The sequence below is a fragment of the Marinimicrobium locisalis genome (assembly GCF_039822625.1).
Lineage (GTDB): Bacteria > Pseudomonadota > Gammaproteobacteria > Pseudomonadales > Cellvibrionaceae > Marinimicrobium > Marinimicrobium locisalis.
Genome location: NZ_JBDLLG010000020.1, coordinates 1 through 57,671, shown reverse-complemented (window position 1 = coordinate 57,671; position 57,671 = coordinate 1). Strand labels below are relative to the sequence as shown.

Annotated in this window: 53 protein-coding genes (1 of these 53 running past the window's edge); 28 read left to right on the top strand and 25 right to left on the bottom strand. The window is 57.0% G+C overall.

Annotation, left to right across the window (positions count from 1 at the left end):
• On the bottom strand, positions 1-949 hold the 5' end (the start) of the coding sequence (locus AAE514_RS13395) for an LPS-assembly protein LptD (RefSeq protein WP_347332057.1). 1,628 nt of this gene lie to the left of the window's left edge; the window shows 949 of its 2,577 coding nt (coding positions 1-949); the start codon lies at positions 947-949; its stop codon lies beyond the left edge, outside the window.
• Positions 950-1,118: 169 nt separating this feature from the next.
• On the opposite strand from AAE514_RS13395, the gene AAE514_RS13390 reads away from it, so the two are divergent.
• The 3 genes from AAE514_RS13390 to AAE514_RS13380 are packed head-to-tail and all read left to right on the top strand — an operon-like array spanning position 1,119 to position 3,605.
• Complete coding sequence (locus AAE514_RS13390) at positions 1,119-2,186, top strand: aminoglycoside phosphotransferase family protein (protein ID WP_347332056.1); 1,068 nt, start codon at positions 1,119-1,121, stop codon at positions 2,184-2,186.
• A gap of 5 nt (positions 2,187-2,191) precedes the next feature.
• Complete coding sequence (gene murU, locus AAE514_RS13385; protein WP_347332105.1) at positions 2,192-2,887, top strand: N-acetylmuramate alpha-1-phosphate uridylyltransferase MurU; 696 nt, start codon at positions 2,192-2,194, stop codon at positions 2,885-2,887.
• Positions 2,888-2,909: 22 nt separating this feature from the next.
• Positions 2,910-3,605 carry a glycerophosphodiester phosphodiesterase gene (locus AAE514_RS13380; RefSeq protein WP_347332055.1) on the top strand — a complete coding sequence of 232 codons (696 nt, stop codon included), beginning with the start codon at positions 2,910-2,912 and terminating at the stop codon, positions 3,603-3,605.
• 34 nt (positions 3,606-3,639) lie between these two features.
• On the opposite strand, the gene AAE514_RS13375 is transcribed toward AAE514_RS13380, so the two are convergent.
• The 3 genes from AAE514_RS13375 to AAE514_RS13365 all read right to left on the bottom strand — a co-directional run bounded on the left by AAE514_RS13375 (position 3,640) and on the right by AAE514_RS13365 (position 8,021).
• On the bottom strand, positions 3,640-5,907 hold the full coding sequence (locus tag AAE514_RS13375; RefSeq protein ID WP_347332054.1) for a TonB-dependent receptor: 2,268 nt from the start codon (positions 5,905-5,907) through the stop codon (positions 3,640-3,642).
• Between the two features lie 284 nt (positions 5,908-6,191).
• Entirely contained in the window at positions 6,192-6,869 is a 678-nt protein-coding gene (locus AAE514_RS13370) for a TorF family putative porin (RefSeq protein WP_347332053.1), read from the bottom strand.
• 219 nt (positions 6,870-7,088) lie between these two features.
• Positions 7,089-8,021, bottom strand: a complete 933-nt coding sequence (locus AAE514_RS13365; protein ID WP_347332052.1) for a DMT family transporter — start codon at positions 8,019-8,021, stop codon at positions 7,089-7,091.
• A 340-nt stretch (positions 8,022-8,361) separates the two neighbouring features.
• Here AAE514_RS13365 and AAE514_RS13360 point away from each other — a divergent pair, with 340 nt between their 5' ends.
• The 3 genes from AAE514_RS13360 (at position 8,362) to AAE514_RS13350 (ending at position 11,115) form a co-directional block, all read left to right on the top strand.
• Positions 8,362-9,582, top strand: a complete 1,221-nt coding sequence (locus AAE514_RS13360; protein WP_347332104.1) for a multifunctional CCA addition/repair protein — start codon at positions 8,362-8,364, stop codon at positions 9,580-9,582.
• 234 nt (positions 9,583-9,816) lie between these two features.
• Positions 9,817-10,560: a pteridine reductase gene (locus AAE514_RS13355; protein ID WP_347332051.1), complete on the top strand. Its 744-nt coding sequence runs from the start codon at positions 9,817-9,819 to the stop codon at positions 10,558-10,560.
• Between the two features lie 132 nt (positions 10,561-10,692).
• Positions 10,693-11,115, top strand: coding sequence for an Hsp20/alpha crystallin family protein (locus AAE514_RS13350; protein ID WP_347332050.1), 423 nt, complete (start codon positions 10,693-10,695; stop codon positions 11,113-11,115).
• 30 nt (positions 11,116-11,145) lie between these two features.
• Here AAE514_RS13350 and AAE514_RS13345 read toward each other — a convergent pair whose 3' ends face one another.
• Genes AAE514_RS13345 through tsaD form a run of 4 tightly spaced genes read right to left on the bottom strand, consistent with a single transcriptional unit; the run spans position 11,146 to position 14,535 of the window.
• Entirely contained in the window at positions 11,146-12,561 is a 1,416-nt protein-coding gene (locus AAE514_RS13345) for an MFS transporter (protein ID WP_347332049.1), read from the bottom strand.
• 49 nt (positions 12,562-12,610) lie between these two features.
• Positions 12,611-13,129, bottom strand: a complete 519-nt coding sequence (folK, locus tag AAE514_RS13340; protein WP_347332048.1) for a 2-amino-4-hydroxy-6-hydroxymethyldihydropteridine diphosphokinase — start codon at positions 13,127-13,129, stop codon at positions 12,611-12,613.
• Entirely contained in the window at positions 13,126-13,485 is a 360-nt protein-coding gene (gene folB / locus AAE514_RS13335; RefSeq protein WP_347332047.1) for a dihydroneopterin aldolase, read from the bottom strand. Before folB ends, folK begins: the two co-directional genes overlap by 4 nt.
• Entirely contained in the window at positions 13,486-14,535 is a 1,050-nt protein-coding gene (gene tsaD / locus AAE514_RS13330) for a tRNA (adenosine(37)-N6)-threonylcarbamoyltransferase complex transferase subunit TsaD (protein WP_347332046.1), read from the bottom strand.
• A gap of 169 nt (positions 14,536-14,704) precedes the next feature.
• Here tsaD and rpsU point away from each other — a divergent pair, with 169 nt between their 5' ends.
• The 6 genes from rpsU (at position 14,705) to rdgC (ending at position 21,902) form a co-directional block, all read left to right on the top strand.
• The gene (rpsU, locus tag AAE514_RS13325) at positions 14,705-14,920 is read left to right on the top strand and encodes a 30S ribosomal protein S21 (RefSeq protein ID WP_024460997.1); all 216 of its coding nucleotides are present in this window, start codon (positions 14,705-14,707) and stop codon (positions 14,918-14,920) included.
• A gap of 125 nt (positions 14,921-15,045) precedes the next feature.
• Positions 15,046-15,498 (top strand): GatB/YqeY domain-containing protein, encoded by a 453-nt coding sequence (locus tag AAE514_RS13320; RefSeq protein WP_347332045.1) that lies wholly within the window; start codon positions 15,046-15,048, stop codon positions 15,496-15,498.
• A gap of 55 nt (positions 15,499-15,553) precedes the next feature.
• The gene (dnaG, locus tag AAE514_RS13315) at positions 15,554-17,506 is read left to right on the top strand and encodes a DNA primase (protein ID WP_347332044.1); all 1,953 of its coding nucleotides are present in this window, start codon (positions 15,554-15,556) and stop codon (positions 17,504-17,506) included.
• Positions 17,507-17,603: 97 nt separating this feature from the next.
• The gene (rpoD, locus tag AAE514_RS13310; RefSeq protein WP_347332043.1) at positions 17,604-19,472 is read left to right on the top strand and encodes an RNA polymerase sigma factor RpoD; all 1,869 of its coding nucleotides are present in this window, start codon (positions 17,604-17,606) and stop codon (positions 19,470-19,472) included.
• A 359-nt stretch (positions 19,473-19,831) separates the two neighbouring features.
• Entirely contained in the window at positions 19,832-20,899 is a 1,068-nt protein-coding gene (locus AAE514_RS13305; RefSeq protein ID WP_347332042.1) for an AI-2E family transporter, read from the top strand.
• Between the two features lie 85 nt (positions 20,900-20,984).
• A complete protein-coding gene (gene rdgC / locus AAE514_RS13300; protein WP_347332041.1) occupies positions 20,985-21,902 on the top strand; it encodes a recombination-associated protein RdgC in 918 nt (305 codons plus the stop codon).
• A 154-nt stretch (positions 21,903-22,056) separates the two neighbouring features.
• On the opposite strand, the gene AAE514_RS13295 is transcribed toward rdgC, so the two are convergent.
• The 13 genes from AAE514_RS13295 to AAE514_RS13235 form a co-directional block, all read right to left on the bottom strand.
• Positions 22,057-22,536 carry a GNAT family N-acetyltransferase gene (locus AAE514_RS13295; protein ID WP_347332040.1) on the bottom strand — a complete coding sequence of 160 codons (480 nt, stop codon included), beginning with the start codon at positions 22,534-22,536 and terminating at the stop codon, positions 22,057-22,059.
• Positions 22,537-22,568: 32 nt separating this feature from the next.
• Complete coding sequence (gene lipA / locus AAE514_RS13290) at positions 22,569-23,585, bottom strand: lipoyl synthase (RefSeq protein ID WP_347332039.1); 1,017 nt, start codon at positions 23,583-23,585, stop codon at positions 22,569-22,571.
• Between the two features lie 92 nt (positions 23,586-23,677).
• A complete protein-coding gene (gene lipB / locus AAE514_RS13285) occupies positions 23,678-24,346 on the bottom strand; it encodes a lipoyl(octanoyl) transferase LipB (RefSeq protein ID WP_347332038.1) in 669 nt (222 codons plus the stop codon).
• A gap of 5 nt (positions 24,347-24,351) precedes the next feature.
• Positions 24,352-24,624 (bottom strand): YbeD family protein, encoded by a 273-nt coding sequence (locus AAE514_RS13280; RefSeq protein WP_347332037.1) that lies wholly within the window; start codon positions 24,622-24,624, stop codon positions 24,352-24,354.
• A 115-nt stretch (positions 24,625-24,739) separates the two neighbouring features.
• Complete coding sequence (locus AAE514_RS13275; RefSeq protein ID WP_347332036.1) at positions 24,740-25,888, bottom strand: D-alanyl-D-alanine carboxypeptidase family protein; 1,149 nt, start codon at positions 25,886-25,888, stop codon at positions 24,740-24,742.
• Between the two features lie 48 nt (positions 25,889-25,936).
• Positions 25,937-26,806, bottom strand: coding sequence for a septal ring lytic transglycosylase RlpA family protein (locus tag AAE514_RS13270; RefSeq protein ID WP_430623903.1), 870 nt, complete (start codon positions 26,804-26,806; stop codon positions 25,937-25,939).
• Positions 26,803-27,810 carry a lytic murein transglycosylase B gene (gene mltB / locus AAE514_RS13265; RefSeq protein WP_347332035.1) on the bottom strand — a complete coding sequence of 336 codons (1,008 nt, stop codon included), beginning with the start codon at positions 27,808-27,810 and terminating at the stop codon, positions 26,803-26,805. Before mltB ends, AAE514_RS13270 begins: the two co-directional genes overlap by 4 nt.
• A 30-nt stretch (positions 27,811-27,840) precedes the next feature.
• Positions 27,841-28,992: a rod shape-determining protein RodA gene (gene rodA, locus AAE514_RS13260; RefSeq protein ID WP_347332034.1), complete on the bottom strand. Its 1,152-nt coding sequence runs from the start codon at positions 28,990-28,992 to the stop codon at positions 27,841-27,843.
• Positions 28,989-30,854, bottom strand: a complete 1,866-nt coding sequence (gene mrdA / locus AAE514_RS13255) for a penicillin-binding protein 2 (protein ID WP_347332033.1) — start codon at positions 30,852-30,854, stop codon at positions 28,989-28,991. The genes rodA and mrdA overlap by 4 nt, the downstream gene beginning before the upstream one ends.
• An 18-nt stretch (positions 30,855-30,872) precedes the next feature.
• The gene (rlmH, locus tag AAE514_RS13250) at positions 30,873-31,340 is read right to left on the bottom strand and encodes a 23S rRNA (pseudouridine(1915)-N(3))-methyltransferase RlmH (RefSeq protein WP_347332032.1); all 468 of its coding nucleotides are present in this window, start codon (positions 31,338-31,340) and stop codon (positions 30,873-30,875) included.
• An 11-nt stretch (positions 31,341-31,351) separates the two neighbouring features.
• Positions 31,352-31,693, bottom strand: coding sequence for a ribosome silencing factor (gene rsfS, locus AAE514_RS13245; protein ID WP_347332031.1), 342 nt, complete (start codon positions 31,691-31,693; stop codon positions 31,352-31,354).
• A 54-nt stretch (positions 31,694-31,747) separates the two neighbouring features.
• The gene (nadD, locus tag AAE514_RS13240) at positions 31,748-32,389 is read right to left on the bottom strand and encodes a nicotinate-nucleotide adenylyltransferase (protein ID WP_347332030.1); all 642 of its coding nucleotides are present in this window, start codon (positions 32,387-32,389) and stop codon (positions 31,748-31,750) included.
• A gap of 14 nt (positions 32,390-32,403) precedes the next feature.
• The gene (locus tag AAE514_RS13235; protein WP_347332029.1) at positions 32,404-33,684 is read right to left on the bottom strand and encodes a glutamate-5-semialdehyde dehydrogenase; all 1,281 of its coding nucleotides are present in this window, start codon (positions 33,682-33,684) and stop codon (positions 32,404-32,406) included.
• A 201-nt stretch (positions 33,685-33,885) separates the two neighbouring features.
• Between AAE514_RS13235 and AAE514_RS13230 the strand changes: the two genes are divergently transcribed.
• From AAE514_RS13230 to AAE514_RS13210, 5 genes are all read left to right on the top strand, one after another.
• Complete coding sequence (locus AAE514_RS13230) at positions 33,886-34,200, top strand: PepSY domain-containing protein (protein WP_347332028.1); 315 nt, start codon at positions 33,886-33,888, stop codon at positions 34,198-34,200.
• A 22-nt stretch (positions 34,201-34,222) separates the two neighbouring features.
• Positions 34,223-34,921, top strand: coding sequence for a response regulator transcription factor (locus AAE514_RS13225; RefSeq protein ID WP_347332027.1), 699 nt, complete (start codon positions 34,223-34,225; stop codon positions 34,919-34,921).
• Complete coding sequence (locus AAE514_RS13220) at positions 34,918-36,312, top strand: ATP-binding protein (RefSeq protein ID WP_347332026.1); 1,395 nt, start codon at positions 34,918-34,920, stop codon at positions 36,310-36,312. The genes AAE514_RS13225 and AAE514_RS13220 overlap by 4 nt, the downstream gene beginning before the upstream one ends.
• Before the next feature lie 190 nt (positions 36,313-36,502).
• Entirely contained in the window at positions 36,503-37,453 is a 951-nt protein-coding gene (locus tag AAE514_RS13215; RefSeq protein WP_347332025.1) for a DegV family protein, read from the top strand.
• 179 nt (positions 37,454-37,632) lie between these two features.
• Positions 37,633-39,318: a cation:proton antiporter gene (locus tag AAE514_RS13210; RefSeq protein WP_347332024.1), complete on the top strand. Its 1,686-nt coding sequence runs from the start codon at positions 37,633-37,635 to the stop codon at positions 39,316-39,318.
• A 328-nt stretch (positions 39,319-39,646) separates the two neighbouring features.
• Here the strand turns inward: AAE514_RS13210 and AAE514_RS13205 are convergent, their stop codons facing one another.
• Together AAE514_RS13205 and galE are read right to left on the bottom strand one after the other, a co-directional pair.
• The gene (locus AAE514_RS13205) at positions 39,647-40,603 is read right to left on the bottom strand and encodes a calcium/sodium antiporter (RefSeq protein ID WP_347332023.1); all 957 of its coding nucleotides are present in this window, start codon (positions 40,601-40,603) and stop codon (positions 39,647-39,649) included.
• 43 nt (positions 40,604-40,646) lie between these two features.
• Positions 40,647-41,705, bottom strand: coding sequence for a UDP-glucose 4-epimerase GalE (gene galE, locus AAE514_RS13200; protein ID WP_347332022.1), 1,059 nt, complete (start codon positions 41,703-41,705; stop codon positions 40,647-40,649).
• A 430-nt stretch (positions 41,706-42,135) separates the two neighbouring features.
• Here galE and AAE514_RS13195 point away from each other — a divergent pair, with 430 nt between their 5' ends.
• The 7 genes from AAE514_RS13195 (at position 42,136) to AAE514_RS13165 (ending at position 51,937) form a co-directional block, all read left to right on the top strand.
• Positions 42,136-44,058 carry a PrkA family serine protein kinase gene (locus AAE514_RS13195; RefSeq protein ID WP_347332021.1) on the top strand — a complete coding sequence of 641 codons (1,923 nt, stop codon included), beginning with the start codon at positions 42,136-42,138 and terminating at the stop codon, positions 44,056-44,058.
• Positions 44,059-44,115: 57 nt separating this feature from the next.
• Positions 44,116-45,405 (top strand): YeaH/YhbH family protein, encoded by a 1,290-nt coding sequence (locus tag AAE514_RS13190; RefSeq protein WP_347332020.1) that lies wholly within the window; start codon positions 44,116-44,118, stop codon positions 45,403-45,405.
• A gap of 3 nt (positions 45,406-45,408) precedes the next feature.
• Complete coding sequence (locus AAE514_RS13185) at positions 45,409-46,917, top strand: SpoVR family protein (RefSeq protein WP_347332019.1); 1,509 nt, start codon at positions 45,409-45,411, stop codon at positions 46,915-46,917.
• Positions 46,918-47,316: 399 nt separating this feature from the next.
• Positions 47,317-48,225, top strand: coding sequence for a HamA C-terminal domain-containing protein (locus tag AAE514_RS13180; protein ID WP_347332018.1), 909 nt, complete (start codon positions 47,317-47,319; stop codon positions 48,223-48,225).
• The gene (locus AAE514_RS13175; protein WP_347332017.1) at positions 48,222-50,759 is read left to right on the top strand and encodes a DEAD/DEAH box helicase; all 2,538 of its coding nucleotides are present in this window, start codon (positions 48,222-48,224) and stop codon (positions 50,757-50,759) included. Before AAE514_RS13180 ends, AAE514_RS13175 begins: the two co-directional genes overlap by 4 nt.
• A 24-nt stretch (positions 50,760-50,783) precedes the next feature.
• Entirely contained in the window at positions 50,784-51,617 is an 834-nt protein-coding gene (locus tag AAE514_RS13170; protein WP_347332016.1) for a hypothetical protein, read from the top strand.
• A gap of 140 nt (positions 51,618-51,757) precedes the next feature.
• Positions 51,758-51,937, top strand: a complete 180-nt coding sequence (locus AAE514_RS13165) for an AAA family ATPase (RefSeq protein WP_347332015.1) — start codon at positions 51,758-51,760, stop codon at positions 51,935-51,937.
• Positions 51,938-51,946: 9 nt separating this feature from the next.
• Here AAE514_RS13165 and AAE514_RS13160 read toward each other — a convergent pair whose 3' ends face one another.
• Complete coding sequence (locus AAE514_RS13160; protein ID WP_347332014.1) at positions 51,947-52,813, bottom strand: IS3 family transposase; 867 nt, start codon at positions 52,811-52,813, stop codon at positions 51,947-51,949.
• Positions 52,810-53,118: a transposase gene (locus AAE514_RS13155; RefSeq protein WP_347332013.1), complete on the bottom strand. Its 309-nt coding sequence runs from the start codon at positions 53,116-53,118 to the stop codon at positions 52,810-52,812. Before AAE514_RS13155 ends, AAE514_RS13160 begins: the two co-directional genes overlap by 4 nt.
• A gap of 52 nt (positions 53,119-53,170) precedes the next feature.
• Here AAE514_RS13155 and AAE514_RS13150 point away from each other — a divergent pair, with 52 nt between their 5' ends.
• From AAE514_RS13150 to AAE514_RS13135, 4 genes are all read left to right on the top strand, one after another.
• Positions 53,171-54,541 (top strand): ATP-dependent nuclease, encoded by a 1,371-nt coding sequence (locus AAE514_RS13150; protein WP_347332012.1) that lies wholly within the window; start codon positions 53,171-53,173, stop codon positions 54,539-54,541.
• A gap of 90 nt (positions 54,542-54,631) precedes the next feature.
• The gene (locus AAE514_RS13145; RefSeq protein WP_347332011.1) at positions 54,632-54,955 is read left to right on the top strand and encodes a hypothetical protein; all 324 of its coding nucleotides are present in this window, start codon (positions 54,632-54,634) and stop codon (positions 54,953-54,955) included.
• Positions 54,952-56,034, top strand: coding sequence for a UvrD-helicase domain-containing protein (locus tag AAE514_RS13140; protein ID WP_347332010.1), 1,083 nt, complete (start codon positions 54,952-54,954; stop codon positions 56,032-56,034). The genes AAE514_RS13145 and AAE514_RS13140 overlap by 4 nt, the downstream gene beginning before the upstream one ends.
• Positions 56,034-56,633, top strand: a complete 600-nt coding sequence (locus tag AAE514_RS13135; RefSeq protein WP_347332009.1) for a 3'-5' exonuclease — start codon at positions 56,034-56,036, stop codon at positions 56,631-56,633. The genes AAE514_RS13140 and AAE514_RS13135 overlap by 1 nt, the downstream gene beginning before the upstream one ends.
• Positions 56,634-57,671 lie beyond the last annotated feature (1,038 nt).

Here is a 57,671-nt window from a genome sequence, read left to right as displayed (position 1 = left end):
AACCGCCACTGAAACGGGTTTCGAAATGGCGCGAGAGGTGGCGCAACTCAAGGTCCCACAGGGTGCCGCGCTTTACCATATGCTCCGCGGTAATGGTGGCGTCCATCGTCGGGGCGATGTTCCAGTAAAATGGAATGGAAAATTCGACACCATTGCGACTGCTGTCGCTAAGCGAGGGAAAGAGAAACCCGGTCTGGCGGTGATCCCCGATGGGAAAGCGCAGGTAAGGCGTGTAAAACACCGGCACATGGAACACCTTCATGTAGGCATGGTAGGCGGTGCCGTAGTGCTTTTCGGTGTAGAGGTTGATGTCCTTGCCCTTGAGCACCCAGGCCGAGTCCCCCGGCTCACAGGTGGTCAGGGCGCTATCATCAAGCCCGATAAAATGATCGCCCAGTTTGGTCAGGCGCTCGGCCTTGCCGCGCACGCGGGTCTCGTACAAGACAAAGCGCGCATCCTCAAGGGTGGCGTCGCCGCTGTCCATGTGCATCTTCGCCCGCTCCCCCCGGAGCAATACCCCCGGCTCGCGAATCTGTATATCGCCGCGAATCGTCGCTTCCCGGGTAATGTTGTCCAGATCGGCCCGCTCCGCCTGCAGGCTGCGGTTGCCCTGGGTCAGCTCCACATCCCCCTCCAGCGTGTAATGCTTCTGACCCTGGGCTTGGGAGCGGTCCGCGTGTGCTCGAACAGGGGCCTTCTCCGGCGGAAGGTTGGCATCGGCGTCATCGCGCGGCGGCGCCACATAGGCGCCGCAGCAACCATCGGGCAAGGCGAGGCGCTGGGCTTCAGTCAGCTCTTCGGCAGGCACCCAGTCGAGTGCCTCCCCCGGGGGCTCTTCCGATGCCGTATCGGCCAGCACCTGCGGGCTGACGGCCAGCGCCAGGCAGCAAAGCCAGTGCCGCCCGAAATGGGCTGAGTTCAGGCTGTTTTGGGGGTCAAGGGAGTCCATGCAATCAAGTGTCTCAGGCCTGTCGTGTCGGGGAGCGTAAAAACGCCGGGAATTCTACTTGAATAACGCACACCTTGGAATGAATCGCTTCCGATTGCCACCGGCTTTTGACTTTTACCGGCCGAACCGGGGTAGAATCGATGAAGACGCAATACCAAGAGGACGCCTCATGACCGACCAGCACACGGCCCGCCGAGAGAGTTTGCAGTCCTGGGCGAGAGCCCAACTGGCCGAGCTGCACCCCGACGGATCGCCCCAGGCGCTGGAGCTGGCCCCGCTGGCGGGGGACGCCGGCTTTCGCCGTTACTACCGTCTGAACACCGAGCCGCCGATGTTGGCGGTGGACGCCCCCCCGGAGCGGGAAAACGCCAGTCGCTTCGCCGAGCTGTCCCAGCATTTGCTCAATCACCATATTGCGGTTCCCAAGGTGGCTTCTGTAGACCCCGAGAACGGCTTTTTGTTGCTCGAAGATTTCGGCGACCGGCTGCTCTACCGAGCGCTGTCTCAGCAGCCCGAATCCGCCACGGCTTTGTACGGTGAGGCGCTGATGCAGTTGCTCGCCTTACAACAGACGCCCAAAGCCGCCCTATTCCCGCCCTACGACCAAGCCTTACTACGGCGCGAAATGAACCTGTTCCCCGAGTGGTTTCTCGGCGAGCTATTGGAGCAACCGGCCACCGAGCAGGAACAGCAGATGCTGACTGACCTGTTTGGCCAATTGGAACAAAGCGCCCAGGAACAGCCTCAGGTGGCCGTGCACCGGGATTACCACTCCCGCAACCTGCTGATACGTCCCGATGGCTGCATGAGCATTGTGGACTTCCAGGACGCCGTCTGGGGCCCCATCACCTACGACCTGGTCTCGCTGCTGCGCGACTGCTACATCCGTTGGCCGGCCGACCAGGTACAGCAGTGGGCCCTGGGCTACGGTAATCTGGCCAGCGGCATCGGCTTGCTAGAGGGCGTGAGCGAGAGCCAGTTTTTACAGTGGTTCGACTGGATGGGCCTGCAGCGCCACATTAAGGTGCTGGGAATCTTTGCCCGACTGGCACTGCGCGATGATAAGCCCGGTTATCTGGAGCACCTGCCGCTGGTCATCCGTTACATTCTGGAAGTGACCAGCCGCTACCCCGAGCTGGCCGATTTCCGTCACTGGTTCGAACACCGGGTGCTGCCCCGGGCCCAAGCTCAAAGCTGGTACCGGGACTATCGACAAGCGGGAGAGACCGCCACGTGAAGGCCATGATTCTCGCCGCCGGGCTGGGCAAGCGCATGCGCCCGCTGACCGACCACACCCCCAAACCCCTGTTGAAGGTCGGCGGCAAACCGCTGCTACAATACCATCTAGAAGCGCTCAGTGAGGCGGGCATCCACGAGGTGGTTATCAACACCGCCTACCGGGGCGAGCAGATCGAACAGTTCGCCGGCGACGGTCAACCCTTCGGCCTAAGCATTCGCTATTCACGGGAGCCCGAGCCTCTGGAAACCGGCGGCGCCATCTTCCAAGCACTGCCGCTATTGGGCGAGGCCCCCTTTTTGATGATCAACGGGGATGTGTGGACGGACTATCCCCTCCGGGCTCTCTCCCATCCCCCACTGGAGGCGGAGAGCCAGGGGCGGCTGCTGTTGGTGCCCAACCCCGACTTTCACCCGGAGGGGGACTTCGCCCTTACCCCGGAGCACCGCCTGAGCCGGGCAGGCGGTCAGGAAAGCCACTTCGCCCCGCGCTATACGTTTGCTGGCATCAGCCTGTTGCGGCCCGAGCTGATCGCCGATTACCCTCATCGTCGGGCCGTCTTTCCGCTGCTGGAAGCGCTGCTTCCCGCCGTGGACAAAGGCCAGTTGGAAGGCCGCTTGCACGAGGGACGCTGGAGTGACATCGGCACCCCGGAGCGCCTGAAACAAATGGACATAATCTTGACCGCCACAGGTTACTGACTCCCAAAGGAGAACAAGCCCTATGCTCTGCATTGCTCACCGGGGTGGTCCCGGCCCGGAAAACAGCCTGGAAGGAATTCGACGCAGCCTCGCGCTGGGCGTGCCCGCCATAGAAATCGACGTCTGGCAGTTTCACGGGGAGTTGTGGGTGACGCACGACCGTCGCCTAGGCCGAGAGATTGCGGGCCACCAGGTTTTGCCCGACCTTTCCCTTGAGCAACTCGAAGCCCTGCGCCTGAGCAACGGCGAGCCCTTGCCGCGCCTTCGTCAGGTATTGGAACTGGTAGGGGAGCGAGCGTTGCTGAACATCGAGCTCAAAGGCCTGAATTGCGCCGACACCCTGCAGGAACAGTTGACCGCGCACTGCCGCGATCACGGGCAAAGCCTCGACACCTATGTCGTCTCTACCTTTGATCACACGCAACTGGCGCAACTGCAGCAAACCATGCCCGAGCTACGCCGCGGGCTTCTGCTTTACGGCGTTCCCATCGAGCTGCCGCACGCCATCGATGTACTGGCGCCCTACAGCGTGAATATCAGCATGGACTTCATGCCGCAAACACTGGTTCAAACCTGCCGGGAGAAGGGAAAGAAAGTGTGGGTGTATACCGCCAACCACCCGACCGATTGGCGACGGTTGGTCGAGGCTGGGATGGACGGCGTTTACACCGACCACCCCGATGCTTTTATGCGTTACCTAAACAACGGGCACCTCTAATAAAACGGAGGTGCCCCGCGTTAGCCAAGCTTTCCTAGAACTTCCAGCCGACGCGCGCCCCGACTGTCCGGGGCTTACCCCACACACCATAGCCCCAGTCAGCGCCCAAGGTGTTCTGGTAGGTGAAGTACTCTTCATCGGCCAAGTTATTGGCGAAGGCCGCCACCGTCCAGGTACCACCGGGTGACATCCAACTGAGCTTGGCATTAACCAGACCATACGCGGACTGCTGTGAATAGGGATCGTTTTCGATCTGCAGGTATTGCTCGTCCTGCCAACTGTAATCCACTTGGTAGGTCAGTTCACCGTTGCCCCCTAGGCCCTGGTAATAACGCGCCACCAGGTTGTAGGTCAGGTTGGGTGCCGAGGGCAATTCATTGCCATCAAGGGTGTACTCATCACCGGCCACTTTAAAGATTTGGTCCGATTCAAACTCGGTATCGAGCCAACCCAGACCCGCAATAACCTCAAAGTTATCCGTTACCTGAGCGTTCACTTCCACTTCTGCCCCGGTGCCGGTCACATCCCCCGCGTTGGTGATCACGCTGCCATCTTCCACGCTCATGAACACCTGAGCCTGGTAGCCTTCCACCTCATAATTAAAGAGCGAGGCGTTCACTCTTACACGGCCGCCGGCCAGAGTCTGCTTGTAGCCCAATTCATAGTTCACAACATCTTCGGCTTCCACCGGACGCGTCGCCTGAAGGGAGGCGTTGTAGCTACCCGAGAAACCACCACTTTTGAAACCGGTTGAAACATTGCCGAAGATCAGCGTATCGGGATTGACACGCCAGTCGAGCCCCAGTTTTCCGGTAACAGAATCCTCCTCCAGGCGATCCTGCACATCAATTTCATCGTAGAAACTGGGCCCGGAGTCCTGCTCAAACTGGCGTTTCTCCTCGGTATAGCGAACACCGGCAATCGCCGTCAGCTCAGAAGTAAGGTCGTGTTCGTATTGGCCGAATACCGCCCAGGACTGGGAGTCCAGTACCACGTCTTCGCGGTGCGAGAACTCGTACCAGGAATCAGTGCGGGCACTCTCGGCGGTTGGAGATTCGGTCAACAAATCCCGGTGGTCATCATAGTAATAGAAACCGGTCACCCATTTGGATTTGGCGGTCTGGCCATTGACCCGAAACTCCTGGGTGTACTGCTCCGCATCCACCGAATACTGCTCATCGAAGTATACGACAGAGGTACCGTCGCCATCGTCCTGCATGAACTTGTCCAGCTTCTCAACGGCGGACACCGAAGTAAACTCAATGCCTTCGGCCAGCGGTAACTCCACTTTCAAAGAGCTGCCAAAGGTATCAATGTAAGTGGTCAGCCCCTCCGGTGAGCTGGAGGCCACCCACTCGGGGTCAAAGTGATCGCCCGCCGCTTCACGGCCGGTCATTTCAAAGGTGGCACTGGTACACAGCCCGGACTGAATACGGTCGATGCTGCAGGTGGCCGCCGATTCATCGGCGGACTCCAGATAACCCATATGGGCAAAGCCCACGGACTGCTGATCCGCCCGGCCACCGTGAACATTCAGCAACCAGCTGCCATCATCCTCGTAATCGCGAAGCACCTGTAACCGGTAGCCATAGCTATCGGTGTCATTAAGTTTTTCGCCGTCCACCCAGTTGGTTTGCCAGCCCTCGTTGTGGGTGCGCTTTACCGCGGCACGAGCCATCAGGCCATCGGCCAGCGGGCCCGACACCATGCCTTCCACAATGGTTTCGGCATAGCTGCCGTAGCTGACACTGGCGGAGGATTCAAACGTCTCCGTCGGCTTTTTGGAGACATAGTGCACCAAGCCGCCAGTGGTATTCCGGCCGTAGAGTGTCCCCTGCGGGCCGCGCAAAACTTCCACGCGCTTCAAATCAAACAACTGAATCGCCGAACCGGCGGGGTTGCCGCGATACACATCATCCACATACAACGCCACCGGTGATTCCCAGGAGTCGGAGAAATTCACCAGGCTGATACCGCGCAAACTGATGGAGGGGCTGGAAGCTTCACCAAAAATGGCGAAGAAGTTCATGTTGGGCACTTGCTGGGTAATATCCAACCCCTCCTCAAAGCCCATTTTTTCAATGGCTTCGCCGGAGAAGGCGGTGACGGCGACGGAAACATCCTGCAGCGACTGCTCGCGCTTTTGGGCGGTCACCAGAACCTCTTCCATAACGGATTGAGAGCTTTGAGCCGACACCTGAGGGCTGGCCGCCACCATTGCGCCGAGCGCGGCACCGGAGCAGGTTTTACGAAAACGAGACAAATCAAACGAATGAAATAAAGAAAGATAGGACGGCTGCATACGGCTCTCCTTTTATCCTTGTAGCGATGGACCGGCAAAACTCCCTGTCGAATACTGAACCACTTGGCGACGGGGAGGAGTTGCCCCTGCGACTTCACATTCAACTCACTAAAAGTCGCTCGCTGACTGTACCACTCCCCCTATCCGAGTTCCATGCGGCAGCGAGAATTGGCGCATTTGAGCACAAAAAACGTTGCATAAACGACAAAATAACGGCTAGAAAGGGTGCCGCTTTGGCACCCTTTCTAATCAGGCCGGTAAGCGCATTAAAAGTTACGCCAGACTTACTCGATGGGGATGCTAAAGCCGACAACAAATTTAGCTTCGTCGCTCACACCGAAGTCCGCATCATCGGCGACCAAACCAAGAGTGAAGCTAAGATTGTCATTGTAGGCATACCCGATATCGAAGTGCGCGTAGTCATCTTCGTGAAGGCCATAGGTGAAAGCGAAGTCACCCGCGCTCAGGCCAACAGTGGCGTACCAATACTCATCCAAATCTTCCAGACCGTGGTAGTAGGTTACGGAAACAGGGCCATAGCCCAGGCCGGTAATGAACTCGACCAAGTCTCCCGGAGAAGTCGGCGTGCTCTCTTGCACAAGACTGCCGGTGTCGAGGTCCGCAGTCGTTTCCTTCGTAGACGGGTAGGCGTAAGTCCACAGGCTGAAATCGTAAGAGAAGTCGCCCACGGAAGAGCCGTAGCCCACGTACAGGTCGTACTCGGTTCCCGCCGAGGCGTCACCGGAAGAAGCCCACATGCCGGCATAGGCCCCATTGCCACTGACGTTAATGTCGCCCCAAATAGCCGGATCCCCGTTACCCAGATCATAACCACGCCAGTAATACATATTGGCGGCACCCACCGAGGCGGAAACTTCGGCATTGGCGACCGGCGCCAGAGCCGCGGAAGCCATTGCGGAAACGGCAACGGCGCCAGCCAGAATACTTTGCTTCATCTTCATGAGTTCTTCCTCTAAATGCGAGCTTTGAGTTTTTTAATGCCGCTGACCCGTTTTGGGGCTCAGCGGTCTATCCGATTTTTGTACCGGTGCCCAGGCTTTAGCAGGGACCAAGCCAACTTTCATTTTTTCTTTAAAATCATAAGGTTATAATTCAACGCCCTCTATGACGCCACAACAATAAATTTGAAACGCACCAAACTGGAACACCTTGGTGCACCGTTATGCACCATTAACTTCCATCTCCGTCTCCGTCGCCTGTTTCTTTTTCCCCAGCCTTCGGCGTAGCGCCGAATCCAACCCCAGGTCGAGGTACCCCAGCAACGCCAGCAGCACCATGGCCGCGCCCACCAGAAGGGATAGTGACAGGCGCTCATCCGCCACCACGGCACCGATAAACAATGCCAGCACTGGCGTCATCAAGGTAATCAGTGACACGGCGCTGGGCGTCAACCGTTGCAGCACAAAATAAAACAAGGTGAAGCCGAGCAGGGAACCCAGCACCGCCAGATACAGCAGCCCCGTTAGGCTTTTGGCGGAAAGCGCCTGAGGCAAGGCGCCTTCGACCATCCACCAGCTCAGCAGTAGCCCCGGCAAGGCAAACAGGAGCGCGCCCGCCGTCTGCTCGAGCGGGCCGGTACCGCAATCGAGTTTTTTCAAGCTCACGCTACTCAAGCTAAACATGGCGCAGGAGAGCAGAAGGCCACCAATACCGAACGCCGAACGCTCGTCGATCCGAATCTGATCCCAGAAAATCACGCACAGCCCCGCGAGCGCGACCAACAGCGCCAGCACTCGGCGCGGGTTGAAAGGGTTCTCTTTTAAAATCAACCAGCTCAGGCCGCCGGTTACAAACGGCGACAGGGCAAAGATTACGGCAATCAAGCCTGAGGGAATGAACTGCGCGGACCAGTACACCACCAGCATATTGGGGAAAATGCCAAAGGAGGCGGCCAAGTATGCTTTCCAGGCGCCGGGGCGGTCGAACAGGCGGCGACGAAGCAGGGCCACGATCACCAGAGCCAATGCCGCCGCCAGCGTCATTCGCAGCACCACCGCCGTCAGAAACGAAACGCTGTCATTGCTCCACTGAATCGCCAGCGGCGTTGTGGACCAGATTAATACCACCAGGGCGTAGGCAAGATAAACCGGCATAAAACACTCCTTATCGTGTCATGCAACTCCTGCGGCCCCAAAACAAAAAAGCCGCAGTTGGGAGCTGCGGCTTTTTGAAAACGGGCTGATTGATCTGACGTTAGCCTGTTCTCCGCCGCACGCACGCCGGTGCACGCACCACCCAACGCAGGGCGCGCATCGCGATACGAACAACAGAGGCTAGCGGTGAAAACATTGTCAGGTTCACTCGGTGTCAGAGATCAGTAATCCCTGTACGATAATAGAAACCCGCCCAAAGCACAACGAGCGAGGGCGGCTTTTTTGTGGCAAGATTCGCATCGCTGCAATTTTTCAGAGGCCAAACGCATTTTCTATGAGCATGAATATTTATCTTGTGGGCGGCGCGGTTCGCGACAAACGCCTCGGTTACCCCTATTCGGAACGGGACTGGGTGGTCGTGGGCGCTCGCCCCGAGGAAATGGAAGCTCAAGGCTTTACCCCCGTGGGCAAAGACTTCCCCGTGTTTTTACACCCGAAAACGCGCGAGGAGTACGCCCTGGCCCGCACCGAGCGCAAAACCGCGCCGGGCTATACCGGGTTCCAGTTCCACACCGCCCCGGATGTCTCTCTGGAAGATGACCTGGCCCGCCGGGACCTGACCATCAACGCCATGGCGGAGGATCGCGAGGGCAATCTGGTGGACCCCTACGGCGGCGCCAAGGACCTGGAAGACAAAACCCTGCGGCATGTCTCGCCGGCCTTTATCGAAGATCCCGTGCGGGTATTGAGAGTGGCACGCTTTGCCGCTCGCTACCATCACCTGGGCTTTACCATTGCCGAGGAAACCCTGGCATTGATGCGCCAGATGGTGGACAGCGGCGAAGTGGACCACCTGGTGCCCGAGCGGGTCTGGAAGGAGATGGAACGGGCACTGGGGGAGCGGCACCCGGAAGTGTTCGTGCAGAGCCTGCGCGATTGCGGTGCCCTGGCGAAAATACTGCCGGAAGTGGATGCCCTGTTCGGGGTGCCCCAACCGGCGAAGCACCACCCGGAAATCGATACGGGGGCTCACTGCCTGCTGGTGTTGCAACAGGCCGCCGCCTTGAGCGAGGCCATTCCCGTGCGCTTTGCCGCGTTGGTCCACGACCTGGGCAAAGGCACTACGCCGGAGGAAGAGTGGCCCCGGCACACCGGCCACGAACAACGCACCCTGCCCTTGTTGGATACCCTCTGCGAGCGCATCGCCGCCCCCAAGGAGCACAAACGCCTCGCCCGTTTGGTGGCGGAATATCACACCCACTGCCACCGCGCTTTGGAGCTAAAGCCAACCACATTGCTCAAAGTGTTGAAAGCCGCCGACGCGTTTCGCAAGCCAGAGCAATTTGAAGGCTTCCTCCTGTGCTGCGAAGCGGACGCGCGAGGCCGCACCGGGCTTGAACACCGGGATTATCCTCAGGCGGATTACCTGCGCGCGGCGCTGCACGAGTGCCGCTCGATCGACAACCGGGAAATTGCCGCCCAGGGCTTCACCGGCAAAGCCTTTGGCGAAGCCCTGGACCGGGAGCGGCTCGCCCGCTTGCAGGCCCTGAAGCGGGCCTAATGAAAGCCATACCGCTAGCGGCTGACCTCCTCAAAACGCCACGGGGCATGTGACTCATGGGGTTTTACCGGCCCAGCTGAACCTTGCCCACTCGCGGCGTTACTGGGATGGTGGCCAGAGCGCAAGGCGCCACACCCCAACCGAATTTTTATTGTTATGATTGAGGCCTCAACAAACCCTCGCGGACTTTTTTGCGTAACCCAACGCTCTACCACCGATAAGCTTGAGATTACTATGACCCACTCCTCTCCCGTCGCTCTACTCACTGGCGCCGCGCGGCGCATCGGAGCAGAAACCGCTCAAACGTTGCACCGCGCGGGCTTTCGCATCATCATTCATTACCGCTCTTCGAGGACCGAGGCTGAAGCGCTGGTCGACCAGTTCAACCGGGACCGGGCCGACAGCGCGATAAGCCTGCAGGCCGATCTGTCCAAACACGAAGAGCTGATCCAGCTCGCTGGCGCGGCCGCCTCGCATTGGGGGCGCCTGGACGCTCTGATCAACAACGCCTCCAGCTTTTACCCGACACCGGTCGGCGACGCGACCGAGGAAGACTGGGATGATTTGGTCAACAGCAACATGAAGGCGCCCTTTTTCCTCGCCCAGGCTCTTGCGGGCCCCTTGCGCAAAACGAAGGGCGCCATCATTACCATCGCCGATATTCACGCCGACCGACCACTGAAGGATCACTCGATTTATTGCGCGGCCAAAGCCGGCAATGTCATGCTGACCAAGTCGCTCTCACGGGAATTGGCACCGGAAATCCGCGTGAACGGCATCGCGCCCGGCGCCATTTTGTGGCCCGAACAAACCGCAGAGTTGGACGAGGCCGGCAAGGCGACGATTCTCGACCGGGTGCCCCTCAAGCAGCCCGGTGACCCGGTGGATATTGCCGAAACCATTCTTTTCCTTCTGACCAAAGCGCCTTATATAACCGGACAGATTATTGCCGTCGATGGCGGTCGAAGTGTCAGTTAAACCCCTAAGAAACACGCTTTTATTTGCGCTAGATCAATTGAAAAACCGCTGTTTTGCCCCCACTATGAAAGTGTCAGACAGAGATAGGCTCTGAATGATGATGAGCTTTTTACATTCAAAGGAGGTGTTGTTATGAATCTCGTACCACGTAACTCCTTATTTGATTTTGACAATCTGCTCGACCACTTCTGGACACCACAAAGCAGCGGCGGTGATGTCACCTCTTTCACTCCGCGGGTGGACATTGCAGAACGGAAAAACCAATACGAGTTGACGGCTGAATTACCGGGCGTCGACAAAAAAGACATTGACGTTACCCTGGACAATGGCCTGCTGACCATCAGTGCGGAATCGCGCTTTGAAGACAAGGAAGAAAAAGAAGGCCGCCTGATTCGCCAAGAACGGCGCTACGGCAAGTTCGTCCGCAGCTTTAATCTCGGCACCGACGTCAAAGAAAAAGACATCAACGCCGAGTTCAACAACGGCGTACTTAAGTTGACCGTGCCGAAATTGGAAGAGAAATCGCCCGTCAGCAAACGCATTGAAATTCACTAGCGCAAGGGGCACTACCCCCTGACTCCTACCTTAGCCGGGCCCCGCGCCCGGCATTTTGTGTTTGGCGCTGGAGCCGCGCAGCAACGAGACCAGCGTCGCGCTCGACAGAAACACCAGCGCCAAGATCATGGCTTGGCTGAAAGTGTGCAACAACGGCTCTGATAGCGTTTCATTCATCGGACGGTCGCCCAGGTTCCAGTACACAAACAAGTTAACCAGACTCATCCCTATCAAGTTGCCCACCACCCGTGCGAGGTTCAACGTGGCCGCCGCAACGCCCACTTCAGAGGCATGTGCCGACTGCATCACGACATGATTGTTGGGGCTGGAAAAACAACCGAAGCCCAACCCGACCAGAAACAGCGCCGCGACAATAAAAGCCGCCGGCGTTTCCGCCCCCAAGGTACTCAGCAACCCATAGCCACAGAGCGTACAAAAGCAGCCGGCACTGGCCAGCCAGCGGGCTGGCAGATAATCCGCCAGCTTTCCTGCGAGTGGCGCAATGCACGCCATGGTCAGCGCCTGCACCAACAGCACTTGTCCGGCATCCGCTGCACTGTAGCCGCGCACATACTGCAAATACAGGCTCAACAAAAAGCCCAGGGGGTAACTACTGGCGTACATAAACAGCGCGGTAATCAGGGAAAACGAAAACAAGCGGGATTCGCGAAACATCTGCACCCGAATCAGCGGTTGCGCCCGCCGGGCCTGGCGACGAATAAACTGATAAAGTAAAACAAAGGAAAGCGCCAGCACCGCGCTCTGCCACAGGCCCGGCAAGCCGGTCAGCCCGATTACCAGCGCAATGGCCCAGGCCCCGAAATTAAGCGCGCCGCGCCAGTCGAAGCGGGTGTGCCGCTCCCCGGTCCAGTCGCCGGGCACCCGCCAGGCAATCAACGTCAGAACCACAACCACCAGTGGCAGCGGCATCAAAAACACAAACCGCCACCCGAGCACATCGGTCACCCACCCCCCGAGAGCCGGGGCAAGCGTCAGCCCCAAATACACACAGGCGGCATTCAGCCCCAGGGGCAACCCGCGCCGCTCCGGCGGGAACACGGAAATCAGCAGCGCCATGCTGGTGGCGAACATCATGGCGGCACCAGTACCCTGAAAGAAACGCAGCACCAACACCACTTCAATGGAAGGGGCGAAAAAGGCCAGGGCGCTCGCCAGGGTATTGAGCCCAATGCCCCAACGGAAAACCCGCTTGCGCCCAAGGTTGTCCGCCAACTTGCCGGCGGGCAGCATAAAGATGATGTTGGCAATCAAAACTACGGTGGGCACCCAACTGACCAGCACCGCGCTGGCATTGAGTTCTTTTGCCATGGTGGGCAGGGCGACGTTAACCGACGCCATACCCAGAGGGGCGATAAACGCTCCCAGACAAACAGCCACCAGTACCAGCCAGGGCGACACCGGCCGGGCGGGTTGCGGGTCGTTCACGAGCGACTCCTATTGATACATCCAACCACGGGCGCCTGGCGCCCGCTGCTTAGGAAGAGGCGTGGGAAAGTGTCCGGCCGCGCCAGACAAAATCAACCGGCCAGAGTTTTTGCCGGGTTTTATCATAGTCGGCCCACAGTTTGGCATAAGTCTGCCCGGAGACCGGATGGCGGCGGGTCGGCGCGACTTCCGCCATGGGCCAGAGCACGAAGGCGTTTTTGGTCAACTCCGCCCGGGGCAACGTTACCCCTGCCTGCTCGCCCACAAAGTCCCCGTAGGTGAGAATATCGATATCCAAGGTGCGCGAGCTGAATTTCGGGCCCGAGCGGCGACGGCCGTTCTCATCCTCAATGCCTTTGAGCACATCGGACAAGGCCCCGACAGACAAAGCGGTTTCAATACCCACTACCAGATTAAAGAAGTGGCTGCCATCGAAGCCCACCGCCTCGCTCTCAAACACGGAGGAAGTGATTAACTCACCGAACTGCCCGGCAAGTGCATCCAGCCCCGCCGAAATATGACGCGAGCGGTCAATGTTACTGCCCAGACTGAGGTACACCTCGGTCATGCCGGTTTGTCTCCCCGTTCAATAATCAGCCCCACATCCCGCGCCCCGCGCAAGGCACCGGGCTTGCTCAAGCGCAAACGCATCCAAGCGACGCCGAATTCAGTGCGGACAATGTCGGCCACCTCTTCCGCCAATGCTTCAATCAGCTGCGCATCGCGATTTTCCAGGTAGGCGATCAACCGCTTGGATACCGCCTTGTAGTTTAACGCGTATTGAATGTCATCCGTTTCGGCCGCCTTGCGGATGTCCGCGGCCATTTCCAGATCCAGACTGATGGTCTGGCGCACTTCCCGTTCCCAGTCGTAGATGCCGATGATGGTATCCACGCGCAGGTCTCGAATATAAACAATATCCATTCAGTTTCCTCGGTTTTGCAGGCTCAGCGGCGGCAGTTCGTCCAGGGGCCAGCGGGCGCGCACGGTCACGGCCGTGGACTCCGACTGCCCCGCCAGCAAACGCTGGCAGCCGGCATAGGCGATCATGGCACCATTGTCGGTGCAGAACTCATGGCGAGCGTAGAACACCCGGGCTCCGATTTTAGCGAGGGACGCTTCCAGTTCCTCCCGCAAACGGGTGTTGGCGGAAACACCGCCGGCGATCACCAGCGTGTTCAGCCCGGCCTGCTCCAGGGCGCGCCGACACTTGATTACCAAAGTCCCCACCACCGCTTCCTGAAAGGCGTGGGCGATATCGGCGCAGGTCTGCTCGTCCGGCAGGCCATCGGCCTGGGCGTGCTCGGCCACCGTATTGAGCGTATAGGTTTTTAGGCCGCTGAAACTGAAATCCAGGCCCGGCCGGTCCACCATCGGCCGGGGAAAGGTAAACCGCCCCGGCACCCCCCGCTCGGCGAGCTTGGCGATATGAGGCCCGCCCGGATAGTCCAGGTCCAGCATTTTCGCGGCTTTGTCGAAGGCTTCGCCGGCGGCGTCGTCAAGCGACTCCCCCAGCAACCGGTATTCGCCAATGCCCTGTACTTGTACGAGCTGGGTGTGCCCCCCGGACACCAGCAGGGCGATAAAAGGAAAGGCCGGCGGCTGCGCCTCCAGCATTGGCGCCAGCAGGTGGCCCTCCATGTGGTGGACCCCCAGCGCCGGAATGCCCCAGCCGTAGGCCAGGGACCGCCCCACCGAAGCCCCCACCATCAGGGCACCGATCAAACCCGGCCCGGCGGTGTAGGCAATGGCATCAATCTCATCAGCGCCCGTGTCGGCCTCCGCCATCACCTGCCGAATCAGAGGCAGTAGCTTGCGCAGGTGGTCCCGGGAGGCCAACTCGGGCACTACGCCGCCATAATCGGCATGAAGGTCAATCTGGCTGAAAAGCGCGTGGCTCAACAGCCCCCGCTCGCTGTCATACAGCGCCAGGCCGGTTTCATCACAGGAGGTTTCAATACCCAGTACACGCATAAGGGTTCACTCAGACACCGCAGGGGAAAATGAGGGCGTATGATATAGAGCCCGAAGCCCAAGAACCAGTTGCAGCACAGCGGATAAGTGGTTAGAATCCACGGCCCTCGGATCCCGAAGCCCGTAAACAGGCGGTTTCGGGGTGAATTAATTGAGCAAAGGTAACAGCATGCCTTCAGTAAAAATCAAAGACAATGAGCCTTTTGACGTTGCATTGCGTCGTTTTAAGCGCTCCTGTGAGAAGGCCGGCATCCTGGCCGAAGTTCGCAGCCGCGAAGCCTATGAAAAGCCCACAGCGGTACGTAAGCGCAAGGCCGCTGCCGCCGTTAAGCGGCACGCCAAGAAAGTTCAGCGGGAAAACCGCAAGTTCCAGCGCCTGTACTAAGACGGGCCTGAACAAGCCGGTCTGGCAGCGCCAGAACTCCCCGGCTGAACTTGGCCCGGATGCCTCGCACCGGGCCCGCGCCGCTTAAGGCGCACGCTTACGACAAGACAACTAGGAAGACGCTGATGCCAGCTTCAGAGCTTAAAACACGCATCAACGACGCCTTAAAAACCGCCATGCGGGCCAAAGAAAAGGCCCGCGTGGCGGTTTTGCGTCTGGTAACCGCGGAATTCAAACGCATTGAGGTCGATGAGCGCATCGAACTCGACGATGCCCGTGTGCTCGCCGTTTTGGACAAAATGGTCAAGCAACGGCGGGACTCGGAGAAGCAATATCTCGATGCGAGCCGGCAAGAGCTGGCCGACCAGGAGCGGTACGAAATCGACATTATCCAAGAGTTCCTGCCTCAGCCGCTGACCGACGCTGAACTGGACCAGATGGTGGATGACGCCATCCGCCAGAGCGGTGCCGAGAACATGAAGGACATGGGCAAGGTCATGGGCATTTTGAAGCCCCAGGTTCAGGGCCGAGCGGATATGGCGGATGTGAGCAAGCGGTTAAAAGCGCGGCTGGGGTAATTCAGTCTCGACATTTCCATACGCTCTTCTCGCTTCCCCGCTACAATAAGGCTCTATGGCCGGACTGATTCCACAAAGCTTTATTGACGAGCTCCTCGACCGGGTTGACCTGGTTGAGGTGGTCGATCATCGCGTCAAGCTTAAGAAAACCGGCAAGAACTACAGCGCCTGCTGCCCCTTCCACGACGAAAAAACGCCCTCCTTCACCGTCAGCCCGGACAAACAGTTTTATTACTGCTTCGGCTGCGGCGCCAGCGGTAACGCCGTGGGCTTTTTAATGGACTACGAGCGCCAAGGCTTCCCGGAAGCGGTGGAGCAGCTCGCGCACCACGTGGGCCTGGACGTCCCCCGAGAGGAGCAAAGCCCGGCGCAGAAAGAGCGAGCCCAGGCCCGCAAGAGCATTTACAGCTTGCTGGAACAGGCCGACCGCTATTACCGGCTGCAACTGCGCCAGCACCCCAAGCGCCAGGAGGCGGTGGACTACCTCAAGCGCCGCGGCGTGGACGGCCACATTGCCCGCGACTACGGCCTGGGTTTTGCCCCACCGGGGTGGGACAACCTGCTCAAGACCCTGGGCATTGGCGAGGAAGAGCGCAGCTTGCTCACCGAAGGCGGCATGCTCATCCACCAACCGGAGCAGAACAAGCGCTACGACCGCTTCCGCCACCGAATTATGTTCCCCATTCGAGACCTGCGCGGGCGGGTTGTCGGTTTTGGCGGCCGAGTGCTGGGTGATGATAAACCCAAGTACCTCAACTCTCCCGAGACCCCGGTTTTCCACAAGGGCCGGGAGCTGTACGGGCTATACGAGGCGCGCCAGGCTCACCGGGACTTGCCCCGGCTGCTGGTGGTCGAGGGTTATATGGACGTGGTCGCCCTGGCCCAGTTCGGCATTCGCTACGGCGTGGCGACCCTGGGTACCGCCTGCGGCGAAGACCACCTCGCCCTCGCCTTTCGGCACACCCGGGAGGTAGTGTTCTGCTTCGACGGGGACCAGGCCGGGCGCACCGCCGCCGAACGGGCACTGGCCGCCGCGCTTCCAGTCATGGAGGACGGTCGCCAGGTCAAATTCCTGTTCCTCCCCGAAGGCGAGGACCCGGACACCCTGGTGCGGCAAGTGGGCCCGGAAAAGTTCATCAACATGGTGAACATGGCCGTCCCGCTGGAGGATTACCTATTCGACGCCCTGAGCCGGGACCTGAACCCCTCCAGCCTGGAAGGCCGCGCCCTGCTGAGCAAACGCGCCGCCCCCCTGCTGGACAAACTGCCTCGGGGGGTCTTTCGGGAACTAATGTTCGACGGTCTGGCCCAACGTACCGGCCTCAACCGGGCTATACTGATGGAGCTGGTCAGCGAGCCGGTGGTGCTCAAACCCGAAACCCCGGTACGCGAACCCGCCCCCGAAAGGCCACCCGTGGACGACCGGGCGCCGCCGCCGGAGTACCAAGAGCCTCCGCCCCCGGAAGCCTACTACGACGAGCCGCCGCCCGAACCCGAGCCGTCAGTGCCCGCGCTGCCGGCAAAGCGCTACCTGATGCCGCCGGCGCGCAAGGCCATTGGCCTATTGTTGGCCAACCCCGGCCTGGCTTCGGAAGAGCCCCCCGAGTTCTGGCTCGAGCGGGCGGAACCGGAGTTGCGAACCCTGGGCGAACTGCTAAAGTTGCTGCGGGAACGACCGCACTACCAACTGCCCCACATCATCGGGCACTGGCGAGCGGTGCACGGAGCCCGCAGCGCGGAGCACCTAGCCGGCATCGCCGGGCAGGACCTGCTGGTGGCCGCCGGCGCCCACGGCTCGGCAAGGGCGGCCAAGCCCGCGCGGGCGGACTACGACACCCGAGCGGCCTTCTGCGACTGCCTCAAGGGCATTCACCGGCAGTTGGCACAACTACAAAAAACCGAAGCGCTTAGCCAACTGCGGCAAAAAAGCAGCGATTTTGCGGGAATGAGCCGAGAAGAGCGCGAAGCGCTGGTCAAAGCGGCACTGGCACACAAAACTCCCCACTAAAAGGGATTCAGGCGTTGATTTTATGGAATCAACCCCAATAAATGCGATATAATCCCGCGCTTTTCTATTCCACCTCCAGGTTCTTACAGGGTCCCGAATGGCAGATAACGCTCAACAGCAGCAACAATCCCGCATTAAAGAGCTGATCGCCCGCGGCAAAGAGCAGGGCTTTCTCACTTATGCCGAGGTGAACGACCATCTTCCGGAGGACATTTCCGATCCGGATCAGGTGGAAGACATCATTCAGATGATCAACGACATGGGCATCCGTGTCTATGAGATCGCTCCGGATGCCGACACCCTGCTGATGACCGACGGGGACGCCTCCGCCGATGAAATCGCAGCAGCGGAAGCCGCCGCCGCACTGGCAGCGGTGGAAACCGAAGCCGGCCGCACCACCGACCCGGTACGCATGTACATGCGCGAAATGGGCACGGTGGAGCTACTGACCCGCGAGGGCGAAATCGCCATCGCCAAGCGCATTGAAGAGGGCGTGCGCGAGCTGATGTCCGCCTTGGCCTACTGGCCCGGATCGGCCCAGCGCATTCTCGACGAATACAAGCAGGTGGAGGAAGAGGATCGCCGCCTGGCGGACGTCATCATCGGCTGGCTTGACCCGGCGGACGAAATTCCGTCCATCACGGCCACCTCCTCCAGCAACGCGTCCAATGCCGCCTCCGCCAAGAAGGACAAGAAAGACGACGATAGCAACGGCGATTCGGACAACAGTGACGACGAAGAGGAAAGCACCTCCGGGGTAGACCCGGAAGAGGCACGCGCCCGCTTCGAGGCCCTGGCCAAACAGCTGAGCAATGCTGAGAAGGCCGTCAGTAAGCACGGCCGCGACAGTAAAGAAGCTCAGAAAGAGCTGGCTGAGCTGGGCGAGCTGTTCAAATTCTTCAAGCTGCCGCCGCGCCAGTTCGAACCCCTCTACACCGAAGCCCGCCTGATATTGGACCGGGTGCGCCGGGAAGAGCGCGCCATCATGAGAATGTGCGTGCGCCAGTCCCGCATGCCGCGCAAAACCTTTATGCGCGAATTCCCGGGCAACGAGACCAACGAAGAGTGGATTCCCAACGTCATCAAGAAAAAGCGGGACTACTCTGACGCGCTCAAGTCAGTGGAGGGCGAAGTCACCCGCTGCCAGCGTAAACTGGCGCAGCTGGAAGAAGAAAGTGGCCTGAGCCTGGCCCAGATCAAAGAGATCAACCGCCGCATGTCCATCGGCGAAGCCCGCGCGCGCCGTGCCAAGAAGGAAATGGTGGAAGCCAACCTGCGCCTGGTGATCTCCATCGCGAAAAAGTACACCAACCGCGGCCTGCAGTTCCTGGACCTGATTCAGGAAGGCAACATCGGCCTGATGAAAGCCGTGGACAAGTTCGAGTATCGCCGCGGTTACAAGTTCTCGACCTATGCCACCTGGTGGATTCGCCAGGCGATCACCCGCTCGATCGCCGACCAGGCCCGCACCATCCGTATTCCGGTGCACATGATCGAGACCATCAACAAGCTCAATCGCGTCTCCCGCCAGATGCTCCAGGAAATGGGCCGCGAGCCCACCCCGGAAGAGCTGGGCGAGCGCATGGAAATGCCGGAAGACAAGGTTCGCAAGGTACTGAAGATCGCCAAAGAGCCGATTTCCATGGAAACCCCCATCGGCGACGACGAAGACTCGCACCTGGGCGATTTCATTGAGGACAACACCATCATCTCGCCGGTGGACTCCGCCACCACCGAGGGCCTGACCGAGGCCACCCGCGAGGTGCTGGCCGGCCTGACCGCGCGGGAGGCGAAGGTGCTGCGCATGCGTTTCGGTATCGATATGAACACCGACCATACGCTGGAGGAGGTAGGCAAGCAGTTTGACGTAACGCGCGAGCGTATCCGCCAGATCGAAGCCAAGGCCCTACGCAAACTCCGCCACCCGTCCCGCTCCGACCATTTGCGTAGCTTCCTGGACGAGTAACTTTTTCGCTCGTAGAGAGCCATTAGGAAAGTCCACCCAAGGAGTGGGTGAAGAGAGTAGTCGAGCAATGACGGCGGGTGCGCCTTAGGCTTACCCGCCCTACGCGCTGACGAAGCTCGTAGGGGCGATGCGGGGAAAACCTTTCAAGACCATGGAGCATAGCGGTCCGACCATTATAAGGTACGGAAGAACCCATGAGGGCCGGCTTACGGTGCACTGTTCACAGACCGTGGAGCGGGGGACCCGCGATTCGAGCCTACAGGGAAGTATTTACGGCGTGTCTGTGAACAGTGCACCGTAAGCCGGCCCGGACGTGATGCCACCCACATACTCCCAAACCAAATAAAAGGATTCAAAGAATGAACAGCAAAATGGAAACCCGGGCCTTTCTTTGGCTCCTGCTGCTGGTCTCCATCGGCTTCATCTGGGTGCTCAAACCCTTCTTCGGCCCCATCTTCTGGGCCTGCGCCATCGCCATCATCTTCGGGCCCCTACAACACCGGCTGCTACCCTATCTAAAACACAAAAAAAACATCACCGCCCTGGCCACACTCAGCGTCAGCCTCATCGTCGTCATAATACCGGTCATCTTCGTCAGCATGTCCGTCATTGCCCAAGGCATCAGCCTCTACGAACAACTCAACACCGGCAACATCGACCTGGAACAAATTGTAAGCCAAATCAGCACCCGCTTCCCCATCATCCAAGACGGACTGCAACGCTTCGACATCCAACTAGAAGACCTCCAGGAAAAAGCCACCGCCGCCGCCCTCGCCAGCGGCAAATTCCTGGCCGAACGCAGCCTCAACATCGGCCAAAACGCCTTCCAGTTCATCCTCAACTTCGGCGTAATGATCTACCTGACCTTCTTCCTGCTGCGCGACGGCCACCACATCCTGGACCTGCTGATGAAAGCCCTGCCCCTGGGCGACGAACGCGAGCGTCTGCTCTTCGACAAATTTGCCGAAGTGACCCGCGCCACCATCAAAGGCAACATCGTTATCGCCGCCATTCAGGGCGCGCTGGGCGGCCTGATCTTCTGGTTCCTGGACATTCCCGCCCCCGTACTCTGGGGCGTCGTCATGGCCGTAGTGTCCCTCATCCCCGCGATAGGGGCCTCCCTTATCTGGGCCCCCGTGGCCATCTACCTGTTCGCCATCAGCCAATACATCGACGGCATCATTCTCACCGCCTTCGGCTCCATCGTCATCGGGCTGGTGGACAACATCCTGCGCCCGATACTGGTGGGGCGGGACACCAAACTGCCCGACTACGTCGTGCTGCTCTCCACCCTCGGCGGTATCGCCCTGTTCGGCATTAACGGCTTCGTCATGGGACCACTGGTGGCCGCGCTCTTTGTCGCCTCCTGGGGCATATTCATGCGCGAGTTCAATCCGCAGTCCATCGAGCGTCCGAAAGACGCCTGAGGCTGTGCTAAACTCCCGCCCCCTTTTCCCGGGCGGGCGGCTCCCCGGAGCCGCCCGCTTTTTGTTGTAGCAGAGCGAATCGACTATGTGGTTTAAAAACCTGCGCCTTTACCAGCTGACCGAAGACTTCACCCTGAGCGCCGAAGCGCTGTCCGACAAACTGAGCCAGGCCCCCTTCCAGCCCTGTGGCAGCCAAGACCTAATGCGCTACGGCTGGGTACCACCGGCCGGAGCCGACGCCCAGGACTACGTGCACGCGGCCAGCGGTTGCCTGATGGTCTGCGCCAAGCGCCAGGAGAAGATCCTGCCCTCGGCGGTAGTCAACGAGCACCTGGAAGAAAAGCTCGCCCATATTCGCTCCGAAGAAGGCCGCCCGGTGGGCCGCAAAGAGCGGCAGACGATGAAAGATGAAATCATCTTCGACCTGCTGCCCAAGGCTTTCAGTAAGTCCTCCCGGGACTATGCCTTTATCGCCCCACGCGAACGGCTAATTCTGGTGAACAGCTCCTCCGCCAAAAAAGCGGAAGACCTGTTGAGCCAGCTGCGGGAGAGCCTGGGCACCCTGAAGGCGGTGCCCCTGACACCGCAGCAGGCCCCCGCCCAGATGATGACGCACTGGCTGCGAGGCGAGCCTCTGCCCACCGATTTCGTGTTGGGTGAGGAGTGTGAATTCCAGGCGGGGAAAGATAGCCGGGTGGTGCGTTGCAAGAATGTGGACTTGAGCGCGCCGGAGGTGGCCAGCCACCTTGAAGCGGGGATGTTTGCCAGTAAGTTGGCCCTGACCTGGAAGGAGGCGATTCATTTTGTGATGGATGATCAGTTTGCGGTGAAGCGGCTGAAGTTTGAGGATCAGTTGTTGGAGCAGGCGGGCGACCGCAATCCTGAGACGGCAGCCGAAGCCTTTGACGCGGATTTCGCGGTGATGAGTATTGAGTTGGTGGCCTTGGTAAAAGCGCTTCTTCAGGCGTTTGGTGGCGCGGTTGAGCCTGAGGCGTTGATGTAAAAGTCACTTTATTGGGTAAGTCGGGCTTTATTGGTAGGTGGCGCTGCGCTTACCTACCCTACGCAATATGGATCCCTCGTGTAGGGTAGGTCGGTCCGACGCATCGGAGCGAAGCGCCACCTACCACTCTTCCCCGGCGACACCCACACCATCATCACAACACCCGAACCAAAATATCCACTTCTGTCCGGCTTATCCTCGCATCCCCCGCCGGGCGCCAGCCGCGCTTGCGGTAAAACGCCCGCTGATCATCGGTAAACAACCATAACTCCCGCTCGCCCTGCGCTTTCGCGTAACGGCAGGCGTGCTCCATCAACGCCTGCCCAAGGCCCCGGTTGCGAACGGACGACTCAACATACAGGTTGCTCAACCACAACCGGTTGCCCGTTCCAGCGGCCAGGTACCGGAGCAGGCTGACACTCCCCAAAGGCTGACCGGCCTTGTGAGCCACCAACGTTACGGGAAGGGGGTCGTGGGAGAGGTGTTTGCGAATCTGCTCGATACGCCGCTCGAGGGAAGAGTGGAGCCCACGAGCCAGGCAATGCTCATGGTGCCACTGGCCGATTAGGCTCAGCCAGTGTTCGAGACGGGGCGTGTCCGGAGTCAACGGCTCTATGGTGAGGTGTTCGGCCATTGACCCCGGCTCCCGTGCTTCAGGCGGTGGACCTACTGGGCGGCCGTGGCCAGCAGGTCGTCCACAACACCCACCGCTTCGCCGTGGGCCTGCTTGTCGGCGTGGTAGCTGGAGCGTACCAGCGGCCCACAGGCGGCGTGCTTGAAGCCCAGTTCGTGGGCCATGCGGGTGTATTCGGCGAACTCGTCCGGGTGTACGAAGCGGTCCACCGGCAAGTGGTCTTTCGAGGGCTGGAGGTATTGGCCGATAGTGAGCATGTCGATATCGTGCTCGCGCATGTCCTTGAGTACCTCGAAAATTTCCTCTTTGGTCTCGCCCAGGCCCACCATCAGACCGGATTTGGTCAGGATGTCCGGGCGACGCTTTTTGTATTCCCGCAGCAGCTCCAGGGACCACTTATAGTTGGCCCCCGGGCGCGCCTGGCGGTAGAGCCGGGGCACGGTCTCCAGGTTGTGGTTGAACACGTCCGGCGCTTCCTGCTCCAAAATGTCCAGCGCCGGGCCCATGCGGCCACGAAAATCCGGAGTGAGGATCTCCACCTGCAGGTTCGGGCTGTGCAGGCGAGACTCGCGGATACAGTCGGCGAAGTGCTGGGCACCGCCGTCGCGCAGGTCATCCCGGTCCACCGAAGTGATCACCACGTATTTGAGCTGCATCTCGGCAATGGCCTTGGCCAGGTGCGCCGGCTCTTCCTCGTCCAGTGGGTTGGGCTTGCCGTGGCCCACGTCGCAGAAGGGGCAGCGACGGGTGCAGATTTCCCCCATGATCATAAAGGTGGCGGTGCCGCCGCTGAAACACTCCCCCAGGTTGGGGCAGTTGGCCTCTTCGCATACGGAAGAGAGGTTGTTCTTGCGCAGAATCTGCTTGATCCGGTCCACCTCCGGGGAGGCGGGAACCCGCACGCGAATCCAGTCCGGTTTGCGCTGAACCTCGTCAGAGGCGATAACCTTGACCGGAATTCGTTCAACCTTGTCGGCATCGCGCAGCTTTTCACCCTGGCGCAGGCGGCGGGTGCGTTTGACGGGCTGTATCTCGGGGGTATCGGACATGAAACTCTCTCGTCTTTCGATGATCTATCGATCTCTGGGTAAAATAGACGGGCTACTAACGCCAAGCGGTACGGCCTTGTGAGCCTCCGCCATCAAGGCGCCGGGCTCGGCATTGTACACGAATAGCCCAATTTCTGTACAAAGTGGTCGGTTAGCCGGGCCTTGACCTGGTCCATGGCCGGCGCCGGTGTCACGTGCGCCGCCAACTGAGTCATTTTCAGGCCCTGGTAGCCACAGGGGTTGATTCGGCCGAAAGGCTCCAGGTCCATGTTCACGTTCAGGGCCAGGCCGTGGAAGCTGCAACCCCGGCGCACCCGCAGGCCCAGGGAGGCGACCTTATCCCCTTCCACATACACACCGGGGGCATCTGGCCGGGCATAGGCCTCAACGCCGTAGTCGGCCAACAGCGCCACCAGAGTCTGCTCAAGAGCCGTCACCAGGTCCCGCACGCCAATGCCCAGGCGCTTGAGGTTGAGCAGCGGATAGGCCACTAGCTGGCCGGGGCCGTGATAAGTCACCTGGCCACCGCGATCGGTCTGCACCACGGGAATATCCCCCGGCAACAGCAGATGCTCGGGCTTGCCCGCCTGCCCCTGGGTGAAAACCGGCGGATGCTCCACCAGCCAAAACTGATCGGCCGTGGTCGCGTCCCGCTCGTCGGTAAAGCGACGCATACGGTGCCAAACCGCTTCGTAGGCCTCCCGCCCCAGATCCGCGGTTTCCAGGACCGTTTCAAGCTCGGACGCGCACTCCACCGGCATGGAGCTCAAAGCACCGTTTTGGTGAGGGGGCTGGCAATGAGCTCCCGGTGGATGGTCTTCAGCTGCTGGACCCCGGTGGCGGTAATACGCACGGTGAGGGACTGGTAGGTCCCGTTGCGGCTGTCTTTGACGCGAATTTGGGCTTGATCGAAGCCGGGGGCGTGGCGCTCCATGACCTCGATAACCAGCGCTCGCAGCTCGTTCCCGGCGTCTCCCAACACCTTGATGGGGTAATCCTCACAGGGAAACTCAATCTTGGGGGGTTGTTGCTCAGACATGGAAACGGCTTACCTCTGAATGGGTGAAAACGCCGGCATTATAACAGGCTGAGGGGCTCTCCAATACGCCAGTGGCCTTTTGCCCCCCGGAACCCAATGGGTACCCCGACCGGGGTTACCCGAAGATTTTGATAAAGAACAGCTTAATGGCGTCAATCAGGCGAGAGAAGAACCCAGCCTCTTCCACCGGTTCCAGCGCCACCAGCGGCACATCCACCAAGCGCTCATCTTTGAGGTCGATGGTCAGGTTACCCAGCTCATCGCCCACCGCCACGGGGGCCTTGATGATTTCATCAATGTGCATCTGCGCATCAAGCTTGCCTTCCGCGCCACGCGGAATGGTCAGACGGATATCCTCGGGCACGCCGATAACCACTTCGTCCTGCTTGCCCGCCCAGACGCGGGTGCGCTCAAGCTCGTCCCCGGCGCTGTACAGAGACTGGGTCTGGTAGTAACGGAAGCCATAAGAGAGCAGCTTTTCCGTCTCCGCCGCGCGGGCGCTTTCACTGGAGGTGCCCATTACCACGGAAATCAGGCGCATGTCCCGGCGCACCGCCGAGGCTACCAGGCAGTAACCCGCCTCTTCGGTGTGCCCGGTTTTCAGGCCATCGACGCTGTCGTCCTTAAACAGCAGGCGGTTGCGGTTGGCCTGGTTGATGCCGTTGTAGGAAAAGTATTTTTCGCTGTACAGCGAGTAGTGCTCGGGGTGATCTTCAATCACCGCCTTGGCCAGAATCGCCAAGTCCTCGGCGGTGGTGTAGTGCCCTTCCGCCGGCCAGCCGGTGGCGTTTTTATACTGGGTATTCGTCATGCCCAGTTGCGCGGCGGTGTGGTTCATTACCTCGGCAAAGCCTTCTTCGCTACCGGCAATGTGTTCGGCCAGGGCGATGCTGGCATCATTGCCCGACTGGATAATCACACCGCGAAGCAGATCAATCAGTTTGACCTCGGTGCCTTCGCGCACGAACATTTTTGAGCCACCCTTTTGCCACGCCTTGACGCTGATATTCACCATATCGTCTTCACTGGCGCGGCCACGCTCAACCTCTTCAGACACAATGTAGGCGGTCATCATTTTGGTCAGGCTGGCCGGCGGCAGGCGCTTATCGGCGTTGTGTTCCACCAGCACTTTTCCCGTGTCCGCATCCATCAGCAAATACGCGGTTGCCGAGAGCTGTGGAGGCGAGGGAATAATCACCTCTTGCGCCTGAACCGTCAGGGTCAGCAGGGCGAATACCGTGGCCAGAAGAAACTTTTGCATCATTGTGAAACCGTTGATTGAATTGAAAAAGAAAACGCCGGAAGTTTACCACTACTCCCGGATGATATGGGTTTGGTCTATGGCATTTTTACGCAGCTGTTCTCGCAATGCTGTCACTTCTTTCGTGGTGTGCAGCGGTCCGATACGAACCCGGTGCAACACCGGCTCCTCATCCGGGCTGTAAATCAACACCGGCTGCTCCACGAACCGCTCAAGCTGGGTGCGTTGCTTCTCCGCGGCGGCGAGTGAACTGAAGGCCCCCACCTGCACAAAGGTCATGGGGCGGTCTTTGGGCGCCTCTTGCGTGCTTTTTACCGGGGTGAAGGTTGCAGCGGAAGGCGTGCCCACCGTGGGCCCTTCTTGCTTGGCATTGACTTGCTTGGCCTTGAGGGGAGCCGGGGGCCGGTCACCGGGCACAATTATTTCCACTTCCACCTGGGCCGTGCCCCTTGCGGCAAAGCCGAGCTTTTGGGCGGCGGCATAGCTCAAATCGATAATTCGACCGGCGTGAAAGGGGCCACGATCATTCACACGCACCACCACCTGGCGTCCGTTATCCAGGTTGGTCACCCGTACGTAGCTGGGAATCGGCAGGGTTTTGTGGGCGGCGGTCATGGCGTACATGTCGTAGACTTCACCGTTGGAGGTGTTCCGGCCGTGAAATTTCTGGCCATACCAGGAGGCGATGCCGCGCTCTTTATAGCCGGTTTCGTCGTCCATCAGGTGATAGGTTTTACCCAGCACCGTGTAGGGGTTTTTGTTGCCCGCTATTGTCCGGGGCTCCTCCCGGGGCTCGGCGTCGGGCACATGGGAGAGGTCCACCGGGCGGTCTGGCCCCCGATCCTGCTCTTCCAGCAGCGGCGCGCAGGCAACCACCAACACACTCAGTGCAACAACGGCAAGGCTTGCGCAGAATTTCACGATGTGGTCTCCATTGCGGTTTTTATCGCTATACTCAGTTGCTGGACGGCCAGCGCGTACAAATGGCTGCGGTTGTAGCGGGTAATGACATAAAAGTTGTGAAACGCCAGCCAGAATTCTTCCCCGAAATCACCCTCCAGCGCCAACGCGTTGGCGGGCGTGCTTTCCGGCAACGGAAAAATCGGCACCAGCCCCCGCTTGTGCCAGTCCTTCACCGTCCGCTCTGGCGGCTTGATCCGGTTCCAGTCTTCTTTCGCTCCCCGCTGGAGCGACGCACCGGCCCGAGCGCGAACGGCGACCAGGCCGTCCCGCCGCCAGCCGTGCTCGGCAAAATAGTTGGCGACGCTACCGATGGCATCCACGGGGTTGTTCCAGATATCGACCAAACCGTCACCGTCGAAATCCACCGCGTAGTTTCGGTAGCTGGAAGGCATAAACTGCCCAAACCCCATGGCCCCGGCATAGGACCCCTTAAACGCCAAAGGGTTCTGTTTCTGTTCGCGCATCAGAATGAAATATTGCTCCAGCTCGCGCCGAAAAAACGGCGAGCGGGGCGGGTAATCAAAAGCCAAAGTGGTGAGTGCGTCGAGCACCCGATGGTTGCCGGTGGTGCGCCCGTAGTTGGTCTCCACCCCGATAATGGCCAGAATCACCTCCGGCGGCACCCCATAGGTGGCTTGCGCCCGCTCGAACGCCTCCCGGTGAGCTTGCCAGAACTCGACGCCGCGGGTGACTCGCAACGGCTGAAGGAAGATCGGGCGATACTCGGCCCAGGTGCGGGTGCGCTCGGCTGGCCGGGCGATGGCCTCCAGAATGCTGTCCTGACGTTCCGCCTCGGCCATCCAGGCGCGCATTTGGCCCGCGTCAAAGTCGTGCTGTTCGACCATGTCGGTGACAAAGCGCGTGGCTTCCGGGTGCTGACTGTAGTCCGCATAAGCGGGCACCCCGGTACCCAGCGCCGCGGTGAGGACGCTGACCAGAGTGGTGACCAAAAATCGACTCAAAGACGTGATACCTCTTACTGGTTTGGCCCGCTATTCCTGGCGGGTGACCCGCCGCCGCTCGGTGGCGATGGACATCAGAATGCCGAAGCCCGCCATAAGGGTGACAATGGCCGTTCCCCCCTGGCTCACCAAAGGCAGCGGCACCCCCACCACGGGCAACATACCGGAGACCATGCCTGCGTTGACGAACACATAGACAAAAAAGGTGAAGGTAATGCTCGCCGCCAGCAGCCGACCGAAGCTGTCCTGCGCGCGCTGGGCGATGAGCATGCCCCGGATAATGATCAGCACATAGAGGCCGAGCAACAGCAACACCCCCAGTAACCCGAACTCCTCCCCCAGCACCGCGATAATAAAATCCGTATGGCCTTCGGGCAGAAAATCGAGCTGGGACTGGGTGCCCTGTAACCAGCCCTTGCCGGAATAGCCCCCGGAGCCGATCGCCGTTTTGGATTGGATAATATTCCAGCCCGCACCCAGGCTGTCTTGCTCCGGGTTAAGCAAGGTGAGCACACGCTGGCGCTGGTAGTCCTGCATCACGAACGTCCAAAAGGGCCAGATGCTGGCCAGCAACACCACGGCGGAGACAATGATATAGCGCCAGGAAAGGCCGGCGAAAAACAGCACCACCAGCCCGGATGAAGCCACCAGCAAAGCGGTCCCCAAGTCCGGTTGCTGAATGATCAACAATGCGGGAAGCGTCACCAGCCCCAAGGTTACTAATACCTGTTTAAAGCGCGGAGGCAGAAAGCGCTGGCCGAGATAAGCGGAGGCCATAATGGGCGTGGCCAGCTTCATCACTTCCGAGGGCTGAAAGCGAAAGCCCCCTATCCCCAGCCAGCGCTGGGCCCCCATGGCGCCAATGCCCATCCAAAGCACCAGCGCGAGCAACACCACGCCCCCCAAATAAAGCCAGGGGGCCAGCCGTCGCAACAGGTGCGGGGGCACCTGGGCCGCCACCAACATGGCCCCCAGGGCCACCAGAAAGTAAATGCCCTGGCGCTGCACCCCGGGCAAGGACTGGCCGTTGGCGCTGTAGAGCACCACCAACCCGTAGCAGGCCACCCCGAGCAACAGAAACAACAGCGTAAAGTCGATGTGCAGGCGCTGCTGCAGGCGGGCCCGGCTGCCCAGGCTGCGGCCGGCTTCCGGCAGGCGGCGAAGAAAATCCTGCTGGCTCACAACGCCTCTCCCAGTTCAAGTTCCAGACGTTTATTCAGGTAGGCATCAAACACCTGCCGGGCCACCGGCGCCGCCACCCCGGAGCCGGATTCGCCATTTTCCACCACCACCGCCACGGCTATTTGCGGGTCATCCACCGGGGCGAACCCCACAAACAGGGCGTGGTCACGCTGACGCTCTTGCAAGGCCTCCGAGTCGTACTCCTCCCCCTGAGGAATAGCCACCACCTGAGCGGTGCCGGTTTTGCCCGCCATACGGTAGTCGGCCCCATGGGCGGCCCGCCGGGCGGTGCCCCGTTGCCCGTGCATCACCGCTTCCATGGCGTCTAGGACGTGGTCCCAGTTTTCTTCGGAGACATTCAACACCTCCTCTACCTCCGGTTCCACCGTCTGTTCACCGATTTGGCGCACCATTTGAGGGCGCAGGCGGCGCCCCCGGCTGGCGAGCGTTGTGGTCATTTGGGCCAGCTGCATCGGCGTTGTGAGCGAGAACCCCTGGCCGATGGCGGCGTTCAGGTTATCCCCCGGGAACCAGGGCAGGCCACGGTTATTGCGCTTCCACTCCCGCGATGGCCAAAGCCCGCTTCGCTCTGAGGGAATATCCACGCCAGTGCGGGAACCAAGGCCGAAACCGGTCCCGAACTCGTGCATGGGGTCAATGCCCATTTTGTGGCCCAAGTCGTAGAAGTACACATCACAGGACTCGGAGATGGCCTGCTCCAGGTCCACCTTGTTACCGTGGCCGCGTCGTTTCCAGTCCCGGTAGAGCCGGTCATCCCCCGGCAGGCGATAGTAGCCCGGGTCGCGCACGGTATCGCTGGGCTCGATCACCTCATAGTGCAGCCCCGCCAGCCCGATCACCGGTTTAACCGTGGAGCCCGGCGGGTACTGGCCCTGCAAAAAGCGGTTAAACATGGGCAGGTCCAGGGATTGGTTCAGGCGACGGTAGTCCCGGAAGCTGATGCCGGTAACGAACAGGTTCGGGTCAAAGCTCGGGGTGGACACGGCGGCCAGCACTCCGCCACTTTTGACGTCCATCGCCACCACAGAGCCCCGGTAGTCTCCCAGCGCCTCGACCGCCACCGACTGAAGGTGTGCATCCAGGTGCAGGTACAAGTCCTCCCCCGGTTTTGGGTCGGTCCGGTCCAGAACCCGCAGCACCCGGCCCCGAGCGTTGGTTTCCACGTTCTGAGTTCCCACTTCTCCCAGCAGGAGCGGCTCGTACTGTTTTTCCAGCCCGCTTTTGCCAATGGAGTGGGTACCGCTGTAGCGTTTGTGCTGGTCCTCATCGAACTGGGCCAGGTCGGCCTGGCTGATCCGCCCGACATAGCCAAGTACATGGGCGAACAAAGCCCCTTTGGGGTAATGACGCACGAGCTGGGCGTTGACCTCTACCCCCTCGAGCCGGTATTCGTTAACGGCCAGGCGGGCGATTTCCTCCTCGGTTAAACCGAAACGCAGCGGAATGGCTTCGAAGGGGCGACGCCACTGCTGGAGCTGGTCATAGAATTTTTCCAGGTCGCTCTGGGGAATGCTCACCAGGCTGCGCAACAACCGTATCGTCTCATCCATATCCTCCACCCGCTCGCGGATGATGGACAGGGTGTAACTGGGGCGGTTGTCGGCGAGCAGCTCGCCGTCGCGGTCGTAGATCAGGCCCCGAGTCGGGGGCACCGGCTGAACGTGCACGCGGTTGCGGTCCGAGCGGGTGGCGTAGTCCTCGTGGTGAACCACTTGCAGGGTGTAATAACGAAACACCAGCAGAGCGACCATTACCGCCATAATCACCGACGTGATGACCAGCCGGCTTGAAGTAATGCGAGCCTCCCGGTGGTGGTCTTTAAAACGCTGGTGTTCTGACATGCGGTCTCGGTTCGCTATCTACTTATGGTAAGGGTGGTTGTGCAGAATCGAGTAAGCCCGATACAGTTGTTCAATGACTATAATGCGGACTACCGGATGCGGCAGGGTCAGCGCCGATAGCGACCACTTACTTTCCGCCAGGGCCAGGCACTCCGGCGCCAAGCCGTCGGGCCCGCCCACCAATAAGCTGTAGTTGGCGCCATTCATGCGCCAGTCGTCCAGCTTAGCGGCCAGCTGCTCGGTGCTCCAGACCTTGCCTTTTACATCAAGGGCGACCACCCGGTCGCCCTTGCCGATGGCGGCCATCATCGCCTGGCCTTCGCGCTCCATGGCCACGGCGGCGGAGCTGCTCTTACCTCGCGGCCCCAGGGGCAATTCCACCAATTCGACCGTGCAGTCCCGGGGCAACCGCTTGGCGTACTCGGCATAGCCCTGCTCCACCCAACCGGGCATTTTGGTCCCAACCGCAATCAGGCGAATGCGCATAACCCGTCCCTTTAGGTTTCCGAGCGGGTGGCCGGTTCCATGGACCAGAGCTTTTCCAGATCATAAAATTCACGGGCTTCGTCCAGCATCACATGCACGACAATATCACCGAAATCCACCAATACCCAATTGCCCGTCTCCAGCCCTTCCACGCCCAGAGGCTGATGGCCGGCGTGCTTGGCATCTTCCACAAGGTTACTGGCCAACGATTTCACGTGCCGGCTGGAAGTACCGCTGGCAATGACAAGAGTATCCATGACATTGCTCAGCTCGCGCACATCGAGCTGCACCACATTTTTTCCCTTGAGGTCATCCAGGGCATTGAGAATCAATTCATTTAACGCTGCGGACATTCGCCACCTATTTTGTAAAACACTACATGGATAAAACAGTAAGGGCTCACTTACTCAGCGGGCCCGGTAAAATCCCCGCTCCCGGATAGCGTGCCATACCGAGTCGGGCAGTAAAAATTGCGGGGACGAGCCGCTCTGAATCAGCGCCCGGATTTCCGTCGCGGAAATCGGCAGCAGGCGCAGCGTCTGTACGGCAATGCCCCCCGCAGGGCGATCGAGCAATGACCTTGGCTCCACGCCGTGCTCACTGAGCCAAGCGGCCAGGGGCCCCTGGGTGGGAATGTCCCAGCCGGGGCGGGACACTACCAGAAAATTGGCCCAATCCAGCAGCTCGCGCCAGCGGTGCCACTTTTCCAGCCCCACGAACGCGTCGCACCCCAGAATCCACACCAGCCGGGCATCCTCCCCCAGCTCCTCGCGCAGGCTTTTCAGAGTTTCGAGCGTGTAAGAGGGCCCATCGCGCTCCAGCTCCCGGGCGTCCAGCTGCAACTCCGGGCAGTCGGCCAGGGCCAGGCGCAGCATTTCGGTGCGCTCGGCGCTGCCCACGTTCGGCGCCGCCCGGTGGGGTGGCTGGTGGCAAGGGAGCAGGCGCACATGGTCCAGCCCCAGGGATTCCCGAACCTCCAGCGCCAGCCTCAAGTGCCCGAGGTGTATGGGGTCAAACGTGCCCCCCAACAGGCCAATACGAGCGGTCATTCGGGCACCCCGCCTTAGTTGCGGATATGGCCGTCACCGAAGACGATCCACTTCTGGGAAGTAAGCCCTTCCAAACCCACCGGGCCACGCGCGTGCAGCTTGTCGGTGGAAATGCCGATTTCCGCCCCCAGGCCGAATTCAAAGCCATCGGCAAAGCGGGTGGAGGCATTAATCATCACCGAGCTGGAATCCACCTCGGCCAGGAAGCGCCGGGCGCGGGTGTAATCCTCGGTCACAATGGCTTCGGTATGCTGGGAGCTGTACTGGGCGATATGGTCCATGGCCTGGTCCAGACCGTCCACCACGCGAATGGCCAGCACCGGGGCCAGATATTCGGTGGCCCAGTCCTCGTCGGTGGCCGGATTGGCGCTAATCAGCGCGCGGGTCCGTTCACAGCCGCGCAGCTCCACGCCCTTCTCCAAATAGGCTTCCGCCAGGCGGGGCAGAATATCGCCGGCCACCGCCGCGTCTACCAGTAGGGTTTCCAGGGCGTTACACACGCCGTAGCGATGAGTTTTGGCGTTCAGGGCAATATTAAAGGCCTTCTCCAAGTCCGCCTTTTCATCGATATAAACGTGGCAAATACCGTCCAGGTGCTTGATCACAGGCACCCGGGCATCCCGGCTAATGCGTTCAATCAGGCCCTTGCCCCCACGGGGAACAATGACATCCACGTACTCGGGCATGGCAATCAGTTGGCCCACGGCCGCCCGGTCGGTGGTGTGGACCACCTGTACGGCGGCCTCCGACAGGCCCGCCTCACGCAGGCCCTGTTTCAGGCATTCGGCGATGGCCCGGTTGGAGTGAATCGCCTCGCTGCCCCCGCGCAGAATCGCGGCGTTGCCGGATTTCAGGCACAGGCTGGCGGCGTCGATGGTCACATTGGGGCGGGACTCATAAATAATGCCCACCACGCCCAGGGGCACGCGCATTTTCCCCACCTGGATACCGCTGGGGCGATAGGTCATATCGGTAATGGCGCCGCAGGGGTCCGGCAGGGCCGCCACCTGGCGCAAGCCTTCGATCATGCCGTCGATTGTAGCCGGCTTAAGCGCCAAACGGTCCAGCAGGGCCGCATCCAGGCCATTGGCCTCGCCCGCATCCAGGTCTTTCTGGTTTTCCCGCGCCAAGTCCGGTCGCGCCGCTTCCAGGGCCTCGGCCATGGCCAGCAGCGCCCGGTTTTTGGTGCCGGTGCTCGCCGCGGCCAGCTGCCGGGCGGCGGCCCGAGCCTTCTGGCCCAGTTCGGTCATATACTGGATAACATCTTGCTGTTCGGTCACGTTCTTTTCGGTCATAAGGCCCGCGAACTCTCGTGTTGATCGTGGAGTGGTCGATAGTGGACGGTAATGGCCGCGATTATACCTTGTTTGGGCGGGCTTTTTGGGGGTTTCAGCTTCCATTCAGCCAGCGCGGCGCAGACTGTTCCCGTTGGCGCCTGACAACCCGGGGCGCGACGGGGTAAGCTACTCGGGTCGCCGTCATGAGACTCCCGAATTATGAAACACCTCCGAGCCATTACTGTTCGCCTAGCGCTCGCCCTGTCACTGGCCTGGACGTTGGGCCTGCCCGTGCCTCTGCCCGGGCTGCCCGGCCCGGTAGCCGCCGCCCAGGCACAGCAAGCCGAGGCCCGGCTTTCCCCCGCCCAGGCCGCGGCGCTGGTGCGGAAAAAGGTAGGCGGCAAGGTGCTGAAGGTCAGCACGCTGGAGCGTGGCGGCCGGGTCATTTACCGAGTCAAAATTCTGCAAGAAAGTGGCCGAATCCGCACCATCAGCGTGGACGGTCAGAGCGGAAAAGTGCTGAAACAGCAATAGCCATTCAAACGGGAGGCGAACCATGCGCCTATTGGTAGTGGAAGACGACACGGCACTGCGCACCCAGATTCAACAGCAACTTCAGGCCGAAGGCCACGCCGTGGACTTGGCGCCGGACGGCCGGGAAGGCCTGTTCCTCGGGCGCGAGCACCCCTACGACCTGGCGATTATTGACCTGGGGCTGCCGGACCTGGACGGAGTCAAACTGATCCAGACCCTCCGGGCCGAGGCTCGCAACTACCCCATCCTGATTCTGACCGCCCGTAGCGCCTGGCAGGACAAAGTGGAAGGCCTGGAATCCGGCGCCGATGACTACCTCACCAAACCCTTCCACGCCGAGGAGCTTCGGGCCCGCATCAACGCCCTGCTCCGCCGCGCCAGTGGCCACGCCCGCAGCGTGATTGAAGGTGGCCCGCTGGCCATCGACACCACCGCCAAGCGCGTCACGCTCAATGGTGAACCGGTGGAGCTGACCGGCTACGAATACCAGGCCCTCACCTACTTGGCCCTGCACAGCGGGGAGGTCGTCTCCAAAACCCAGTTGACCGAGCACCTGTACGACCAGGACTTCGATCGGGACAGCAACGTCATTGAAGTGTTTATCGGGCGGCTGCGCCGCAAACTGGACCCGGACGGCCGCCTCAAACTGATTACCACCCAACGGGGGCTGGGGTATTTGTTCACCATGCCCCGAGCGGCCGAGGAGCCAAGCCACCGGTGAGTCAGCGCCCACTGTCGCTCAACAGCCGCTTATTGCTGGCCTCCCTTGTGTTGCTGCCCCTCTTCCTGGGGCTCACGGGGCTGGTGCTGGACCGCGCCTTTGAACAAAGCCTGACCACCGCCCTGCGCCAGCGCCTGCAAAGCCAGGTGTACCTGCTGTTTAGCGTCGCGGAGCTGGAAGGCACCGGCGAGTCGGCGGAGCTGACCCTGCCACCGGCGCTGCTGGAGCCCGAGTTCGAGCGGCTCAACTCCGGCCTTTACGGTTACCTGATGACCGCCGCGGGGGACATTATCTGGCGCTCCAACTCCGCTCAGCTACACCCGTCACCGCCCCCCACCGATGCGCCCTTCCCCTCGCCGGGGGAGCTGCTCCTCGATACGGTTTCCCTGAATGAGGAGCCATTCTGGCGCGGGCGCTACGCCGTTATTTGGGAGGATGAACTCGGAGGCGAGCACCGCTACCAGCTGATGCTGCTGCGGGACAAAGCCCCCTACCGGGCGGAACTGGCCAGCTACCGCCGCCAACTCTGGCGCTGGCTGGGCGCGGCCGCCCTGGTGCTGGTGCTGGCCCAAACCCTGATTCTGCGCTGGGGGCTTCGGCCTCTGGGGCGCTTGGCCCGAGCGCTGCAAGCCATGCGCGAGCACTCCACTCCCCGCCTGGAAGGCCACTACCCCCAGGAACTGCAACCGGTGGTGGACAACCTCAACCGGGTACTGGAGCGGGAAACCGGCCTGCGCCAACGTTATCGGGACAGCTTGAGCAACCTGGCCCACAGCCTGAAAACCCCGCTGAGCGTGTTGCGCAGCTTGGTGGAGCGAGAAAAACCGGCAAAGGGGGAAAAGCAGGCATCGCCCGAGGCGGAAACCGACCGACTGTTGGCCGAACAGGTCGAGCGCATGGACCAGGTGGTGAACTACCAGCTGCGCCGGGCCGTGTCCGAGCAGCAACAAGGGCTGGGGCGGCAATGCTTCATTCGCCCCGCCGCCGAGCGCCTGTGCCGCACACTGGAAAAAGTCTACCGGGACCGGCCGCCACGCTTTCACCTCCAGGTACCGGAGCAGGCCCGCTTTCCCGGGGATGAGCAGGACCTACTGGAATTACTGGGCAACCTGCTCGATAACGCCTGTAAATACGGCAACGGCGAGGTCGCTCTCACCGCCGAGCAGACCCCAACTGCCCTGCGCCTCTCGGTGGAAGACAATGGCTCGGGTATCCCCGCCGAGGAGCGGACTCAGGTGCTGCAACGGGGCCGTCGGCTGGACACCCTCAAGCCCGGGCAAGGCATCGGCCTGTCCGTGGCCGTGGACATCGCCACCAGCTATGGAGGCCAGCTGACGCTGGACCAGACACTCTCCGGCGGGCTGGCCGTGCGCCTTACTTTTCCTATCTAAAACGGTGGCGTTGCCGCGCTTGCGCACCAAAGCCGCAAGCCCTACTGCCGACAAAGCCCCACTCTGTAAGCCAATGCTCACAAACCGCAACGGCGTCGCCTTACACCACATAGAGGCGATCCCCTCTCCCCACCAAAGGTGACAGACCTCACACTATCCGGGCTCACATCATAAAAACCGGAGAACCGCTATGAGCGCGCGCACCTGCATCGCCGTGGACTCCACCTGTGACCTGCCAGCCCAGTTCATCAGGGAGCACAACATTGAAGTACTGCCCATTTACATAAAGCACGCCGACGGCCACCACCTGGACGTCCGCAACCCGAAAAGCACGCTGCTGTTTTACCGGAATCACACCCGGGCAAAGTACGGGCGGGCCCAGTCCGAGCCCCTGTCGGTGGAGGACATCACTCAGCTACTCACCCACAAGCTGTTACCTCACTACGACCTAGTGCAAATAATCACCATCAACAGCAAAAAAAGTGACGTGTTCAAGCGCGTCTCCGAAGCCGCCCTGGTCAACGAACCCAAATTCCGCGCCATCAGCGAAGGCCAGACCGGCCGTCCCCCCTTTCGGGTTCGCCCGTATGACAGCATGACCATGTTCACCGGCCACGCGCTGCTGGTGTATGAGCTGGTCAAACGCCTACAAGACGACCACCTCCCCCTCAGCCGCGCCCTGCGGGAAATCGACCAGATGCGGGAGCAGGTCTATGGCTACATCATCCCCCATGACCTGGCCTACATGCGCGAACGCCGCCATATGCGCAAAGCCGACCACAAAATTTCCTGGCTAAATTTCCAACTGGCCAGCCTCCTCAACCGCCGCCCGGTGATTCAGTTGCACAAGGGCGACACCCAAAAAATGGCCACGGGCAAGGGTTTTTGGGGCAGCCTGGAGGTGTTGTTCGACCATGTGCGCCGGCAAATGGCACAGGGGCTGACCAGTAAGGTGATTACCATGAGCTACGGCGGCGCCTTGGATGAAATCAAGGAGCACCCGCTTCTGGTGAAGTTCCGGCAGGATTGCCAGCAGGCGGGCGTGAAGACGATGCTGTCGATGATGAGCATGGCCGGCACCGTCAACGTCGGCCCGGGTGCCTTCGCACTGGCCTTCGCCACTGACAAAGACCTAGTTTAACCCCCCTATCCCTTCAAAGTCGCGCGGAACTACGGGGCTGCGTAGGTCACGGTAAGCGAAGCGCACCTGCCGTTTTGGACCTTTATTGCCTCCACCAGCCCGACTGTGGCAACTTAGCGAACACGTCTAAGGTATCCACACCCGTTCCCAGCACCGAAACCCGCAACGGAGGATAACAGTTGGTCGAGCTCATCACCCACTCATCGTTCACCGAGATCGCGGCCCTGTTGGTGTTGGCGTCGGCTATCGGTTTTATTGGCATATTGCTCCGCCAGCCGCTGATTGTCAGCTTTCTTGCCGTCGGTTTGATTGCGGGGCCTTCGGGGCTGGACATTGTGCACTCGGAGGAGAAAATCCGCCTGCTTTCCGAGCTTGGCATCGCGGTGCTGCTGTTTCTGGTGGGTATCAAACTGGATGTGAAGTTGATTCGCTCCATAGGGGGCGTGTCGGTGCTGACCGGGTTGGGGCAAGTTTTCTTCACCGCCAGCCTCGGTTATGGCATCGGGCTACTGATCGGCCTGAGCCCACTGACCAGCCTTTACGTGGCGGTGGCGCTAACCTTCTCCTCCACCATCATCATCGTAAAACTACTTTCGGATAAGCGGGAAATTGACGCCCTTCACGGCCAGATCGCGCTCGGCTTTCTGATCGTGCAGGACTTGGTAGTGGTACTGGCGATGATCGTTCTCGCCACCATCGGCATCGGTGCCGAGCACGGCGGTGAGCAGGGCAATTCCATTGCTCAGGTGGCGCTCTCGGGCGTGGGTTTGCTGCTGTTTGTGGTGGTGTTCGTGCGCTATATTGCCACGCCCCTCACCGAGTTCTTGGCCAGGGCGCCGGAGTTGTTGGTGATCTACGCCATCGCCCAGGCCACGCTATTTGCGGCCGTGGGGGAGATAATCGGTTTGGGCATGGAAGTCGGCGGGCTTCTGGCGGGCGTGGCCCTTGCCTCCACCCATTATCGCGAAAGCATCGCCGCCCGGCTGGCCCCATTGCGGGACTTTCTGCTGCTGTTTTTCTTTATCGCTCTGGGGGCCTCCCTGGACCTCTCCCTGCTGAGCTACCACGTACCCGGCGCCCTGGTCTTTTCCGTGTTTGTCCTGCTGGGCAACCCGCTGATCGTGATGGTCATTATGGGAACCATGGGCTACCGAAAGCGTACCGGGTTTCTGGCGGGGCTAACCGTTGCGCAAATCAGCGAGTTCTCCCTTATTTTTGTCGCCATGGGGGTCAGCCTCGGGCACCTGCAGCAAGACGTTCTGGGGCTGGTGACGCTGGTGAGCATCGTCACCATCGCCATGTCCACCTACATGATCACCTACTCCCACCAGCTGTACGCGCTGTTCGAGCCAGTCCTGGGCGTCTTTGAAAGAAAAAGCGCCACCCGCGAGCCGGAGGCAACCGACCCCCACGGGCGCTACGATGTCATCATCTTCGGTCTCGGCCGCCTGGGCACCGGCATCGCCATGCGCCTTCGGGATAAAGGCGTGCGCGTTCTGGGGCTGGACTTTAACCCCGCCGCCATTAAGTATTGGCAATCGCTGGGTCTACCCACGGCCTACGGCGACGTGACCGATGCCGAGCTGATTGCGGAGCTTCCGCTTCTACATGCCTCCTGGGTCGTCTCCGCCATCCCCCAATACCACTCGGGCCTGACCGTCGGCGACACACGAAAAACCATTATTCAGCTCATCCACGCCTCCCACTTCACGGGAAAGCTGGCGACCGTTTCCCAAAACCGCCGGGAAACCGAAGAACTGAAAGCCGCGGGGGTAGACTTGGTGCTGGAACCGTTTGAGGATGCGGCCGAGCGGGCGGCGGAGCTGTTGGTTGAGGGGGCCTCCTTCGACTCAACCCGCGCTTAAGCGTGCCGCCCCCAAATGTCAGGTGCGCTTCGCTCCGATGCGTCGGACCGACCGTGACCTACGCACTCTCTCAAAACAACGTTCGGTTGGCACTGAGGTCTGGAGCGGGGTAGACCCTTCACAGACTCTCTGAGGCATGGATGCCGATGAGAAGACTCCAGGGATGGATTCACGTCGGGTCTGTGAAGGGTCTACCCCGCTTCAGACCGGACGTGAATTCAGGCAAAATTTTGGTTAAGTGCCGCCCCACCAAAAATGTCAGGTGCGCTTCGCTTACCATGACCTACGCCAGTTGCAAGTGCGCGCCATTAAAAGGAGTGGAGAGGGGTTACACCGCCATAAATGCGACATAGGTGACGTAACCCGTCAGTAACAGCGCTGCTTCAATTCGGTTCAAGCGCTTGCCACTGAGCAGAAATACCACCAGCGCCAAGGCCGCGGCCAGCATTACCCACTGATCCACCGCCAACAAACGGCCCGCCAGGGATAAGGGTTGAATCAGCGAGGACACCCCGAGAATACCCAGGATATTAAAAATATTACTCCCCACGATATTCCCCACCGCCACATCCGCCTGGCGGCGCAAGACCGCAATCAGCGACACCGCCAGCTCCGGCAAAGAGGTGCCCACCGCTACCAGCGTCAGACCGATCAGCGTTTCCGGGATGCCCAGCGCCTCGCCTATGCCCACCGCGCCGGTCAGGAAGGCCCGGGCGCCGGCAATCAGCAGCGCCAACCCACCCACGGCCAGCGCGACCGACAGCCACAGGCTGGTGGGGCGCTTTTCCACCAAATCCGCCTCGGCCTGATGCAACGCCACATCGGCCGCCCCCGGATCGACCCGCTCGGTCCGGTAGGACCAAATCAAATACGCTGCCAGAGCCACCAGGAACATGATGCCGTCCAGGCGGTTCAGGGAGCCATCGCGGAAGAGCAACAGGCAGAAAATGGTGGCGCCGATCATCGCCAGGCCGTCCCGCTTTAGGGCGTTGGGGTGGGCCAGCAGGGGCAAAATCAGCCCGCAAATCCCCAGAATGAGTAGGATATTGGCGATATTACTGCCGATAACGTTGCCCAGCGCAATGTCCGGGCTCGCGCCGAGCGCCGCCTGGAGCGAGACCACCAGCTCCGGCGCCGAGGTGCCGAAGCCCACAATCACCAGCCCCGCCAGCAGCGGGGATACCCCCCAACGCTTGGCCAGGGCCAAAGCGCCTCGGACCAAGCTGTCCCCACCAAAGGTCAGCAGGCCGAGGCCGAGCAGAAGCCACACCACATTCATCAACATAATCGCCTTACCGTCGCGTTAAAAAAGTGCGGCACTAAAAGAATCAATAACCGTCCGGGTTCTGGGACTGCCAGCGCCAGGCATCCACCATCATGCGCTCCAGCCCGAACTGCGCCTCCCAGCCCAGCTCCTGGCGGGCCAGGTCCGCATTGGCGTAGCAGTTGGCGATGTCCCCCGGGCGGCGCGGTGCGATTTGGTAGGGAATGTCCCGCCCGCTGGCTTTTTCAAAGGCTTTCACCATCTGCAGCACGGAGTAGCCCTGGCCCGTGCCCAGGTTGTAGGCCCGGCAGCCGGGGCCGGTGCTATCCAACGCTTCCAGCGCCGCCACATGGCCCTTGGCCAGGTCCACCACGTGGATGTAGTCCCGCACGCCCGTGCCATCGACCGTGTCGTAATCATCCCCAAAGACGCTCAGGCGCTCGAGCTTGCCGATGGCCACCTGGGCGATATAAGGGAGCAGGTTGTTGGGAATGCCCGACGGGTCTTCGCCGATCAAGCCGCTTTCATGGGCGCCTACCGGGTTGAAGTAGCGCAGCAGAGTGATGTTCCAGGCACTGTTTTGGTGCTCCTTGGGGGCCGCCGCCAGGTCCCGCAGGATTTCTTCGATAATCAGCTTACTGCGGCCATAGGGGTTGGTGGCGCTGGTGGGGAAGCGCTCGTCAATCGGCACCGTGGCCGGGTCGCCGTAGACGGTGGCGGAGGAGCTGAAAATCAGGTTTCCCTGACTGAATTCCGCCATAACTTCACAAAGCGTCAATGTTCCGCCGAGGTTTTCCCGGTAGTACTTGAGCGGAATCTGACTGGACTCGCCCACGGCCTTCAGGCCGGCGAAGTGCATTACCGCCTTAAAGTCGTGCTTTTTAAACACCTCCGTGAGCCCCTCGCGGTCGTTCAGGTCCAGCTCGTAGAAGTCCGGTTCCAGCTCACAAATGCGTGCCACGCGGCGCACCGCTTCGCGCTTGCTGTTGCTGAGGTTATCCACCACCACCGGGCGGTAGCCGGCGTTAACCAGCTCGACGCAAACATGGCTGCCGATGTAGCCGGCACCGCCGGTGACCAGAACCTCCGGGCGGGTACTGCTGCTCGCTGAGGGTGAGTGCATACTTAGTCCTTCTTCCGTTCCGTTGCCAAACACACCGGAGTTAAGGGGTATCCCCCACCCCGGAAACCGACCCGCATTATGGCATATTCCCATGCTCCGGATAGGGCTCGTGCGCCCCGCTTCGGAACCACCGCTGGGGGCCAGGCTCGGGAACAATGTTCGAGCCTCGGGTTCGAATAATTTCAGTCACATGACTCGTAATTGGAACAACCGTTCAACGCTTTTTTGGCCAGCCCGGCACGGGTGCAAACTTGCACGGAATTCATGTCCCCAACCTTGGCATTAAACTTTCATAGAAATTAAGCAAGAAAGGATAATTCTGCCTATAAAGATACAACGAGATGGCCGTTTAGCGGCTATGCTTATTCAGTGAAAGCTTTTAGCGACTGGCTTTGAATACAAGGCCGCTCAAAAGTGCAGGAGTGAATCAATGACCATTTTCAATCACTACCGCGAGCGCTATGTCTCGACGCAACAGGAAGAGTTGAGCATTCAGGAGTACCTGGACCTGTGTAAAACCGACCGGAGCGTCTACGCCACCGCCGCCGAGCGCATGCTCATGGCCATTGGCGAGCCGGAACTGGTGGACACCTCCCTGGACCCGCGCTTAAGCCGCATCTTTTCCAACAAAATCATTAAACGCTATGAGGCGTTCGACGAATTCTACGGCATGGAGGAGTGCATCGAGCAGATCGTCTCCTTCTTCAAGCACGCCGCTCAAGGGCTGGAAGAGAAGAAGCAGGTGCTCTACCTCCTCGGCCCCGTGGGCGGGGGCAAGTCCTCCCTGGCGGAGAAACTCAAGGCCCTGATGCAGCATATGCCCATTTACTGCATCAAGGGCTCCCCGGTGTTTGAATCCCCCCTGGGCCTGTTCGACCCCAATGAAGACGGGCAAATTCTGGAGGAAGACTACGGCATTCCCCAGCGTTACCTGAAAACCATCATGTCCCCCTGGGCGGTGAAACGCCTGCACGAGTTCGAGGGCGACATCAGCCAGTTTAAGGTCGTGAAAGTCTACCCCTCCATTCTGGACCAGATTGCCATCTCCAAAACCGAACCGGGGGATGAAAACAACCAGGACATTTCCTCCCTGGTGGGCAAGGTGGACATCCGCAAGCTGGAGGACTACCCCCAGAACGACCCGGACGCCTACAGCTTCTCCGGCGGCCTGTGCCGGGCCAACCAGGGCCTGATGGAATTCGTGGAGATGTTCAAGGCCCCCATTAAGGTACTGCACCCGCTGCTCACCGCCACCCAGGAGGGCAACTACAACAGTACCGAAGGTTTGAGCGCCATTCCCTTTGAGGGCGTTATCCTCGCCCACTCCAACGAGTCCGAGTGGCAGGCGTTCAAAAACAACAAGAACAACGAAGCCTTCCTGGACCGGGTTTACATCGTAAAGGTGCCCTACTGCCTGCGCGTATCCGAGGAAGTGAAAATTTACGAGAAACTGCTGGAGAACAGCTCCCTGGCCAGCGCCCCCTGCGCGCCGGACACTCTGCGGATGCTGGCCAAGTTTATTGTGCTCTCCCGCCTGAAGGAGCCGGAGAACTCCAACATCTACTCCAAGATGCGCGTCTATGATGGCGAGAGCCTCAAAGACACCGACCCCAAGGCCAAGTCGATTCAGGAATACCGGGACTCCGCCGGCGTGGACGAGGGCATGAACGGGCTCTCCACCCGCTTTGCGTTCAAGATTTTGTCCAAAGTATTCAACTTTGACGCGACCGAAGTCTCCGCCAACCCGGTACACCTGCTGTACGTGCTGGAGCAGCAAATCGAGCGCGAGCAGTTCGCGCCGGAGGTGCGCGAGCGCTACCTTGGGTTTATCAAGGAATACCTGGCCCCGCGCTACGTGGACTATATCGGCAAGGAAATCCAGACCGCGTACCTGGAATCCTACACCGAGTACGGCCAGAACATTTTCGACCGCTACGTCACCTTTGCCGACTTCTGGATTCAGGACCAAGAGTACCGCGACCCGGACACCGGCGAAATTCTGGACCGCGCCTCGCTCAACCAGGAGCTGGAAAAAATCGAGAAGCCGGCCGGTATCAGCAACCCGAAGGACTTCCGCAACGAAATCGTCAACTTCGTGCTGCGCGCCCGCGCCAACAACCAGGGCCGCAACCCGGCGTGGAACAGCTACGAGAAACTGCGCTCGGTGATCGAACAGAAAATGTTCTCCAACACCGAGGACCTGTTGCCGGTTATATCCTTCAACGCCAAGGCCTCCGCTTCCGACCAGAAAAAACACCAGGACTTTGTGGCGCGCATGATCGAGCGCGGCTATACGGAAAAGCAGGTTCGGCTGCTGTCCGAGTGGTACCTGCGGGTCCGCAAATCCCAGTAACGCCCCGGCGGGCGTTACTGCCGGCACTGCCGGTGTTTTATTCTACGAGGTATGCGTATGAGTCATATTGTCGACCGTCGCCTGAACGCCAAAAACAAAAGCGCTGTGAACCGGCAGCGCTTTTTGCGCCGCTACCGGGAGCACATCAAAAAAGCCGTTTCCGGGGCGGTCAGCAAGCGTTCCATCACCGACATTGAACAAGGTGAAAAAATCAGCATCCCCTCCCGGGACCTGAACGAGCCGGTGTTCCACCACGGCCAGGGCGGCCACCGGGAGAACGTACTGCCCGGCAACAAAGAGTTCACCAGTGGTGACAAAATCCAACGCCCACCCGGCGGCGAGGGCGGTGGCAGCGGAGGTTCCGGCGCCAGCGACTCCGGCGAGGGGGAAGATGATTTTGTTTTCCAGATTTCCCAAAGCGAGTTTCTGGACTTCATGTTCGATGACCTCGCCCTGCCCAACCTGGTCAAACGCCAGCTGGTGGGGGATGAGGACTTCCAACGCCACCGGGCCGGCATCAGCAACGAGGGCAACCCCGGGCAACTGAACGTGGTGCGCTCCATGCGCTCTGCCCACGCCCGGCGCATCGCCCTCACCGCCAAGAAGCGGCGCAAGCTCAAGGAACTGAAAGCCCAGCTGGAAGAGGAACAGGCCAAGCAGGACATCCTGTACGACGCCCGCAAGGTGAAGGCTCTGGAGGAAGAGATTACCGACCTGGAAGCGCGCATCAAACGCGTGCCCTGGCTGGATACCTTTGACCTGAAGTACAACCTCCATGTCAAACACCCGGTGCCGCGCAGCAAGGCGGTGATGTTCTGCCTGATGGACGTCTCCGGCTCCATGACCCAGGCCACCAAAGACATCGCCAAGCGCTTCTTCATTCTGCTGTACCTGTTTCTACAGCGGAACTACGAGCGCACCGAGGTGGTGTTCATTCGCCACCATACCAGCGCGAAAGAAGTGGACGAAGAGGAGTTCTTCTACTCCCGGGAAACCGGCGGCACCATCGTCTCCAGCGCCCTGAAACTGATGCACAGCATCATGGAAGCGCGCTACCCCACCACCGAGTGGAACATCTACGGCGCCCAGGCCTCCGACGGGGACAACTGGAACGAGGACTCCAGCGTCTGCCACAACGTACTGTGCGACCAGATTTTGCCCATGGTGCAGTACTTCTCCTACATTGAAATTACCCAGCGCGAACATCAGGCGCTGTGGCACGAATACGAAATCGTGAAGGAGCGATTCCCCGAGGTGTTTGCCATGGAACAAATTACCGATGTACAGGACATCTTCCCGGTGTTCCGTGAATTGTTCCATAAAGAAACGCACAAACAGGCGGTGTAACCCATGCGAGAACGCACTCCGATTTCCACCGGCGCGGACTGGACCTTTGAGCTGGTCCAAGAGTACGACCGCGCCATCGCCGGGATTGCGCAAGAATTTGGGCTGGACACCTACCCCAACCAAATTGAAGTCATTAGCTCCGAACAGATGATGGACGCCTACTCCGCGGCCGGCATGCCCCTGGGCTACCCACACTGGTCCTACGGCAAGCAATTCCTCTCCGTGGAGAACGCCTACACCCGTGGGCAAATGGGGCTGGCCTATGAGATCGTCATCAACTCCAACCCCTGCATTGCCTACCTGATGGAAGAGAACACCATGACCATGCAGGCGCTGGTGATCGCCCACGCCTGCTACGGTCACAACTCCTTCTTCAAGGGCAACTACCTATTCCGCACCTGGACCGACGCCAGCTCCATTATCGACTACCTGGTGTTTGCCAAAAACTATATCGCCCAGTGCGAGGAGCGCTACGGCATCAGTGAGGTGGAAGCCATCCTCGACTCCTGCCACGCCCTGATGAACTACGGCGTGGACCGCTACAAACGCCCCTCCCCCATTTCCGCCGAGGAGGAACGCTACCGCCAGGAGGAACGGGAAATTCTGCTGCGCAAACAAGTCAATGACCTCTGGCGCACCATCCCCCAAATGCACCCGGAGAGCGAAGAACACCACGCCCCCCAGCGCTACCCGAGCGAGCCGCAGGAAAACCTGCTCTACTTTGTAGAGAAAAACGCCCCCCTGCTGGAACCCTGGCAGCGTGAAGTGGTGCGCATCGTGCGCAAAATCGCCCAGTACTTCTACCCCCAGCGCCAGACCCAGGTGATGAACGAAGGCTGGGCCTGCTTCTGGCACTACACCCTGCTCAATGAAATGTATGACCGGGGCCTGGTGACCGACGCCTTTATGATGGAGTTCCTCCAGTCCCACTCCAGCGTCATCTACCAGCCGCCGTACGACAGCCCCTACTACAGCGGCATCAATCCCTACACCCTGGGGTTCAATATGATGATGGACATCCGCCGCATCTGCGAACACCCCACCGAGGAAGACCGCCATTGGTTCCCGGACATCGCCGGCAGCGACTGGAATGAAACCCTGCACTTCGCCATGCGCAACTTCAAGGATGAGAGCTTCATCCTCCAGTTCCTCTCCCCCAAAATCATTCGGGACCTGAAACTCTTCTCCGTGGTGGACGACGACCAGGAAGCCCACATCGAAGTCAACGCCATCCACGACGAAGAAGGCTACCTGGCCGTACGCCAGTCCCTGGCGGGCCTGTACAACCTGGGCAACCGCGAACCCAACATCCAGGTATACAACGTCAACATCAGGGGTGATCGCTCACTCACTTTGCACCACACCCGCCACTCCAGAAAGCCGCTGGATAACTCCGCCCAGGAAGTGATCCGCCACCTGCACCGGCTGTGGGGGTTTGATGTGCATTTGCATTCAATGGAGGGGGGTAAGATTGCGCAAAGCTTCCACTGCCCGCCGATCCCTAGCGAGTAACAAATGGGCCGCCTAAAGCGGCCCAATTTACCTCCTACAAAGTATTGCCAATTGGTGCCGATTGTGGCAGTTTAGAATCTTGAATGTACAAACGTAGCCATGGTGGCTACCTGCCAAAATGCGTGAGTTGATGAGAGGGAGTTTGTAGTGCGCACCCTTCCTTAGAATTTTCCCGCAAAAACAAATAGTTGCCGTAGCGGCGGAATAATATCACGCACAGCGCGAGATACTAACGCAAACACCGCCGTGCTAGTGCTAGTGCTAGCGTCCGCTTTCGACCCAAAGCGGACATTAAGTGTAAACAGAGCGTTCAAGTCATCGAAAAATTCGGTGCACCTTTTATATAAGTATTGTTGTTATTGGCGAAATCATTTGTTGGCTATTACTGGAAATTGAGGTATGGAATTAAGCATCAAAAGCAAAGAATTTCTAGATAGCTTTGACCATATAAGTTCGAATGTGCTGGATGAGTATGGAAAAAACAAGCTGGATTTGTTTGTACTAAAAATAAACGCAAATGAGTTTGACTATAACTCGTTATCGGATCGTTTAACTGACCCAGTTATAGAATATTCTTTATCAAGAAAGGTACGTGAACGTTATTCGGATCGTCCAGGAACACTGTCTAGGAAAGCCAGAGAAAAGTTTCTTGATTATCTAAAAAATAAGGGTGAACTAGGCGAGCTTCTTTTATATTGCTTCCTCGAAACTCACTTAAACGCTCCTAAAATTCTTTCCAAGTTAGAACTAAAAACATCCACCGGTCATTACGTGAACGGTGCGGACGGTGTGCATTTTTTAAAATTAGAGGGTGGGAAATATCAACTTATTTTTGGTGAATCCAAGACGATTAAATCGCTAACAACGGCATTAAGTGATGCCTTTAAGTCAATTTATGAGTTCAAAAACTGCATTAATGAAAAGGGAGATGCGAAGAGCGGTTTGCCGTACGAGAAATCTCTCGTTAGCGACAACTTGGAGAAAGAGGAATTCTCTGAAGGGGAAATTGATTTTATTCGGTCTGTCATAGTTCCAAAGAGGGATAATGATTTTGAGGTAGATGATGCGTTCGGAATATTTGTTGGCTATGAAATAGCTATAAGCCCAGAAGACAAGCGTCTTCCCAATTCAGAATTTCGCCTTAAAGTTCAAGAGCAGATTAAGTCTGAAATTGAGAAATCTTTTGAACATATAAAAAATAAAATCGAAGATCACGAACTTTCAGGTCACCACTTCTATATATACATACTTCCTTTCACAAGCTTGGAAGATAGCCGCAAAAAAATTCAGAAAGAGATTACGGCATGAGTTTTTTTAATAAACTTTCGACAGAAATATTAGAAGATGAGTATTTTATAGACCTATTCATAAAGGCAGAGATGTTATCTGCGGCAAACTTTTTTGATACAGATAAGGCCATTTTAAGCTCCAAGGAATACGTTGATTTATTGCGCTTTGCAGATATTCTTTCGCGCTCAAAAAACTTCGAAGCACAAAATAAAGCTTATAAAATAGTGAGCCTTTTGATTTATGATTATAAGAGCGACAGTCTCTTTAAGAGGTTTTCCCACTCTATTTTAGTCAAGCTTGGAAACTTCCCAGCAATAAAGTTTTTAGAAGACAATGATCTAGGTTCTGACGACAACTCTATTGAGCTTATCTTTGAGAAAAACGTTAAGGAAATCTATCAGAAGTCTAGCGGCAAAGATTTATTCTTTACCGATGAGCAATATGATATTTTTAGCAATTTAAAAAACAGCAATCATTATAGCTTTTCAGGGCCAACATCGTTAGGTAAGTCTTTTATTATCAAAGAGTTCATAAGATATTTGATAGAAGATAATAATTGCCGTGAAAACATTATTATTCTTGTCCCAACAAGGGCACTGATCAACCAAACCTTATTGCAACTTAAAAAGGAATTCTTTGATCTTGATAATTATAAAATACTTTCTCACCCAACCGTCCCCGAAGCTTTTAGAAAAGAAGAAAAAAAGTTTATTTTTATTTTTACGCCGGAGCGATTAACAGCGTATCTCGCGGAATTTAGCAACCCTAAAATTGGATATTTATTCATTGATGAGGCTCAAAAAGTTACATCTCCAAATGATACAAGAAGCCCATTATATTATCATGCAATTCTACAGGCCGAGAGAAAGAGCATTAAGCTCTATTTTGCGTCCCCCAACATCCCTAATCCAGAAGTGTTTTTGCAACTTTTTGAGAAGAGTACCGAGGAAGCAAAAAGCGTAAAAAGCTCTCCGGTTTCTCAGAATCGATACTTTTTAGATTTTCTTGATAAGCGTTGTTTAATGTTTTCCGATGTATCGGATGAGAAAAATCTAGACCTTAACTTCAATGATGATGATTTTTATACTTGGGTTAAGCGTTTAAGTAAGCGTGATGCCAGTATCATATACTGCAATACAAAGAGCGATACCATTGAATATGCCTTGGATTTCTCAAAGACTTTGCCAGATAAAGAAGATGATCGCATTGATGAGGTTATATCCGTCATTGAGGAGCATCTACATAAAAAATACTTTCTAATTGATTGTCTTAAGAAGGGGGTGGCTTTCCATTTTGGAAGCCTTCCGCAAAGAATAAGAGAAAAGGTCGAGCAGCTATTTTCTGTCCGAGCCATCGATTTTGTATTTTGCACCTCAACATTACTAGAGGGCGTTAATCTTCCAGCTAAAAATATATTCATACTTAATAATGCTATTGGTCGGACCAAATTCACGGATATTGATTTTTGGAATTTGGCCGGACGTGCTGGAAGACTTACGCGAGAGCTTTCAGGAAATATTATATGCACCCGTATTCAGGATAAGAGGAATAGGTGGGAGCACCCAGAGATAGATTTAAGTGTAGTAAAAAATAGAGATATAAAACCTATTGAGCCTTTGCTGATTTCAGGACGAGGAAGTTTTTATAAACACATTGAGGCTTCACTTACGGGGAAAGAATTTACGAGAAAGAATGTTACGGATAGTGAAAGAAACATTTATAACCACTATGCAAACATAGCACTTATCCACGAAATCCGATCAGATGATTCGGCTCTGAGGTCTAATTTTCTAGCAAAAAATGATAATGCAAAAGTAGTTTTGCAAAAGCTTAATAAGGAGATGGTGATACCAGAACAGATTCTTTCATCATATTCAATGATTAAATCTAAATATCAAAATCACATCTACCAATGCAAAGACTTGGCATATAGAACACTGTCATCGGATATCAGTTACGCTTCTATATTAGGAAAGCTCGAACTTTTATGCGATTTTTATTCTTGGGAAACCGAAGAAGTGGGAGGCAGAAATCCACTGCTTCCATCACGAGAAATTTTGAAATATTATGCGGTTTTAATGTCTAGCTGGATGAATTCACAGTCCTTAAGTTGGATGATTAGTGATGCCATAAGATATTATAGAAAGAAGGGGGAGATATGGAGTGGAACAGAATTAGTAATTTTTAACTCTGGCAGCAAAGAACACATCAATATCGTGATCAACAACCTTATATCGGATGTCGATAATATTTTGAGGTTTAAACTTAAGAACTATTTTAGCAATTATTACGATATCTTGGCAGAAAAATTGGGCGACAAAAGCGCTGGTGAAAATTGGGGCGAGTTTCTCGAATATGGAACGAATGACTGGCGTGTAATCGAATTGCAGAATATTGGAATTCCAAGACACTTGGCCAACTTTCTACTTGAAAACCACAGTGAGTTTTTTGTTTTTGAAAATCGGGCATTGTTGGATATAAAAAAAGAAGCACTGATAGATTCAATGGATGAAAACTCTTCTGAATTTAAAGAGTTGTTGGATGTGATTTAATTAGTTTTAAGGTGATCGCTGAAGATGGAAATTGAAACGCTATCTAAAGAAGCTCACACATTCTGGGATAAGAGTATAAATCAAGATGTCTGGGAGTTTGTGAAGAGCAACGCTACAACGAGTGTTATGAGCAGGATAGAGAGTTGTTATCGTCATTTTACGAAAGCGTTGGTTATTAAAGATATTGACCCCGAAATGTCTGCAATACGGCTCATCGCGGCAGAAGAGGAGTTGACGGTTGCAGTTTTTGATATTATTAAGCGTAATGAAGACAGCTTTGTTGAATGCAAACATATTACAAAAAAATTTAGGAATCACTATGTGAAGCAGCTGTTTTCTCCAACCGTGAATAATATAGCTCTTATTATTTATAGTTTTCTTAAAAACGGTATGAGAATAGATGCTAGTGAAGATGCGCCAAGCGTAGATGTTTCTTTTGAACCAATTATCGCCGAAGATAAAGTGCTATTGAGGCTGCATATAGGCGATAGCCATATCGATAACTCTCCTTTTAATATCTTTCTCAGCAAAGGCGATGAGGTGGAGAATGTGGTTGAGTTCTTATACGAAGATTTTAAAGAACTGATAAGAAGTCATGGGTATAGTTCAGTCAAGGAGTTTGCGACACACAGAGTTGATTTCAGAAATAAAATTCTTTATGCGGAAGATGCTATGATTTTCAATGTCGGAGAGCAGGTTGAGAATGTTCTTTCTTCGGTAACGCATACTTTGAATCAAGTTCTTTGGGTCATCGCGCTTTTATTAAGTAACGACGATAGTCCCGCTAAAAAATGGGGCATTTCTGGTCAATTTCTACGATTATATGAACATGTTTTGAAAGAGGCTAAGGTTATATAGATAACCTTAGCCTTGAAACTTTATTGACCTCAATGGTTGAAACAACAGACCCTTTAAGATGTCCGCTATTGGCCCGAGGCAGGCATCTTCCCAAGTCAGAGATCGACCCAACGCGAATGTTGATAACAGGTGGGATAAGGATGAAACTACAGTCGATTCGGATTTCAAATTTTCAAAGCTTCGATTCAAAACCAACAGAACTGGCACTGGAGGATATAACTTATCTGATTGGCCCCAACGGTTCAGGAAAGACTGCTGCACTCCAGGCTTTGTGCCGACTGTTTGCATTTGATCCATCTGGTGTTCCCCACAAAAAGTAGACACCTTACTTATGCAGCAAAAGCTGCCCTCTCTTCAAAATCAACAGGGCTTAACCCGTCGTTTGCAGAATGCCTTCTCTTGCGGTTATAAAAGATCTCAATGTAGCCGAATATACCTGATTTTGCTTCGTCAATCGACTGATAGCATTTGGCGTAAATCAGCTCTACCTTGAGCCGGGCGAAGAAAGACTCCATTACTGCATTGTCCCAACAATTTCCCTTCCTGCTCATACTCCGTGAGATGTTGTGCTTCTCCAGGAAGCTCACGTAGCTGTTAGAGCGATACTGCGTGCCGCGATCAGAGTGAACGATCACCCCCGGCGCCACACCTCGAGCATCAATGGCCATTTGCATCGCCTGTGTAATCAGCAGCTCCGTCATGCTCGTATCCAAGCTCCAGCCAATGATCCTGCGCGAATACAGATCCATCACCGCTGCCAGATAGAGCCACTCTTTTCGAACCCACACGTAGGTGATATCTGTTACCCACTTCTGATTGGGATGGTCCGTCGAGAAGTCTCGCCACAACAGATTGTCGGCTACATTGTGCATCGTTAAGGCGTGGCCACCATAGTTGAAGGCCTTGCCATTGCGGGCCAATATGCCCCGTTCCTGCATGATCTGGGCGATATAGTTGACCGAGCACTTGTGTCCGAGGGCATTCAGCTCCTGGGTGATTCGAGGCGCGCCGTAGGCCGCCTCAAACGCTTCATAAGTATCCTTAACCAGTGATGCTATTTCCTCCTTACGGGTCTCTCGCTTACTTTGTGGAGCATCTCGCCACCGATAGAACCCTGACCGATGCACGCCCAGAACATCGCACATCAAGCAGATGCTGAATTGACCCACGTGGTCTAGTATGAGCGCGTACTTCACTCTTGGTCTTTCGCGAAGTACGCAGAAACCTTTTTTAGGAATTCCATCTCCTCTCTCAGGCGTTTATTCTCCCTTTTGACCTTACGCAGCTCCTCGCTCTCCTGCTTGGAATAATCCACGCCTTCTACTGAGTTGAACTGCTTATCAGATAGGCGGTTGAACTGCCTCTTCCAGTTCGAGATCTGTTGGGCGCTGATACCCAGCTCCTTGGCTACCTGGGTTTGTGTGACGCCTGGCTTTTCAGAGCGCTTTATGGCCTCTTTGCGGAACTCTTCAGTGTAGTGCTGATGTTTTTTACGTGCCATTTTGGACACCTCCATATAGGGCTAATATAACTATACAGGGTGTCTACTTTTCATGGGTAACTTGGCATCGTTACGCCGTATTCAGCGTTCAGACTTCCATGTCCCGCACGATGAGCAACAATCGCCCGAAGAAAGGCAGCTATGGATTGAGGCGGACTTCGTGTTCCCCGAGCTGGAGGATGAAGAAGATAATTCGACAGTTGCTCCCCATTTCAGTCACATGCGCCTTGATGACCCTGACGGAATTCCTAGGGTTCGATATCGCCTAAGTGCCACGATGGGCTTGGATGGGGATATTGATGAGACTTTTGTGTATGTACTTGAAGCTGGACCGGACGGCTCACCTCTAAATCCTCAAATGGTTCCTAGATCAGAACGAAATCACATACAAGTCCACTATCTTCCCGCAAGAAGAGATCCGACTGACCACATCGCGTACGGGACAAACGCACTGCTTGGGCGCCTGCTACGGGCAATTAACTGGGAAAATGAACGAGAGGAGGTCAAAGGGTTCACCGACCAGATTAGTGAGAGTTTGGCTACTAATCCATCGGTCAATGCTTTTAATTTCCACTTGATGAAAACATGGACCACCCTTCATAAAGGTAGCTACTTTACAGATCCCAAGATTACTTTTGTAGCATCTGAGATCGAGGCGTTGCTTCGTCATTTATCCGTATCATTCTCGCCTGGACATGACGAAAATCTTGTCGACTTTTCCCGGCTCAGTGATGGCCAGAAGTCAATGCTCTATCTGTCATTGGTGCTCTCCTCTCAAGCAATTGGGCGTGGCGTCCTCTCCGGCGAGGACGGCTCTTTTGATCCAGAAAAATTGCGTCCGCCAGTCTTTACTTTGATTGCCCTTGAGGAACCGGAGAACAGCCTCTCGCCTCACTATTTGGGGCGGATTGTCAGTGCACTGAACTCTATGACGAGCAACGAGGATGCCCAGGCCCTAATTGCTACGCATGCTCCGTCAATGTTGCGACGTGTCGATCCGGAACATATTCGATATCTTCGACTTACCGAAACCCGGAAATCTAGAATTACGAAAATCCAGTTACCCGCTAAAGCCGATGAAGCGCACAAGTTTGTACGCGAGGCTGTCCAGGCATTCCCTGAGATATACTTCTCACGTTTGGTTGTGTTGGGTGAAGGGGATAGCGAAGAAATTGTACTACCTCGACTTTTCCGGGCAAAGGGTTCACCAGTTGATGAATCAGCGGTCACGATTGCACCGCTTGGAGGTAGACATGTCAACCATTTCTGGCGCCTGCTATCAGGACTAAAAATTCCATATTTGACCCTTCTCGATTTAGATGTGGGCAGATACCAAGCGGGTTGGGGGAGAATACAGTATGTAAATAACCAACTTGGCTTATATGAACCTGAAAAAGCCCTTCCAAATACTTTTTATTTATAAGATTGGAATGATGACAAAGTACCTGTTCGTACCCATCATTTCTTCGAAAACCGCACTAAGAGTGTATTTTCAGAGTTGGAAATGCGAGGCGTGTTTTTTTCATTTCCTATGGATTTAGATTTTTCAATGCTCCTTGCTTTCCCAGGTGCTTACGGTGTTCAGCAGGAAGTTCCGGATGACTCAACGATTAAAGCCGTCTTGGGAAAGAGCCATCATAACTCATCCCAATACAGCGGAGACGAGTTAAATCTTTTCTCTACGTATCACAAGCTTTTTAAGCTGGGTAGTAAGCCCGCCGTGCATATAGTTGCTCTTGCTCAACTTAGCGACGAGGAAATTCTTGAGAACATGCCAGAAGCATTTGGACGAATTGCAGATGCCGTGATCGCCAAACTTGCGGAGCTGCCCGAGTGATTGCTATAGATGCATGGCTGCCTTCGGATGGGCTGACGCTTGAACCCAATGCACTGCGGGCCGCGAAGGAACAAGCGCGCTGTCTTGCTCTGACGGCGGGGCCGGGCGCGGGCAAGACGGAAATGCTTGCACAGAGAGCTGACTTCCTCCTACGAACCGGAACCTGCCGTTATCCGAAGAGAATACTCGCTATCTCTTTTAAAGTTGACGCCGGCAAAAATTTAAAGGAGCGAATCCAGAGACGCTGTGGAAAAGAACTAGCTTCCCGCTTTGATAGCTACACATTTCATGCGTTTGCAAAGCGTATTATTGATCGTTTCCGATTAGTGCTAACTGGTAATGATGCTCTTGATCTAGATTATTCGATTGGCGAAAGAAAAGTCACACGACGGCAAATTACATTTCATGATCTTGTACCCCTAGCAATTCAAATTCTCAAGGCCTCTACTGTCGCAAGAAATGCCGTACGCCAAACTTACAGCGATGTTTTCTTGGATGAATTCCAGGACTGCACGGATCGGCAGTATGAACTCGTGAAGGTAGCTTTCCAAGGTACGAGCATTCGTCTTACCGCTGTCGGTGATAATAAGCAGAAAATCATGGGATGGGCAGGGGCCCTGGACGGTATTTTCCAAACGTTCGCTAGGGACTTTTCAGCGGTTCCACTAAACATGTACCGAAACTTTCGTTCAAAACCAAGACTGCTTCGTATGCAGAATGAGATCATTCGTGTGCTCGATCCGGATTCCGTCATGCCAGATCACCAACTTGCTGGTGAGGAGGGAGAGGTCTTCGCGTGGCAATTCGAGAATGCCCAAGGAGAAGCTGAATACTTGGCCGATTTGATTGCCGGGTGGATAAGAAATGAACAGGTTCCATTATCCGAAATCGCCGTATTAGTGTCCAAGCAACTAGATCTTTACGCCAACCACCTGATGGCGGGACTGGAAGCTAGGGAATACCTTACCGGAATGAACAGAAGATGCAGGATATTACTGTCGAGCCTGCCGCAAGGCTCGTTGTTGATTATTTGTCCTGCCTCTATGGTCAGCGAGAGCCCAACGCATGGATTCGGCTGATGAATCAATTGATTCCCTTCGCCGATGAGGAGGCGCAGTCTAGCGCAAGGAAAAATTTCCAACGCTTCTTCAAGGAACAACGAAAAATCGCCGCCACGGCCGAGCTTTTGGGTGAGCCGTTTTCGGGATGGTGGGATTCTGTGTGTAGTTTTCTGAATAATATAGGACTGGAGACTCTTGTTGCTCTCTCGCCTGACTATGAGTCACATTCCAGGTTAGGTGAAGTTGTGAGAGATACCAAAGCGCGCATTGAAGAATTGCTTGAATTTTCCCCCGATTTGCGCCAAGCCTTGACTCGTTTCTCTGATGATCAGTCTGTGCGTATTCTGACCATCCATAAGAGCAAAGGGTTGGAGTTCGACTCAACGATAATTATGGCTGTTGAGAACGAAATATTCTTTGGGGATCAAGATGCTAATCGGTGTGCTTTCTTTGTTGGTGTATCGCGAGCTAAACGACGCCTAGTACTAACACATGCTATTGAAAGAGATAGGCCAGAAAATCATATTGGTCGTTGGGAGTTACGTCGAACTCCCCAGCAAGAATATTTTAACTATTCTCTTCCTCATGTAAATGGCGTTGATGGGGGAGTTAGGTGATCGAGACAATTTTAATCACTAAAGATCGCTTATGGCCGTGAATCGACCCCGGGTGGAGATGCGTTCTCTTAAAGATAGCTTTTCCCTGTGAACAGTTGTTAGCAGAGATAGAAGTTTATTGTTTTTATCGATGGGGAAATCGACATGCAGTGTGGGAATAATGATCATCGATCCTTGTATTTTATATCCCTGATGTCACCCTGCCAGACAACGCTTTGATTTCTATTAGCAAGGTAAAATGACAACCAGGAAGCTTGATGCCCGCCGATCGTATTTCAATAATTAGAATGTTCCAGGTGCTCCAATCGCTTGACCGCACGGTTAGTTTTGGTTAACTTTCACTAGTACTTGACCGGAGGTAAGAGTCACGGGAAAATCGATTACTATGACTAAACTGTTAGTAAGGGGGCACATGAATAACGAGTTTCGCCATCTACATATGCCAAGTGAACTCGCATGCGAATTCCTAGCCGTTTTCGCGAGGATGGAGTATGCCCTAAAGGCGACACGTTTTGCTGTAGGAGACGGAGGGGCCGTATCTGCCAATTGGGATAGGTTCGCCAATGAAGCTAATAGACATTTTCATGCTGAAGCAAGCGAAGACCTCAGAGGCGCAGTTGAATATCTTTGGATCAACCCACCCCGAAAGCAGGTCCTCACTGAGGACCGCCGAGTCAAGTTTTGTGATTTCTCAATAGACCAAAACCAACGAAAGCTTCAGCAGCTTCTTCTCATGGTCAGATCGGTGCGCAATAATCTATTCCACGGTGGGAAGCATCTACCGGATGGTGAAATGGAGCCTGGCCGCAATGAACAGTTAGTACGTTCATCGTTGGTCATACTTAGATCGTGTGCGCAGCTAGTAGCGGATGTACGAGAGAGCTATGAACGGTAACCTTTCTAATAGTTCGCGTCACTCGGATGCTCCTGTTTCCGTTTTTCTGCATATTAACTGAAAGCTACGGCCAAGCTAACTAGTGCCCGTCCATAAACGAGTAAGCCACTGAAAATACAGGGAAAATATCGATTGGAGGGTTA

Excerpts from the sequence above, each read along its gene's own strand:
- AAE514_RS13380 (WP_347332055.1), top strand. The coding sequence starts at position 2,910 with ATGCTCTGCATTGCTCACCGGGGTGGTCCCGGCCCGGAAAACAGCCTG.
- galE (WP_347332022.1), bottom strand. The coding sequence starts at position 41,705 with ATGCACTCACCCTCAGCGAGCAGCAGTACCCGCCCGGAGGTTCTGGTC.
- murU (WP_347332105.1), top strand. The coding sequence starts at position 2,192 with ATGATTCTCGCCGCCGGGCTGGGCAAGCGCATGCGCCCGCTGACCGAC.
- AAE514_RS13195 (WP_347332021.1), top strand. The coding sequence starts at position 42,136 with ATGACCATTTTCAATCACTACCGCGAGCGCTATGTCTCGACGCAACAG.
- rlmH (WP_347332032.1), bottom strand. The coding sequence starts at position 31,340 with ATGCGCATTCGCCTGATTGCGGTTGGGACCAAAATGCCCGGTTGGGTG.
- AAE514_RS13350 (WP_347332050.1), top strand. The coding sequence starts at position 10,693 with ATGAATCTCGTACCACGTAACTCCTTATTTGATTTTGACAATCTGCTC.
- AAE514_RS13150 (WP_347332012.1), top strand. The coding sequence starts at position 53,171 with ATGGGTAACTTGGCATCGTTACGCCGTATTCAGCGTTCAGACTTCCAT.
- nadD (WP_347332030.1), bottom strand. The coding sequence starts at position 32,389 with ATGACCGCTCGTATTGGCCTGTTGGGGGGCACGTTTGACCCCATACAC.
- rpsU (WP_024460997.1), top strand. The coding sequence starts at position 14,705 with ATGCCTTCAGTAAAAATCAAAGACAATGAGCCTTTTGACGTTGCATTG.
- tsaD (WP_347332046.1), bottom strand. The coding sequence starts at position 14,535 with ATGCGTGTACTGGGTATTGAAACCTCCTGTGATGAAACCGGCCTGGCG.
- AAE514_RS13365 (WP_347332052.1), bottom strand. The coding sequence starts at position 8,021 with ATGCCGGTTTATCTTGCCTACGCCCTGGTGGTATTAATCTGGTCCACA.
- folB (WP_347332047.1), bottom strand. The coding sequence starts at position 13,485 with ATGGATATTGTTTATATTCGAGACCTGCGCGTGGATACCATCATCGGC.
- AAE514_RS13355 (WP_347332051.1), top strand. The coding sequence starts at position 9,817 with ATGACCCACTCCTCTCCCGTCGCTCTACTCACTGGCGCCGCGCGGCGC.
- AAE514_RS13370 (WP_347332053.1), bottom strand. The coding sequence starts at position 6,869 with ATGAAGATGAAGCAAAGTATTCTGGCTGGCGCCGTTGCCGTTTCCGCA.
- AAE514_RS13135 (WP_347332009.1), top strand. The coding sequence starts at position 56,034 with ATGAATCAATTGATTCCCTTCGCCGATGAGGAGGCGCAGTCTAGCGCA.
- AAE514_RS13175 (WP_347332017.1), top strand. The coding sequence starts at position 48,222 with ATGAGTTTTTTTAATAAACTTTCGACAGAAATATTAGAAGATGAGTAT.
- folK (WP_347332048.1), bottom strand. The coding sequence starts at position 13,129 with ATGACCGAGGTGTACCTCAGTCTGGGCAGTAACATTGACCGCTCGCGT.
- AAE514_RS13275 (WP_347332036.1), bottom strand. The coding sequence starts at position 25,888 with ATGATGCAAAAGTTTCTTCTGGCCACGGTATTCGCCCTGCTGACCCTG.
- AAE514_RS13190 (WP_347332020.1), top strand. The coding sequence starts at position 44,116 with ATGAGTCATATTGTCGACCGTCGCCTGAACGCCAAAAACAAAAGCGCT.
- rpoD (WP_347332043.1), top strand. The coding sequence starts at position 17,604 with ATGGCAGATAACGCTCAACAGCAGCAACAATCCCGCATTAAAGAGCTG.
- AAE514_RS13230 (WP_347332028.1), top strand. The coding sequence starts at position 33,886 with ATGAAACACCTCCGAGCCATTACTGTTCGCCTAGCGCTCGCCCTGTCA.
- lipA (WP_347332039.1), bottom strand. The coding sequence starts at position 23,585 with ATGTCCGATACCCCCGAGATACAGCCCGTCAAACGCACCCGCCGCCTG.
- AAE514_RS13360 (WP_347332104.1), top strand. The coding sequence starts at position 8,362 with ATGAATATTTATCTTGTGGGCGGCGCGGTTCGCGACAAACGCCTCGGT.
- rdgC (WP_347332041.1), top strand. The coding sequence starts at position 20,985 with ATGTGGTTTAAAAACCTGCGCCTTTACCAGCTGACCGAAGACTTCACC.
- AAE514_RS13170 (WP_347332016.1), top strand. The coding sequence starts at position 50,784 with ATGGAAATTGAAACGCTATCTAAAGAAGCTCACACATTCTGGGATAAG.
- rsfS (WP_347332031.1), bottom strand. The coding sequence starts at position 31,693 with ATGTCCGCAGCGTTAAATGAATTGATTCTCAATGCCCTGGATGACCTC.
- AAE514_RS13165 (WP_347332015.1), top strand. The coding sequence starts at position 51,758 with ATGAAACTACAGTCGATTCGGATTTCAAATTTTCAAAGCTTCGATTCA.
- AAE514_RS13235 (WP_347332029.1), bottom strand. The coding sequence starts at position 33,684 with ATGACCGAAAAGAACGTGACCGAACAGCAAGATGTTATCCAGTATATG.
- AAE514_RS13180 (WP_347332018.1), top strand. The coding sequence starts at position 47,317 with ATGGAATTAAGCATCAAAAGCAAAGAATTTCTAGATAGCTTTGACCAT.
- mrdA (WP_347332033.1), bottom strand. The coding sequence starts at position 30,854 with ATGTCAGAACACCAGCGTTTTAAAGACCACCACCGGGAGGCTCGCATT.
- AAE514_RS13320 (WP_347332045.1), top strand. The coding sequence starts at position 15,046 with ATGCCAGCTTCAGAGCTTAAAACACGCATCAACGACGCCTTAAAAACC.
- AAE514_RS13390 (WP_347332056.1), top strand. The coding sequence starts at position 1,119 with ATGACCGACCAGCACACGGCCCGCCGAGAGAGTTTGCAGTCCTGGGCG.
- AAE514_RS13225 (WP_347332027.1), top strand. The coding sequence starts at position 34,223 with ATGCGCCTATTGGTAGTGGAAGACGACACGGCACTGCGCACCCAGATT.
- AAE514_RS13205 (WP_347332023.1), bottom strand. The coding sequence starts at position 40,603 with ATGTTGATGAATGTGGTGTGGCTTCTGCTCGGCCTCGGCCTGCTGACC.
- AAE514_RS13305 (WP_347332042.1), top strand. The coding sequence starts at position 19,832 with ATGAACAGCAAAATGGAAACCCGGGCCTTTCTTTGGCTCCTGCTGCTG.
- AAE514_RS13280 (WP_347332037.1), bottom strand. The coding sequence starts at position 24,624 with ATGTCTGAGCAACAACCCCCCAAGATTGAGTTTCCCTGTGAGGATTAC.
- AAE514_RS13215 (WP_347332025.1), top strand. The coding sequence starts at position 36,503 with ATGAGCGCGCGCACCTGCATCGCCGTGGACTCCACCTGTGACCTGCCA.
- AAE514_RS13185 (WP_347332019.1), top strand. The coding sequence starts at position 45,409 with ATGCGAGAACGCACTCCGATTTCCACCGGCGCGGACTGGACCTTTGAG.
- lipB (WP_347332038.1), bottom strand. The coding sequence starts at position 24,346 with ATGCCGGTGGAGTGCGCGTCCGAGCTTGAAACGGTCCTGGAAACCGCG.
- AAE514_RS13155 (WP_347332013.1), bottom strand. The coding sequence starts at position 53,118 with ATGGCACGTAAAAAACATCAGCACTACACTGAAGAGTTCCGCAAAGAG.
- AAE514_RS13375 (WP_347332054.1), bottom strand. The coding sequence starts at position 5,907 with ATGCAGCCGTCCTATCTTTCTTTATTTCATTCGTTTGATTTGTCTCGT.
- AAE514_RS13295 (WP_347332040.1), bottom strand. The coding sequence starts at position 22,536 with ATGGCCGAACACCTCACCATAGAGCCGTTGACTCCGGACACGCCCCGT.
- dnaG (WP_347332044.1), top strand. The coding sequence starts at position 15,554 with ATGGCCGGACTGATTCCACAAAGCTTTATTGACGAGCTCCTCGACCGG.